The following is a 54,599-nucleotide window of genomic DNA, read 5'->3' on the forward strand; positions in this document are numbered from 1 at the left end:
AGATCCGCAAGATGCCGCAGTCGGCAATCGACGAAGAAGTCGCGCGTGTGGCCAAGCTACTGCAGATCGAACACCTGCTCAACCGCAAGCCGGGCCAGCTCTCCGGTGGTCAGCAACAGCGCGTGGCGATGGGCCGTGCGTTGGCGCGTCGGCCGAAGATCTATCTGTTTGACGAACCGCTGTCCAACCTCGACGCCAAGCTGCGCGTCGAGATGCGCACCGAAATGAAACTGATGCACCAGCGCCTGAAAACCACCACGGTCTACGTGACCCACGACCAGATCGAAGCGATGACCCTGGGCGACAAAGTGGCGGTGATGAAGGACGGGATCATTCAGCAGTTCGGCACGCCGAAAGAGATCTACAACGATCCGGCCAACCTGTTCGTGGCGAGCTTCATCGGTTCGCCGCCGATGAACTTCATTCCGCTGCGCCTGCAGCGCAAGGACGGTCGTCTGCTGGCGCTGCTCGACAGCGGCCAGGCCCGTTGCGAACTGCCGATGAGCATGCAGGACGCCGGTCTGGAAGATCGCGAAGTGATCCTCGGTCTGCGCCCGGAACAGATCGTCCTGGCAAACGGCGAGGGCAATGGCCTGCCAAGCATCAAGGCCGAAGTGCAGGTCACCGAGCCGACCGGTCCGGACACTCTGGTGTTCGTCAACCTAAATGAAACCAAGGTCTGCTGCCGTCTGGCACCGGACGTGGCACCGCAGGTGGGCGAGACCCTGACCCTGCAATTCGATCCGTCGAAAGTGTTGTTGTTCGATGCCAAGACTGGCGAGCGTCTGGGCGTTGCGGGCCAGGCGCAGACTGACGCGCGGTCGGCGAACGTGGCGCAATTCAAGGGTCGCTGAAGATCAAAAATGTGGGAGCGGGCTTGCTCGCGAAAACGGAGTGTCAGGCAGCACACATGGCGACTGACATGACGCCTTCGCGAGCAAGCCCGCTCCCACAGGGGAAAAGTGGTGTTCGGCCTGTCGTTCGCCGCACTTTTTATGTAAACCACGTTGGAAAAAACAGTTAATAACAATAAAGACGAGGATGTAGGGATGAAAAAGAAACACGTCAATGCCCGGTTGATCTGCCAAGTGTCAGCTGCGGCGGCATTGGTGCTGGCCGGCAATGCAATGGCTGCCGATGCATTCAGCTCCGATTCGAAATGGATGACCGGCGACTGGGGTGGCGAGCGGACCAAGCTGATCGAGCAAGGTATCGACATCAAGGCCGACTACGTTGGGGAAGTCGGTGGCAACCTGCATGGCGGCTACAACGACGACAAGACTGCGCGTTACGCTGACCAGTTCGGTCTGGGCGTGGCACTGGATCTGCAAAAACTCTGGGGCTGGGATAACACCCAGGCGAAGATCCAGCTGACCAACCGTAACGGCTACAACATCTCCAACGATCGCGTGGGCGATCCGCGTGCCGGCACTCTGTCGTCTTCGCAGGAAGTCTACGGTCGTGGCCACATGGTGCGTCTGACCCAGTTGTGGATTCAGCACCAGTTCTTCGACAACAAGCTCGACGTCAAGGCCGGTTACTTCGGCGAAGGCGAAGACTTCAACACCTTCCCGTGCGACTTCCAGAACCTGGCGTTCTGCGGTTCGCAAGTGGGTAACTGGGCGACCAACATCTGGTACAACTGGCCAGTCAGTCAGGCCGCGATCCGCGTGAAGTACAACATCAACGACGAGCTCTACGCGCAGATCGGTGCGTACAACCAGAACCCGTCGCAACTGGAACACGGCAACGGCTTCAAGCTCAGCGGCAGCGGTACTGCCGGTACCGTATTGCCCGTCGAGCTGGTCTGGTCGCCGAAGGTCAACAGCCTGCCGGGCGAATACCGCGTCGGTTACTACAAGAGCACGGCTGATGCCAATGACGTCCGCGAAGACGTCAACGGTTTCGACGCGGCGACCACTGGCGACGCGTACAAGACCCACAGCAGCAAACACGGCTACTGGTTCGTCGCGCAACAGCAACTCACCAGTCACAACGGTGATGCATCGCGCGGTCTGAACATTGCGGCCAACGCCACGTTCCACGACAAGGACACCAACTTCATCGACAACTACCAGTCGGTGATGTTTGTTTACAAAGGCCCGTTCGACGCGCGTCCGAAGGATGACGTCGGCATTGGGGCGGCGCGTATCCACGTCAACGATGACGTGAAGAAAAACGCCGAACTGCTCAATGCTTCCAACGGTGTTTCGGACTACGACAATCCGGTGTTCTCGCCGATTCGTGATACCGAATACAACTACGAGATCAACTACGGCTTCCACGTCACCAACTGGCTGACTGTACGTCCTAACCTGCAGTACATCACTCACCCGGGTGGTGTCGATGCAGTGGACAACGCTTTGGTCGCTGGCCTGAAAATTCAGTCGGTGTTCTAACGCGTCTGCGATAAGCTCCTCTCTATGTGCGCATATTTGCGGACAGCCAAGGCTGTCCGCTTTTTTTTGCGACACTCGTATACAAGGTTTGTGTCGTACCCATTTGTGGCGAGGGAGCTTGCTCCCGCTCGGCTGCGCAGCAGTCGTAAATCCTGATGATGAGGTTTAAATGACACACCGCAGTGAAAGGTTTCGGGGCCGCTTCGCAGCCCAGCGGGAGCAAGCTCCCTCGCCACAAGAGCAATGTGGATTGTTGAGAACCCCCATGACTTTCAGGACCGTGGCCAATGCATGAGCATCCGCTGCAACGCTTCTTCAAATCCCTGCGCGAACGACCGGTGTTCGCCTGGGAGCGCTATCAGATGCGCGATGTGCTGGTGATCGACCATCCGCTGTGTCAGGCGGTGTTCAGTCGGCAGGGCGCGCAGTTGCTGCACTTTCAGCCACGCGGGCAGAAACCGTGGTTGTGGTGTGCGGCGAAGTGGCCGCACGTTGGCGCCATTCGTGGCGGCGTGCCGGTGTGCTGGCCGTGGTATGGCCGCCATCCGAGCGAAAATGCCTGGCCATCCCATGGCTGGGCACGACTGCTCGACTGGAAGCTGCTCGACAGCAGCAGCGCCGAAGATGGCGTGCGCCTGCACTGGCAATTGCAGTTGTGCGACTGGCAGGTCGACCTGCACGCGCACCTTGGTGAACGCATGGAATTACGCCTGAGCACCGAGCATCAGGACGACATGCCGTGCCAGTTGAGCCAGGCTTTGCACGCTTACTGGCGTATTGGCGATGTTGGTGAGATAGCGCTGTCTGGCCTCGAAGGCGCGCAGGGTTACGACCAGTTGAGCCGCCAGTCCTGCCAGCAGGAAGGCGAGTTGCGCGTCGATGGTGGTTGTCAGCGGGTGTTCCAGCACGACGGCGAATTGCAGCTCAAGGATCACGCCTGGCAGCGCGAGTTGTGCATCGATACCGGTGACAGTGGCGACACCGTGGTCTGGCATCCCGGCTCGCGACCGCTGTTGGGCGTGAGTTGGGATGAAGTGACGGAGTTTGTCTGTGTCGAAGCGGCGGCGGGGGGCACCGACAGCCTGCATCTGGCGCCGGGGGAGAAGGCGCACTTGAGTTTGCAGGCGTGGGCTGCGGCCTAGATTTGTGGTGAGTCGGCTGACGCCTTCGCGAACAAGCCCGCTCCCACAGTATATGGCATTCCAATTGAAGGAACCCGATCGCCGGTGGGAGCGGGCTTGCTCGCGAAGAGGCCGGATCAATCAGCCTAAATTCTGGATCAGTTGAACTCGTCACCCACCGGATACCGGCTCGCATTCAAGCTCTCTTTGATCTTGCGCAGATGCGGCTGGAAATCCACCCCACGGCGCAAGGTCATGCCGGTCGCCAATACATCGAGCACGGTCAACTGAATGATCCGCGAGGTCATCGGCATATAGATGTCGGTGTCTTCCGGCAGCGGAATGTTCAGGCTCAGGGTGCTGGCCTTGGCCAGCGGCGAATTCTCGGCGGTCAGGCCCAGCACCGAAGCGCCGTTCTCCCGGGCGATGCGCGCCACTTCCACCAGCTCGCGGGTGCGGCCGGTATAGGAAATGATCACGAACAGCTCACCGGTGTGCGCCACCGAAGCAATCATCCGCTGCATCAGCACATCCGCATGGGCGGTGACGGCGAGGTTGAAACGGAAGAACTTGTGCTGCGCGTCCAGCGCCACCGGCGCCGAAGCACCGAGGCCGAAGAAGTGGATCTGCCGGGCCTGAATCAACAGGTCGACGGCGCGGCTGATCAGGTTCGGATCGAGCGCCTGACAAGCACTGTCGAGCGAGGCGATGGCGCTGCCGAAAATCTTCTGCGTGTAGGCCTCGGGATTGTCATCGGCCTCCACCGCACGGCTGACATACGCCGCGCCGCTGGCCAGGCTCTGCGCCAGTTGCAGCTTGAGTTCGGGGTAGCCGCTGACACCGAACGAACGGCAGAAACGGTTGACCGTCGGCTCGCTCACCTTTGCTGCCTGGGCGAGGGCGGCGATGCTGAAGCGGGTGGCCTGCTGCGGGTTGAGCAGGATCACCTCGGCGACTTTGCGTTCGGCCTTGTTCAGCTCTTCAAGGCGACTCTGGATCTGTTCCAGTAAATTTCGCACGCGGTCCATATGGAATTCCTAATTCACCTGCGCAAAGGTGCGCCGGGCTATGCAAATTGGGCCTTTGATATGGCCCGTAACGGTGGCCTATCCTACTGATGGCTCCGACCGACCACCACTCGGAATCTGTATTTTGCGAAAATGTTGTGGTTATTACTACATTTTCCCTTGAGTGATGCCTTGAAAAAAGGTATTTGTAGCTTAACTTGATAAAAGAACAAACATCATGCCTTCGATTACGGTTGAACCGTGCACCTTTGCCTTGTTCGGCGCTCTGGGCGATCTGGCCCTGCGCAAGCTGTTTCCTGCCCTTTATCACCTCGATGGCGCCGACCTGTTGCACGAAGACACGCGCATCATCGCGCTGGCCCGTGAACCCGGTTCCGAGCAGCAGCACATGGCGTTCATCGCCGCCGAATTGCGCCGTTACGTCGGCAAAGAGCTGGACGAGGCCGTGGCCGAGCGCTTTCTGGCGCGCCTGAGCTACCTGCACGTCGACTTCCTCAAGGCTGAAGACTATGTGGCGCTGGCCGAAGCCGCTGGCACCACGCAACGCATGATTGCCTACTTCGCCACACCGGCAGCGGTGTACGGCGCGATCTGCGAGAACCTGGCGAAAGTCGGTCTGGCAGAAAACACCCGTGTGGTGCTGGAAAAGCCGATCGGCTCCGATCTGGAATCCTCGCGCAAAGTGAACGACGCCGTGGCGCAGTTCTTCCCGGAGAACCGCACCTACCGCATCGACCACTACCTGGGTAAGGAGACCGTCCAGAACCTGATCGCCCTGCGTTTCGCCAACAGCCTGTTCGAAACCCAGTGGAACCAGAATTACATCTCCCACGTGGAAATCACCGTGGCCGAGAAGGTCGGCATCGAAGGCCGTTGGGGCTATTTCGACAAGGCCGGCCAACTGCGCGACATGATCCAGAATCACCTGTTGCAGCTGCTGTGCCTGATTGCCATGGACCCGCCGGCCGACCTGTCCGCCGACAGCATCCGTGATGAAAAGGTCAAAGTGCTCAAGGCGCTGGCACCGATCAGCCCGGAAGGCCTGACCACTCAGGTGGTACGTGGTCAGTACATCGCCGGCCACAGCGAAGGCCAGTCCGTGCCGGGCTACCTCGAAGAACCGAATTCCAACACCCAGAGCGACACCGAAACCTTCGTCGCCCTGCGTGCCGACATCCGCAACTGGCGCTGGGCCGGCGTGCCGTTCTACCTGCGTACCGGCAAGCGCATGCCACAGAAACTGTCGCAGATTGTCATCCACTTCAAGGAACCGTCGCACTACATCTTTGCGCCGGAACAGCGCCTGCAGATCAGCAACAAACTGATCATCCGTCTGCAACCGGACGAAGGCATTTCCTTGCGTGTGATGACCAAGGAGCAGGGCCTGGACAAAGGCATGCAACTGCGCAGCGGGCCGCTGCAACTGAATTTCTCCGACACCTGGCGCAGCGCACGGATCCCCGATGCCTACGAGCGGTTGTTGCTGGAAGTGATGAACGGCAATCAGAACCTGTTTGTCCGTAAAGATGAAATCGAAGCCGCGTGGAAGTGGTGTGACCAGTTGATCGCCGGCTGGAAAAAATCCGGTGACGCGCCCAAGCCGTATGCGGCCGGGTCGTGGGGGCCGATGAGCTCGATTGCACTGATCACGCGGGACGGGAGGTCGTGGTATGGCGATATCTGATGTGAAACTGCCTGCGGGCGTGCACGCTCACCCATTCAAGAGCCCGGTGCTGTTGGCTGAAGGTCTGGCGCTGAATGTCGCCAAGCAGCTGAGCGATGCCATCGCTGCACGCGGCAACGCGGTGCTGGTGGTCTCTGGCGGTCGCAGTCCGGTGGCGTTTTTCCAGCACCTGGCCAAGCAGGAGCTGGACTGGTCGAAGGTCGTCGTGACCCTTGCCGACGAGCGCTGGGTGCCGGTGGAGCATGCCGACAGCAATGCCGGCCTGCTCAAGCAGTATCTGCTCAAGGGCCCGGCGGCCAAGGCAACGTTCCTAAGCCTTTATAGCGCGGCGGCCAACGTCGAGCAGGCTGCGGAGCACGCCGATCGGCTGCTGGGCGAGTTGCCGCCGATCGACGTGCTGGTGCTGGGCATGGGTGATGACGGTCACACCGCGTCGCTGTTCCCCGACAGCCCGAACCTGACCGAAGCCTTGCAGATCGACGGCACTCGTCGCTGCTGGCCGATGCTGGCGCCGAGCGTGCCGCGTCAACGCCTGACCATGAGCCGCGCGCTGCTGGCTTCGGCAAAGCACAAGATTCTGTCGATTTCCGGTCAGTCGAAACTGACCACCCTGAATGCCGCGCTGGCATCCGACGACGTCGCGGCCATGCCGGTACGCGCGTTTCTGCAACCTACGTTAGAGATTTACTGGTGCCCATGAGCCAAGGATCAGCCGCTATGAAAAATCCATCCCCGACCGTTTCCATGGCGGACAAAGTTGCCCTGATCGACAGCCTCTGCGCCAAGGCGCGGATCCTGCCAGTGATCACCATCGCCCGTGAACAGGACGTGCTGCCATTGGCCGACGCGCTGGCCGCCGGTGGCCTGACCGCGCTGGAAGTGACCCTGCGCTCGCAGTTCGGGCTCAAGGCGATCCAGATCCTGCGTGAGCAGCGTCCGGAGCTGGTGACCGGTGCCGGCACCGTACTGGATCGCAACATGCTCGCGGCGGCGGAAGCGGCGGGTTCGCAGTTCATCGTCACCCCGGGCATCACCCGTGACCTGCTCGAAGCCAGCGTCGACAGCCCGATTCCGCTGTTGCCCGGCATCAGCAACGCCTCCGGCATCATGGAAGGCTATGGCCTGGGTTACCGCCGCTTCAAGCTGTTCCCGGCGGAAGTCAGCGGCGGCGTGGCAGCCATCAAGGCCCTCGGCGGCCCGTTCGGCGAAGTGAAATTCTGCCCGACCGGTGGCGTCGGCCCGGCCAACATCAAGAGTTACATGGCGCTGAAAAACGTCATGTGCGTGGGCGGCAGCTGGATGCTCGATCCCGAGTGGATCAAGAACGGCGATTGGGCGCGCATTCAGGAATGCACCGCCGAGGCCCTGGCGCTGCTGGACTAAACGTTTTACCTGACACTTCGTTGTGTGTTCTACGGCTTTACGGTGCGCTTGGTCGGTGCACCGTTTTTTTTTGCCCCGAGAAATGGCGCGATACATAGTTACCGCACTGCGGCGCTCGTGCGCCGTTAATCTGCGTTCTCTTATGGAAGAGAGAACGCGTCATGGAACGAGATACTTCAACCGCACCGTCATCATCGATCTATCAGTTGGCCCCCGAACAGATCGCCGGGCCGTATTTTCGCAATCCAAAACTGCTGCGTCGCAACATCAGCGAAGGCGCCGAAGGGCTGCCCTTGCTGTTGCGCCTGAGCATCGTCGACGCGATGACCGGCGAGCCGGTGAGCGGGGCGCTGGTGGACATCTGGCACTGCAATGCACGGGGCGCCTATTCGGGTTGGAGCCGGATCAATCCGGATCTGGAGGTCGATTCCGATGCCGTCGGTTCAGTGCCGCGTACCGACAATGACACCTACCTGCGCGGCAGCCAGTTCTGCGATCAACAGGGACGGGCACGATTCACCACGATCTATCCGGGGTTCTATGCCGGGCGAGCGCTGCACATTCATGTGGCAGTGCGCATTGTCGCCGGCACTGAATATCTGGCGGAGCGCAACGTGGCCTGGGTCGGCCAGCTGTATTTCCCCGAAGTGGTGTCACGCGCGGTGCTCAATGCCCGGGACTATCGCGGGCGTGCCTCGGCACCCTTGAACAACGCCGATGACAGCTACTACAGCAACATGGGCGGCGAAGATTCGACGCTGACCGTGTGGCCGATCGGCCGAGACTCTCACGAGGACGGTTTCTTCGGCCACCTGACTATCGGCATCGACACCTTTGCCGCCTCGTCGCAGATCAAACCCGAGGACTTCGACAAGTACACCGTGTGAGCGATCAGCGCAGTTCGTTGAGCGCGCGGGTCAGTAACTGCATGTCATCGGCGGTGGTGGTCAGTCCCGGGGTGATGCGGATGCTCGGCCCGCTCGCTGCGCCGTTGCGCACCACAGTGAACAGGTTGTACTCGTCGAGCAGTCGCGCGGCCATCACCTGTTGATCGGCGTGACGGGTGAAGCGCATCGAGGTGATCCCGCAATACAGGCGCGGATCGTCCGGGGTCATGACCTCGATCCCTGGCAAGTGCCGCACCGCGCTGACCCACAGGTTGCGCAGGTAATTGAGGCGTGCGCCTTTGGCTGCGGCGCCCCCGAGTGAACGGTGTTCCTCGAACACCAGCGGCAGGGTCATCAGTGCCGGAATGTTCGGCGTGCTGTACGGCGTGCGCGCGCGGATATCGCTGGCGGGGAAGTGCATTTCGCCCATGTCCGGGTCGATGTCGGCCAGCCGCTGTGGCGCGATATACAGAAAGCCCAGGGTCAGCGGTGCGCCGATCCACTTGTGCAGGTTGAAGCCGGCGAAGGCGATGCCCATTGCTTCGAGATTGAAGTCGATCTGGCCGAGGGCGTGAGCGCCGTCGAGGATGATGTCCACGCCATGTTGTTTCGCCAGCGCGGCGATGGCCTGCACCGGCATCACCAGCCCGGTGCGGTGGGTGACATGGGTCAGGGCCATCAGTTTGAGTTTCGGATAGCGGATGAAGGCTTCGCGGTAACTGTCCAGCAGGCTGTCGAAACTGGCCGGGTGAGTGTGGTTGATCTCGATCACGTCGACGCCGCGATGGCGTGACAGCCAGCGCATGGCACCTTTGACCGTGTCGTATTCCAGGTCGCTGATCAGCACCTGATCGCCCGGAAGCAGGCGATTGTAATTGCGGATCAGCGATTGCAGCGCATCACTGGCGTTGCGCGTGAAGGCCACGCTCTGCGCGCGCACGCCGATCAACTCGGCCAGTTGCGCACGGATGTCGAGGCTGTCGTACTGTTCAAAACGTTGGCGCACATACACCGAGTTGCTGGTGTTGATCATTTCGATGTTGCGCTGGTAGTCCTCGATCACCGTGCGCGACATGCGTCCGAAGTAACCGTTCTCCAGGTTCAGCGGGCCGGTCTGCGCTTCGTAGCGATCGGCGAAGGTTTGCCAGAAAGCTTCGTCACGGGCGCGGCGGGTGTTGTCAGGCATTGTCGAGGCTCTAGGAGGAGGGCGCTTCAGTGGCGCGGGGCAGGTTTGCCGTGTTTGGCGCGTAGCGGTTCGAGCAGGTCCGACAGGCCGTTATGGTCGATTTCCTGCATCAGCGCCAGCAGTCCGCCGAGTTCGCCGTGAGGAAAGCCTTCGCGGGCAAACCAGTTCAGGTAAGGCCCTGGCAGGTCGGCAATGATCCGGCCCTTGTACTTGCCGAAGGGCATTTCACGGGTGATCAGTAGTTCAAGCTTTTCAGGATTCATCAGTGGCAATCATCTGGGTTCGAAACAGTCTGGAAAATACAGGCATTCTGCATGCAGGCCAAATGACAGTTCATGCAAATAACCGTGATACAGATAGTTCAACTATCTTTAAGTTATTGATTTTTAAGTGATATTTATTTTTGAAAAAGCTGGCACGCACACTGCAATAACCCTTGCATCTTCAACCAACCGCAAGGAATTGAAAAAATGACTGACATGAATAAAGAAGCCATCTCTGTACTGAACGACCTGATCGAAACCTGCAAAGACGGTCAGGAAGGGTTCAAGACTTGCGCTGAAGACATCAAGCATCCAGAACTGAAAACCCTGTTCGTGACCCGTTCTGCCGATTGCGCCACTGCCGCTGCCGAGCTGCAGGCCGAGGTTCGTAAACTGGGCGGTGATCCGGAAACTTCCACCAGCGTCAGCGGTGACCTGCACCGTCGCTGGGTCGACGTCAAAGCCATGTTCACCGGCAAAGACGAAGAAGCTGTGCTCAACGAAGCCGAGCGCGGTGAAGACCACGCCCTGAAGGCTTATCGTGAAGCCATCGAGAAAATCAACAAGCACGGCTTGGTTGGCATCCGTGACCTGGTTGAGCGTCAGTACCACGGCGTACAACGCAACCACGACCAGGTGAAAGCCCTGCGTAACCAGGCTCGCGCTCGTTCGTAAGCCACGCTGAAAAAACTGTGGGAGCGGGCTTGCTCGCGAAAGCGCTGTGTCATGCAACGATGATGTTGCTGACATAACCGCTTCGCGAGCAAGCCCGCTCCCACTTTTGTTTTTTGTGTACCTGATGATCAGCCGATGCTGATCGCCGGCAACGTCGGCAGGGTCACGGTCTGTTGTTTACGCGGCGCCAGAATTTCGGCCTCGCCATCCACTACCAATTCATCACGCTGGTTGAACACGCGAGTGGCGATGCGTACGCGAAACTTCGGCAGCTTCTCGAGGATTTCCAGGCGCACGGTCAGGGTGTCGCCAATTTTCACTGGCTTCTGAAAGCTCATCTGCTGACCGATGTAGATGGTGCCCGGCCCAGGCAGTTCGCACGCCACGGCAGCGCTGATCAGCGCACCGCTGAACATGCCGTGGGCGATACGCTCCTTGAACATGCTGGCCGCGGCGAACTCGGCATCCAGGTGCACCGGGTTGTGGTCGCCCGACATCGCGGCGAACAGCTGAATGTCGCGCTCTTCGACGGTCTTGCTATAGCTGGCGGTCTGGCCGACTTCGAGGGCTTCGTAAGGGATGTTGGTAACCTGGGTCATCGGTCTTGATTCCTGTGACGGATTAAAGTGAATCCACAAAAAGATTATTCGCTGCGTTGAGGGCGACGATGGCTCAGCGCCTGGTCGATCCAGGCCAGCACATCGGCAATCACTTCGTCGCGATTGGTTTCGTTGAACAATTCGTGCCGCGCCTGCGGGTAGATCTTCAGTTGCAGGTTCTGGCTGCCGGCCGAGCGCAACGCTTCGGCCAGATCTGTCAGACGCTTGCCTTCGCTCACCGGATCACATTCACCGCCGATTACCAGCAGCGGCAGGCCCGGGTCGATCTGGGCGAGATTGGACGCTTTGCTGATCTGCTGCAAGCCACCGAGCAAATCGATCCATAACTGATTGGTGCAGCGAAAGCCGCACAGCGGATCGGCGACGTACTTGTCGACCTCGACCGGATCGCGGCTCAGCCAGTCGAACGGCGTGCGCGCCGGTTTGAATGGGGTGTTGAACGAGCCGAATGACAACCATTCGATCAGCGCACTGCGACCCTTGCCGCCCTGGCGCAGTTTCTCGAATCGGGCGATCTGCCGCGCCGCACCGTACAACGCCACTGGCTGGAAATTCGAGCCGCTGAGAATCGCCCCGTGCAGGCTGGCGCTGTGATGCAGCAGGTAACCCTGGGCGAGGTAGCTGCCCATGCTGTGCCCGAGCAGAATGATCGGTACCTCGGGATGCTGCTGGCCGATATGCTGATTGAGGCTGGCCAGATCGCCGATCACCTTGCACCAGCCGTCGTCATCGGCGAAATGCCCGAGGGTCCCGTGTTCGGCGGTTTTGCCATGGCCGCGCAGGTCCGGGGCGTATACCCCGTAGCCTTGCTCGCAGAACGCATTCGCCAGTCGCTCGTAGCGAGCACTGTGTTCGGCCATGCCGTGGGCCAGCAGGATCAGCGCTTTCAATGGCGCGGATGGCAGCCACTGGTTGACGTACAGGCGGCTGCGGTCACTCGCGTCCAGCCAGAAGGCATGGTGGATCATGGCAATTCCTTTTTATCGAGCGGTAACGGCCCGCAGTCGTAGCATTGTATAGCGCGTCCGATCAGCTCACGCCACGGCAGGAAGATTCATACGATCAATGACGACTACGCCCATATTTGCCTCACTGGCCATAGCTGCTAGTGTCCGTGAAGCTCCGCTTTTTGCTTTCTGCCCTTTAGGGGGCGGCGCGAAACCACAGAAAAGCGGCTCCCGGATCGATTCAGGTAAAGAGGACAAGAACAATGCAACCTGATTTCTGGAATGACAAACGCCCCGCCGGCGTACCACTGGACATCGACATGGGCGAGTTCAAGTCGGTGATCGAGGTGTTTGAGCGTTCCTGCAAGAAGTTCGCGGACCGTCCGGCCTTCAGCAACATGGGCGTGACCCTGACCTACGCGGAACTCGAGCGCCACAGCGCAGCGTTCGCCGGTTACCTGCAAGCCCACACCGATCTGGTGCCGGGGGATCGCATCGCGGTGCAGATGCCCAATGTGCTGCAGTATCCGATTGCCGTGTTTGGCGCCTTGCGCGCCGGGCTGATCGTAGTCAATACCAACCCGCTGTACACCGCGCGCGAGATGCGCCACCAGTTCAAGGACTCCGGTGCCCGGGCGCTGGTGTACCTGAACATGTTCGGGCAGAAGGTCCAGGAAGTGCTGCCGGACACCGAGATTCAATACCTGATCGAAGCGAAGATGGGCGACCTGATGCCCACCGCCAAGGGCTGGCTGGTCAACACCGTGGTCAGCAAAGTGAAGAAAATGGTCCCGGCCTATTCGCTGCCCCAGGCCATCTCGTTCAAGAGTGCGCTGCGCTTGGGCCGTGGTCTGGGGATCAAGCCGCTGAAAGTCGGTCTCGACGACATCGCCGTGTTGCAATATACCGGCGGCACCACCGGCCTGGCCAAGGGCGCGATGCTGACCCACGGCAACCTCGTGGCGAACATGCAGCAGGTGCGCGCGTGTCTTGCGCAACTGGGGCCTGACGGTCAGCCACTGCTGCGCGAAGGGCAGGAGGTGATGGTGGCGCCGCTGCCGCTTTACCACATCTATGCCTTCACCGCGAATTGCATGTGCATGATGGTGTCGGGCAACCACAACGTGCTGATCACCAATCCGCGAGACATCGCAGGTTTCATCAAGGAGCTGAAGAACTGGCGTTTCTCGGCGTTGCTCGGCCTGAATACGTTGTTCGTCGCGCTGATGGATCACCCGGACTTCAAGACCCTGGACTTCTCCAGCCTCAAGCTGACCAACTCCGGCGGTACTGCGCTGGTCAAGGCCACCGCCGAGCGCTGGGAGCAGATCACCGGTTGCCGCATCACCGAAGGTTACGGCCTGACCGAAACCTCGCCGGTGGCCTGCACCAACCCGTATGGCGACAAGTCGCGCCTGGGCACGGTCGGTCTGCCGGTGCCGGGTACGCTGCTGAAAGTCATCGATGACGAGGGTGTCGAACAGCCGATGGGCGAGCGCGGCGAGCTGTGCATCAAAGGCCCGCAGATCATGAAAGGCTACTGGCACAAACCCGAAGCCACCGCCGAAGTGCTGGATGCCGAGGGCTGGTTCAAGTCCGGTGATATCGCGGTGATCGACCCGGACGGTTTCGTGCGCATCGTCGACCGCAAGAAGGACATGATCATCGTCTCCGGTTTCAACGTGTACCCCAACGAAATCGAAGACGTGGTCATGGCCCACCCGAAAGTCGCCAACTGCGCGGTGATCGGCGTGCCGGACGAGCGTTCGGGCGAGGCGGTGAAACTGTTTGTGGTGGCGCGGGAAACCGGGATCAGCCTTGAGGAGCTGAAGGCGTACTGCAAAGAGAATTTCACCGCTTACAAAGTGCCGAAACACATCGTACTGCGTGAGTCGTTGCCGATGACGCCGGTCGGGAAGATTCTGCGGCGGGAGTTGCGCGATATCGCTTAAAGAGCAGAAGCGAAAAGATCGCAGCCTGCGGCAGCTCGTACATGGGAAATGTATTCCCTGTTGGAGCTGCCGAAGGCTGCGATCTTTTGCTTTCAAGGCCCGGAAAACCGGGGCTTTCAGGCTGGTATAGGATTTTTGCTCTAAAATGACTGTTAGAAAGTCTTGAGTCATTAAAGTGACCATGAAGGCCGCTTTTGGCTCTAGTCGGCCCTCGGCAAAGCTGCTACTCTCGGCGCGCTTTGTGACTTCTCGGCCTGTATGAAAGCCAGATTCACCAATACAAAACACACACCAATAATAATCGCATCAAATGCGGTGAAGAATTCGCGTTGCTGAGGAGTGGGCTTCCATGATCGAAGACTTTTGGAAGGATAAATACCCGGCTGGAATTGCTGCCGACATCAATCCAGACGAGTACCCGAATATTCAGGCAGTGTTGAAGCAATCCTGCCAACGCTTCGCCAACAAACCGGCTTTCAGCAACCTGGGCAAGACAATCACCTACGGTGAACTGTACGAATTGTCCGGTGCATTTGCCGCGTATCTGCAACAGCATACCGACTTGCAGCCCGGTGATCGAATCGCCGTGCAACTGCCCAACGTTCTGCAGTACCCGGTTGCCGTCTTCGGTGCGATCCGCGCCGGCCTGATCGTGGTCAACACCAACCCGCTGTACACCGCGCGGGAAATGGAACACCAATTCAATGACTCCGGCGCCAAAGCGCTGGTCTGTCTGGCCAACATGGCACACTTGGCGGAAGCCGTGGTGCCGAAAACCGGCGTCAAACACGTCATCGTCACCGAAGTCGCCGACCTGCTGCCGCCGGTCAAGCGCCTGCTGATCAACAGCGTGATCAAGTACGTGAAGAAAATGGTGCCGGCCTATCACCTGCCTAAAGCCGTCAAGTTCAACGACGTGCTGAGCAAGGGCCAGGGCCAGCCGGTGGCCGAAGCCAATCCGCACAGCGGTGATGTCGCGGTGCTGCAATACACCGGCGGCACCACCGGCGTGGCCAAGGGCGCGATGCTGACCCATCGCAACCTCGTCGCCAACATGCTGCAGTGCAAGGCGCTGATGGGCTCCAACCTCAATGAAGGCTGCGAGATCCTGATCACCCCGCTGCCGCTGTACCACATCTATGCGTTCACCTTTCATTGCATGGCGATGATGCTGATCGGCAACCACAACATCCTGATCAGCAACCCGCGCGACCTGCCGGCGATGGTCAAGGAATTGTCGAAGTGGAAGTTCAGCGGTTTCGTCGGCCTCAACACGCTGTTCGTCGCGCTGTGCAACAACGAAGGTTTCCGCAAGCTGGATTTCTCCAATCTGAAAGTCACCCTGTCCGGCGGCATGGCCCTGCAACTGGCGGCCGCCGAGCGCTGGAAAGCGGTGACCGGTTGCTCGATCTGCGAAGGTTACGGCATGACCGAAACCAGCCCGGTGGCCACGGTCAACCCGATCCAGAACATCCAGATCGGCACCATCGGCATTCCGGTGCCGTCGACCCTGTGCAAAGTCATCGACGATGCCGGTGTCGAGCAGCCCATGGGCGAAATCGGCGAGTTGTGCGTCAAGGGCCCGCAAGTGATGAAGGGCTACTGGCAGCGTCAGGAAGCCACCGATGAGATCCTCGACAGCGAAGGCTGGTTGAAGACCGGTGACATCGCGCTGATCCAGCCCGATGGCTACATGCGCATTGTCGATCGCAAGAAAGATATGATCCTGGTCTCCGGTTTCAATGTTTACCCGAACGAGCTGGAAGACGTGCTGGCAACCCTGCCGGGCGTGTTGCAGTGCGCGGCCATCGGCGTGCCGGACGAGAAGTCGGGCGAGGCGATCAAGATCTTCATCGTGGCCAAACCGGGTGTGACCCTGACCAAGGAAACCGTGATGGAGCACATGCGCGCCAACGTCACCGGTTACAAGGTGCCGCGTTCGGTGGAATTCCGCGATGCGCTGCCGACCACCAACGTCGGCAAGATCCTGCGCCGCGAGTTGCGTGACGAAGAGCTGAAGAAGATCAAGGCCAAGTCCGCCGCCTAAAGCAAAAAGCCCCGCCGATGCGGGGCTTTTTATTGGAATAGGTGGTGGATTTGTAGTGACTGTAATGCCGCTTTCGCGAGCAAGCCCGCTCCCACAGTCAACCGCGTTCCTCCAGTTGGAATACAGTCAAATGTGGGAGCGGGCTTGCTCGCGAAGCTTTTCGGTTACTGCCGGAACGGCGCGAAGTTCACGTTGGTCCCCGTCGGGCGCATGTCCTGCAGATACGAATCCTTGTCCGCACTCAATTCCAGGCTCAACGCGGCCTTGCGCTTGCCTTCATTGCGAATCACCAGACCTTCGAGCTTTTCCCGCAGGAACACCGTCGGCACTTTCAGGTGCAGCAGTTCGTCGGTGGCCGGGGTGTGCATCAGCAGGTGAATCCACTCGTATTGACCGACGGCCAGGCGCGAGACCGGCAGGTCGAACCACCAGATGTTGCGGTTGCGGTTCAGTTCGGCGAAGTGACAGTTGTTGGTGCCGAGCACAGCGCCGCCCAGTTCCTGGTTGCGACGGGCAATGGCCTGCTTTTTATCGAGTTTCATAACATTCCTGCGGGATCTGATCGTTGGCGCGCGGCGCCCATAGGTGCGCATTCTCGGGGCTTGAAGGGCAAACATAAAGCCCAACCTGCATTGCACGACGAAATGAACAGCAAAAATAAATGAAACTCGTGGCAAACCTGCCCGGTCAATCATTACGTACTGACTTTTCCCCCTAATTGCACCAAGGAGAAACACCATGAGTAGCACAGGCGATAAAGTAAAAGGCATGGCCAACGAAGCAGTCGGCAACGTCAAGCAAGGCGTCGGTAAAGCCACCGACAACACCAAGCTGCAAGCCGAAGGCAAGGTTCAAGAGAAAAAAGGCGAAGCCCAGCAAGCAGTCGGCAAAGCCAAAGACGCCATCAAAAAAGGTGTCGACAAGGCGTAATCCAGCCTTGAACGCAACACACGAGCGGCCATCCAGGGATGGCCGTTCTTGTGTCAAAAGCTTGCGCGAGCCACCAAGGGTCGCCAAGTGAGCTACCTTGATGTAAAAAACCGCCCCTGAGTCGCCACGACTTCAACCTGTAATGCGGCGAAAGGAGACGCGAATGATTTTTCCGGACATGAAAGGTCTGCCACTGCACCGGGTGATGGTGCGCACAGTGACTGAATTCATCGATGACGAGATGTCGACTTACGCCTCGGCACTGGCCTACCAGATGCTGTTCTCGCTGTTCCCGTTCATTCTGTTCCTGATTGCCCTGATCGGTTTCCTGCACCTGCCGGACTTCTTCACTTGGCTGCGTCTGCAATCGGAACTGGTGCTGCCACCGCAGGCGCTGGAACAGGTCAACCCGGTCATCGATCAGCTGCAGCAGTCCAAGGGCGGCTTGCTCTCGATCGGTATCGTCATCGCCCTGTACACGGCATCTGCCGGCGTGCGGCTGATGATGAGCGCGATGAACGCCGCTTACGACGTGGTCGAGGGCCGGCCGATCTGGAAGCGTTTTCCGCTGTCGGTGTTCTACACCGTCGGCATTGCCGGCATGTTGCTGGTGGCGGCCGCACTGATGGTGCTCGGGCCGCAAGTGATGGGCTGGATTGCCGCGCAGGTGGGCCTTGAAGATTTCATTGTCACGGTGTGGACGATTGCCCGCTGGCCAGTGATCGTGATTCTGATGATGGTCGCCGTGGCCCTGATCTACTACGTGATGCCCGACGTCAAACAGGAATTTCGCTTCATCACCCCAGGCTCGGTGCTGGCGGTGGTGGTGTGGATCGTGGCTTCGTTGGGGTTCGCGTTCTACGTCAAAACCTTCGCCAACTACAACGCGATGTATGGCAGCATCGGCGCGATCATCGTGCTGTTGCTGTATTTCTATATTTCCGCCGCCGTGCTGCTGCTTGGGGCGGAGATGAACGCGGTGATCGAACACATGTCCAGCGAGGGCAAGAACGAGGGCGAGAAAGTCCCCGGCGAACTCGATGAACATCCCAAACAACACGTTTCAGGGCTTGGGCGCGACCAGTCGCTGAAACCGAATACCGACGAAGTCTGATCATGATCCGTGAAATCCTGAAAATGGGCGATGAACGCCTGCTGCGCATCGCTCCGCCGGTGCCCCCGGAAATGTTCGACAGCCCCGAGCTGTGGCAACTGATCGATGACATGTTCCAGACCATGGAAAGTGTCGGAGGCGTCGGCCTGGCCGCGCCGCAGATCGGCGTCGACCTGCAACTGGTGATCTTCGGTTTCGAACACAGCGAACGCTACCCGGACGCCGAAGCAGTGCCGCAGACGATTCTGATCAATCCGCTGATCACGCCATTGAGTCCGCTGACGGAAGAGGGCTTCGAAGGCTGCCTGTCGGTACCCGGCCTGCGTGGCGCGGTGGATCGCTATCAGCAGATTCGCTACGAAGGGTTCGATCCCAAGGGCGAACCGATCGTGCGCGTGGCGTCAGGCTTTCATGCGCGGGTGGTGCAGCACGAGTGTGATCACCTGATCGGTCGCTTGTATCCGTCGCGCATTACCGATTTCAGCAAGTTCGGCTTTACCGAAGTGATGTTCCCGAATCTCGATCCCGCAGCCGATGACTGATCCTGAGAATACCTCTATCCCAATGTGGGAGCGGGCTTGCTCGCGAAGGCGTCGTATCAGTCAATTGATGCAGCGACTGACACGACGCCTTCGCGAGCAAGCCCGCTCCCACAATTGATTTTTATGGTTTCAGCCCCATCGCAATCATCGGCTTGCTCCGCGCATACCGGCTCAACCGTTCGGCCAGTGCGTAGGGCAGGGCGGGATCGAAACTGAAACCGCGCCGTTCGTAAAACCCGCGCATGTCCGGATGACAGAACAGCCACACCGGCTCCTGCAAATCCTTCACCGCCGCCGCGATCAACTGCCCGGCGATCCCTTGCTCACGGCAACCCGGATCAACAAACAACCCGGTCAACCAGTGTCCGCCCGCCACCGGCCGCAAGCACAATGCGGCGACGATGTCCTCGCGCCGTGCCACCCACAACTGCGCGTCGCGCACCGCCTTCATCGACGATTGGTGGCTGCGGTAAAACTTGTTCATCAACGGCCACAAAGGCTCGTCGAGCAGGACGTATCGGGTATCGGGCATGGGATCGGACTGGCGTCGGGCAAAGCGCCGATTATAAAAGAACGCGCGCCGCGCGATAGGTGTATACCTGAGCCTACATCCCTGTGAGTGGAGTACGCATCATGTCCAAAGGTATGGATTCAAAGAAAGCCGCGAAGAAGAAACCGGTGAAGACGGCGATTGAAAAGCGTGCGGAGAAGAAAGCCAAGAAGGTCGATATTTTCGGTCATTGATCACGTCCTTCGGGAGCCCGTCCGCCGGGCTCCCGTTTCAACGCAAAAATAATCTGCAAGATTGCTCGGCTTCGTTGCACAGAAGGGGAAGATTCCCGTTCCGAGCCACGCCATGCCGAATTACTTCGACGCCGACCATCGCCAGCAGATCGAAACCCTGCGCCAGCGCTTCACCGCCCGCACCGAGTGGCCAACGTGGCTGCTGTTGATCGGCGTGTATGGCGGCTGGTTCACCATCATCCTCAATAGCGCCTGGCTGGGTCGCGGCTTGAGCACCTTGTTGCTGATTCCGTTGCTGGTGCTGTGGCTGTCGGTGCAGCATGAATTGCTGCATGGACATCCGACCCGCTCGGTGCGGTTCAACAAAGTCCTCGGTTATGCGCCGTTTGCGGTGTGGTATCCGTACACCCTGTACCGCGACAGCCACCTGCTGCATCACCGCGATGAAGACCTGACCGTGCCCGGCATTGATCCGGAAAGTCGCTACCTCACGGCAGCACGCTGGCAGGGCAGTTCGCTGTTTGAACGCAGCCTGCACTGGCTGAATAAAACCGTAATCGGCCGCTTCATCATTGGTGCTCCGCTGGGATTGATCGCGCTGGCCGCCGAAGAACTGCAACGTCTGAAAAACCGCGAGCGTCAGGCCTGGCTCATGTGGCTGACCCACGGAGCGATGACTCTACTGATGCTGCGGTTCATCGCCCGCTACAGCGTGCTGCCGGTCTGGCATTACCTGCTGCTGATCAGTGTGCCGGCGCTGTCGATCGCGATGATCCGCTCCTACTATGAACACCGTCCGCATGCACAACCGGAACAGCGCACGGTGCTCAACGAGGCTGGCTGGCCGTGGCGCTGGCTGTTTCTGAATCTGAATTTTCATCTGGTGCACCACGACCTGCCGGGGCTGGCGTGGTACGACTTGCCCCAGGCCTATCGCATGCGCCGCGAGCAATGGGTGGCGCGCAGTGGCGGGTTTCTGGTGCAGGGTTATGGGGAGTTGTGGCGGCAGCACGGGTTCAGACCGATCGACAGTCCGCAGCATCCTTTCCACTAATCTCAAGAACACCACAAAACCCCTGTGGGAGCGGGCTTGCTCGCGAATGCGATAGAACAGTGACATGTCTGGTGTCTGACACACCGCTTTCGCGAGCAAGTCGAATCGTCGCACCGCCGCTCCCACAGGGGTAAGTATTTGCAGGGAAATAACGTGTATGACCCAACACCATCTCGAACTGCTGATGTACACCGCCCCCGAGCCCATCCGCTTGGCCAACGAACGCTGGATTTCCCGCATCCTCGAACACCTTGGCCACTCCCGCTTGAACGCCGCCAGACTGTCGCTCCCCGAACTCTGGTTATCCCCGGATCTGCTGCTGACCCAAACCTGCGGCTATCCACTGATGACCTTGCTGCGCGGTCAGGCGCGCATCGTCGGTCGCCCGCGCTACGAATTGCCCGACGCCACTGCCGGCAATCATTGCAGCCTGATTCTCAGCCGTGCTGACGACAACCGCAGAACCCTGGCGGACTTTCGCGGCAGTCGCGGGGTGATCAACGGTGAAGACTCCAACAGCGGCATGAACCTGTTGCGTCAGCGCCTGGCGCCGCTGCAGCGCGACGGGCAGTTTTTCGCCTCGGTCGGCATCAGTGGCGCACACCGCGAGAGCTTGCGCTGGTTGCGGGACGGTCAAGCCGATCTGGCGGCTATCGACAGCGTGACCTACGCCTATCTCGCTCAGCATGCGCCGGAAGAAGTCAGCGGTTTGCGGGTTGTGGCGCGCAGTGCGTTGAGCCCGACGTTGCCGTTTATCACGGTCGCTACCGCTACTGATGAGCAGGTCGAACAGTTGCGCCGGGTGATGAATCGGGCGTTGCGTGAGTTGCCGGATGTGGCGCAGACGTTGGGATTGCCTGAGGTGCTGCCGGCCAGTGAAAGCGATTATCGGGTTGTGCTCGACTATCTGCGTGAGGCTGAAGAATTGGGCTATGGCCGCTTGCGCTAAAGATCGCAGCCTTCGGCAGCTACTACAGGTTGAACGCTTTCCAATTGTAGGAGCTGCCGAAGGCTGCGATCTGTTGCTCTTATATCTCCAAAAAGAATATAAAAATGAAATATAAATATTATTAATGCATAAGGCGCCTTGCTAGGATCGCGCCACCGGATCACCGGACATTCAGCGACCCTTACCCAGGAGCCCTTATGTCCGGCGCCGACACCGCTCACCGCAATCATCTCGACGCTCTGTTCCGCGCCCACTACCGCTGGCTGTGCACTCACCTGCGCCGACAACTGCACGACGCCGCAGGCGCGGAAGACATCGCTGCCGAAACCTTCGCGCAATTGCTTCAGGCGCCCAGTGTCACGGCGATTCGCGAACCCCGCGCCATGCTCACCACGATTGCTCAGCGCTTGCTTTATCAGCGCTGGCGCCGGGCGGATCTGGAGCGCCGGCATGCGCAGCAGATCGACGTCGAGGTCGCGCTCTCGCCTGAAGAAATCGCCCAACTGAGCCAGACCCTCAAGCGCCTCGATCACAGCCTGCAACGCCTGCCGGGCAAAGTCCGCTCGACCTTTCTGCTGGCGCGGATCGATGGCCTGACTTACCCGCAAATCGCCGCCGAACTGGGCATCTCGCAACGTTCGGTCAGCGTTTACATGACCCGCTCCCAGGCCCTGTGCGACCGCCACAGCGCCAACCAAATCCTGACAGACAAGAGGTCCGCATGAGATCGATCAAAACCCTGCTCGGCCGTTCGTTACTGGCGCTGAGCCTGAGCGTCGGCGCTGTTTCGGCGGCGGAAAAAAACGCGCCGATCCACTTCGGTGACATCACCTGGGAAAGCGGCAGTTTCATCACCGAAGTGCTGCGCCTGATCGTCGAAAAAGGCTACGGCTACCCGACCGATACGCTGCCGGGCAGCACCGTCAGCCTGGAAGCGGCGCTGGCGAAAAACGACATTCAGGTGATCGGCGAGGAATGGGCCGGGCGCAGTCCGGCGTGGGTCAAGGCGGCCAATGAAGGCAAGGTCTTCGGCCTCGGCGATACGGTCAAAGGCGCGACCGAGGGCTGGTGGGTGCCGGAATACGTGATCAAGGGCGATCCGGAACGCGGGATCAAACCGTTGGCCCCGGAGCTGAAATCGGTGGCCGACCTGCCGCGCTACAAGGAGGTGTTCCGCGACCCGGAGGATCCGAGCCGCGGACGTTTCCTCAACAGCCCGACCGGCTGGACTTCGGAGATCGTCAACAGCCAGAAACTCAAGGCCTATGCGCTGACCGACAGCTACGTCAACTTCCGCACCGGTTCCGGGGCGGCGCTGGATGCCGAGGTGGCATCGTCGATCAAACGCGGCAAACCGGTGCTGTTCTACTACTGGTCACCGACGCCGCTGCTCGGGCGATTCAAACTGGTGAAGCTCGAAGAGCCGCCGTTCGATGCCGAAGCCTGGAAGACCCTGGCCGATGCCAACAACCCGAATCCCAAGGGCACTCGCTCGATGCCGGCCAGCCTGGCGATTGGCGTGTCGGCACCGTTCAAGGCGCAGTATCCGGAACTGGTGTCGTTCTTCGAGAGAGTCGATTTGCCGATTGATCTGTTGAACCAGACCCTGGCCGGAATGAGCGAAAAGCGCCAGCCACCGCGGCAGGTCGCCGAAGCGTTTTTGCGCGATCAGCCGCAGGTGTGGAAGGCGTGGGTGCCGGGGGAGGTGGCGAGCAAGGTGACGGCGGGGCTTTGAGTTTCAACTGTTTGATCTGTGGCGTTTGAGCTATCGCCTTCGCGAGCAAGCCCGCTCCCACAGAGGGGCGGGCGCGCCACAAATCCAGTGTGGGAGCGAGCCTGCTCGCGAATGATCTAAAGACCTACACCGCTTCCGCCGCCAACGCCGCGATCACGGTCGGCCGCCGCTCAATCCGCGCCTGAAACCGCGCCAGCGCCGGCCACTGCGTCAGCTCGATCCCGAACAACCCGGCCCAGCGCAACACCACAAACAACAACGCATCCGCGACGCTAAAACCGCTCGGCAGCAGATACTCCTGCTGCTCCAGCACCGCGACCAACACGGCAAAACGCTTGAACAACTTCTCCTTGATCGGTTCGGCCGGCAGACGCTCATCGAACAGTGCGCCGAAACCGCCGTGGATCTCGCTCGAAATGAAATTCAACCACTCCTGCAAACGCAGCCGTTCGAAACTGCCGGGCGCCGGAGCCAGCCCTGATTGCGGTTGCAGATCCGCCAGATACTGCAGGATCGCCGCCCCCTCGGTCAGTACCGCGCCGTTGTCCAGTTGCAGTGCCGCGACGTAACCCTTGGGGTTGATCGCAAGAAAGTCTTCATCGCTGGCCGTGCGCTTGCTGCGGTTGTCGACGCGGATCAGCACGAAGGGCAGCTTCAGTTCGCGCAACACAATGTGCGGCGCCAGCGAACAGGCTTGCGGGGCGTAATACAGCTTCATCTGCAGCTCTCTGGTGAGGATTTGGCGCCAGTGTCATAGTGCGCCGCACCTTCGGTAAAATTAATCTTTCAGAAATCTGCCATAAGGACAGCTACTGGCATGATGAACCTGATGCATTGGCGGCTGGTGGTCGCCGTCGCCGATCACGGCAACATCACCCGCGCGGCCGAGCGGGTCGGCATGACCCAGTCCGGCGCCAGCCAGGCTTTGGCGCTGATGGAGGAAACCCTCGGCGTGCAGCTGTTCAGCCGCGAAAGTCGCCAGACCTTGCCGACCGCCATTGGCTTGCCGGTGATCGAACAGGCGCGGCTGATGCTCGGTGCACTGGAGACCATTCGCCAGACTGTCGACAGCGTTCGCCCGATGCTGCGCGGGACGATCCGCCTGGCGAGTTTCCCCATGGTGCTGGCGAGTTTTCTGCCGCCGCTGCTGCGCCAGTTCAATCGGCTGTACCCGGGGATCGAAGTGGTGGCGCTGGAGGTCAGCGACGATGAGGTCGAAACCCTGCTCGCGGCCGGTCTGGTGGATGTTGGCGTGGTGCTCAACCCGGCACCCGAGCGTAACGCCGGGCCATTGGGTCGGGATGAATGGGTAGCGGTAGTGCCGGCAGGGCATCCGCTGGCGCTGCGAGGAACCGAGCAGGGCGTCAGCCTGCAAGAACTGACGGCGCTGCCCTTTGTGCTGGCCACCGGCGGTTGCTCGACTAACGCCCGCAGCCTCGCCGCCGAAGCCGGGTTGCAGTTGCAGGACGTGCGGGTCGAGGTGCGCGAATGGAGCAGCGCCTTCACGTTGGTGCGGGAAAACCTCGGTGTGACGCTGGTGCCGGAAATGACCTTGCCGGCCGAGCGCCAGGGCTTGCGCGTGATTGCCTTGCAGCCACGTATCGAACGGGTCTTTTCGCTGGTGCTGCCTGCGGGGCAGACGCCGCCAGCGGCGGTGCAGGCGTTGCTGGATCTGGTGGCGGAGACGGCAGTCGTGACAGCTCGCTGAACCGTTTCTTGTGCAAAAAGTGCCAGATACTGGCCGACTAGTGGCCTTGCGCACGGCATGGCGCTGGCTATGCTAGCTGTAACTAACTATGTCGACCGTCATCGGTTAGCCGTGATTTCAACGCTGCCAGAGTGCGCAACCCAAGGCACCGGACACTGAACCAACAAGGAGCAAGTTGTACATGGAAGTTTTCTGCACGTTAGGGCTGGCCCGCTGCTGGGCTATCAAGAGAAGGATGTCTTGATTAGAGCGTCGCGTCATGGACACTCCGATTGAACATCATTTATCACCTGACAACTTCCTCCCGTGGAGGAATGCGTGTGCCTGTTCTGTGGAACGTAGTGGTGGATTCTGAAAGACCTGACTTTCATCAAATCAAAAGACCGCGCGGAAGGTGATACAACCATGTTCAACCTACATCACAAGGCTGACCTGCAGGAAATCGAGCGTTTCAGCTGCGCCTTGACCGAAGCCAACGCCAAGCTCGAAGCGATCAGCCGTTCGATGGCGATGATCGAATTTACCCCCGAAGGCATTGTTGTGGATGCCAACGAAAACTTCTGCAAGACCATGGGTTACAGCGCCGAGGAAGTGCGCGGCAAACATCATCGGATCTTTTGTGAAGAAGCGTTTTACCGCAGCGAGGAATACGCAAAGTTGTGGCGCGATCTGGCCCGGGGTGAACCGATCAGCGGCACGTTCCTGCGCTTGAACAAGAGCGGCAGGGAGATCTGGCTCGAAGCCAGTTACATGCCGGTGTACGGCCCGGAAAAACAGGTTCGAAGTGTGATCAAAGTGGCCTCGGACATCACCGCCCGGGTCAACAAAGAGCACGAAGAAGAAAGCATGCTGGCGGCGATCAGCCGTTCGATGGCGGTGATCGAGTTCACCCCGGACGGCAACGTGATTACCGCCAATGACAACTTTCTGAAAACCATGCAGTACTCGCTCAACGAAATCGTTGGCCACCACCACAGCATGTTCTGCCACCGTGCCGAATCCGAGTCGGCGCAATACAAAGCATTCTGGGCATCGCTCAATCGCGGCGAATATCACTCGCACCGTTTCGAGCGCAAGAACAAGTCCGGGCAGATGGTTTATCTCGAAGCCTCGTACAACCCGCTGTTCGACACCAAGGGCCGTTTGTACAAAGTGGTGAAGTTCGCCAGCGACATCACCCAGCAGATGACTACCTTGCAGAACGCCGCGGAGTCGGCCCACAGCACTTCGGTACAAAACGACGCCTGCGCGCAAAAAGGCTCACAGGTGGTGCAGCAAACCGTGCAGATCATTCAGGACATTTCCCGCGACCTCAACGAAGCGGCGCTGAGCATCGATGCGGTGAGCAAACAGTCGGACATCATCGGCAGCATCGTCCAGACCATTCGCGGGATCGCCGATCAGACCAACCTGCTGGCGCTCAACGCCGCGATCGAAGCGGCCCGGGCCGGTGAGCACGGGCGCGGTTTTGCGGTGGTGGCGGACGAGGTACGCAGCCTCGCGGCACGCACCAGTCAGGCGACCCTGGAGATTGTCGAAGTGGTGCGCAAAAACCATGACCTGTCGCTGAGTGCGGTGTCGAGCATGCAGTCGAGCCTGAGCCGCACCGGGCTGGGTGTGGAACTGGCGAATGAGGCGGGGGAGGTGATTCTGGAGATTCAGCAGGGATCACGGCATGTGGTGGATGCGATCAGCCAGTTCAACGATACGTTGCAACTGAACTGACACCCCTCAACAACTGTAGGAGTGAGCCTGCTCGCGATTGCGGTACGTCAGTTACTGATCCAGTGACTGACACACCGCATTCGCGAGCAAGCCCGCTCCTACATTGGTTGTTCCGCGACCTTCAGATCACAGCGAAGCGAGAAACTTGTTCGCCAGTTTGTCGCTGTCCTTGACGTCATTGCTGTTTTCTTTGTCCGACTGCGCCAGTTTCATCTTGTCCTGCAGACGCTCGGCGATCTCCTTGCCGATGGCCTGCTGCTTCTCCGGCGGCATGGCTTTGATGTCGTCTTCGGTGAGGCCCATGCTCTGAAGGACACTGTCACGCAGACGCTGTTCCGGCGACTTGCTCATGTAGTCCTTGAACGCGTCGGTGGCCGAGGTGCCGGTAGTGCTGCCGGCAGCCGTGGCGTCGGTGGTTTGCAGGCCGACGCGGGTCTTGGCGAAGGCTTCGTCGACGTTATCGCTGATGCGCGTGGCGGCGGCCACTTGCTGAGAGGCGATCTGCGTGGCCGAATCCTGGACCGTTGAAGTCGCATCGGTGGCTTGCAACTGGGTCTGGTTCTGCAGCGATTGCAGCATGGCGCCGTGCAGGCCGCTTTGCAGACCGGCAGCGGCGGTCGTGGTCGCGTCTTCCGCCAGCCGCTTGGGCAGGTGGATGAGCTGCTGCTGTTTGGCACTGACCAACATCATGATGGAGACCTTTGGATAATTGCTGACGGGCGTATCCGAGCAATTACCGTGCCTTTGCAGCAAATTCCGCTATTTCAAGGAGTTGCTGCTCTGGCATGCGCAACAAAGCGGTCATCCCTTGCCGTCAGGCGGCAGAGGATGACCGTGCGGCCGTCAGCGATGGGCAATGTTTTCCAGCGCCAGATTGCGCGTGCGCGGGCCGAACCAGCCGATGGTCAGCATCACGATCAGCATGCTGCTGACGATGAACGCGAGTACCCCGGGCGTGCCGAAGTGGTCGAGGAACAGCCCGATCAACAGGCTGCTGAACACCGTCGACAAGCGACTGAACGAATAACAGAAGCCCACCGCCCGGGCGCGGATGTTGGTCGGGAACAGTTCGCTCTGGTACGAGTGATAACTGAAACTCAGCCACGCATTGCAAAAGGTGATCATCACCCCGCAGAAGATCAGGCCGAAGGCGCTGGTCTGCAACGCGAACAAAGTGCCGAAGGTCATCGCGCCGAGGGCCGAGCCGACGATCTGCCATTTGTTCTCGAAACGGTTGGCAAATTTCACGAACAGCAACGGCCCGAGCGGGTAGGCGAGGGTGATGATGAACGCGTACATCAGGCTGTGAGTGACGCTGACGCCCTGGCCGGAAAGCAGCGCCGGCAACCAGTTGCCGAAACCGAAGAAACCGATCGCCTGGAACACGTGAAAGACGATCAGCATCAGTGCCCGACGGCGATACGGTGGTTGCCAGATGTCGGCGAAACGACCCTTGCCTTCGACATCCACCGGGACGGCTTCGGGGGCATCCAGCGGTTGGCGGTGATCCTTCTCGCAGCGTGTTTCGATGTTGTCGAGAATTCTGTTCGCTTCATCGAACCGCCCATGCTGCGCCAGCCAGCGCGGCGACTCCGGCAGACGCTTGCGCAGCCACCAGATGAACAGCGCAAACACCGCACTCGCCAACACCACCCAACGCCAGCCGGACACACCGAACGGCGCCTGCGGCACCAGCCACCAGGACATGAGTGCCACCGCCGGCACCGAGAGAAACTGCACGAAAAACGCGAAGGCAAACGCCGAACTGCGCATGCGTTTGGGCACCAGTTCCGAGAGGTAGGCGTCGATGGTCACCAGCTCGATCCCGAGGCCGATGCCCACCAGAAAACGCATGCAGATAATGCCCAGCGCCGAGCTTTGAACGCCCATCAGCACCGTGGCCACCGTGTACCAGACCAGCGCAAAAGTGAAGATTGCGCGGCGGCCGAAGCGGTCAGCCAACGGACTGAGCAGACTGGCTCCGAAGAACAGGCCGAGGAAGGTCGCGGAAGCGAAGGCCGCCTGATCGGAGAAACCGAACACGCCCTGATTGCCGGTGGCAAAGATCCCGTCGCGGATCAGCCCTGGGCTGATGTAGGCGGTCTGGAACAGGTCGTAGAGTTCGAAGAAGCCGCCGATCGACAACAGCGCCACCAGACGCCAGATCGTGGCGACGGCAGGGAGGCGGTCGATGCGGGCGGAAATCTCGGCGGCGCGTATCGGGTCGATGCCGTCGCGTTGCGCGGCGGCGGGGGCATGAGCAGTCATCGGCTGATCCATTTTTTATTGATGGAAAAGCTTAGCCTGCTACCGGAGTGGGTGGGTTGTGAATATCGGCGGTTTTCTCGGGAATACCGCCGATTTTTTGCAATAACTGCTTACGAATTAACGATTTATGCCGCAGCGGCCGAATCGGGCAGCGCTGAGGCCGGCAAGCCGAAGAGGCGATCGAACAGCCAGTTGAAGGCAAACGTGTAGCACGGGATGAAGATGATCAGTGCCAGATCCAGCAGGAATGCCTGCACCAGACTGATGTTCATCCACCAGGCGATCAGCGGAATCAGGAACACGATCAGCGTCAGTTGAAAACCCACGGCGTGGGCGATGCGCCGTTTGACCGTGCGGGTGCGCGACTTCTGGCGGCTTTCCCAGTGCTCGAACAGCGAGGTGTAGATGAAATTCCAGGTCACCGCGATGGTGGTGATGATCACCGCCAACGGGCCGGTGCTGCCGGGCGAAGTGCCGGACAACAGCGCCAGACCGAGGGCCGAGAAGGTCATGCCGATCACTTCGTAGAGCGACACGTAGACCAGTTTGCGTTTGACGCCTTGCATGGGGATTTGCCTCTTTCTTGCAACGTGTTGGCCAGCGGGACTGGCGAAGACGGCGAAAGATAGCTTCAATAGACGTGACAGAAAAAGTCAGAAGCTTTCAGTTTTGGTGATAGGTAGGTGAAGTGAATTTCAACAGCGACAGCATCGAACTGTTTCTGGCGGTGATCGAGCGTGGCTCGTTCTCCGCTGCTGCCCGCGCTTTGGGCCGGGTACCTTCGGCAGTCAGCATGGGCATCGGCAATCTGGAGGCGGAGCTTGGCTATCCGCTGTTCGACCGCAGCCACCGCGAACCGCAGCCGACCGCGATGGCGCTGTCACTGGTGCCGCATGCGCGGCTGATCGCCGAGCAGCTCAAGCAACTGCAGGTGCACGCGGTGGAGTTGTCACTGGGGCTGGAGAGCAAGTTGTCGATTGGCGTGGTCGCGGACATTGACCGGCGCCGCTTGCTCGCCGCGATCAAGGTGATTGCCGAGCGCCATCCGCTGCTCGACATTGAAGTGCTGACCGCACCGCAGGACGACGTGCTGGCGATGCTGCACAGTGGTCGCGTCAGCGTCTGTCTGGCGTTTGCCGGGTTGAGCATGAACGTACTGGAGCGTTTTCAGTTTGTCGGCAGCGAGCGGATGATCGCCACGCTGGCAGCGGACAGTCCGTTGTTGCAGGGGCAGGATCTGTTTCTCGAAGACCTGGTGCATGTGCGGCAGATCGTCGTCGCCAGCCGCGACTTGCCGATCAGCGAGACCCGACCGCTGGTGGCCGAGTCGCACTGGCGCACCGACACCCTGGAGGCGGCGCTGGAGATGGTCGAGGCGGGACTGGGCTGGGGCAATTTTCCGTTGTCGGTGGTGCAGCCGTGGCTGGACAGCGGGCGCCTGAAACCGCTGAATTTCCGCAATATCGAGAATGGCCTGGTGCTGCCGGTGCACGCGGTGTGGCTCAAGAGCCAGCCGCTGCAGAAGGGCGCGTTGGCCCTCGTCGAATTGCTCGGCCACTGAGCCCAACACAACCCCCCTGTAGGAGTGAGCCTGCTCGCGATAGCGTTGTGTCAGGCGATGCATGTGTTGAATGACACACCGCTATCGCGAGCAGGCTCACTCCTACAGGGGTGTGTTTCAACTCAGCATTTGGGAAGGATCAGGTACTCTCGCGAATCTTCAACTCGAAGCCCATATCCTCAACCGGTCGCGCCACGCTGTTGCCGGCCATCAACGTCAACATCTGCTCCGCCGCACGCCGGCCGATTGCCTCGCGCGGGGTGTTGATGCTGCTCAGGCGCGGCACCATGTGTTCGGACATCGGCAAGTCGTTGAAGCCGAGAATCGCCACCTGCTCGGGGATCTTGATCCCATTGCGCAACGCTTCCAGCAGCGCACCCTGCGCGAGGTCGTCGTTACCAAAGAAGATCGCATCAACGTCCGGGTGCGCCGCCAGCAGTTGCAGGAACAGCTCGCCGCCCAGGCCAACAGACGAGGAGCGCGGGGTCAGCACTTCCAGATCCGGGTCGTAGCGACCGGCCTTTTGCAGGGCTTTGCGGAAACCTTCGCCGCGCAACAAAGTGCGCTGATCGAGTTGTGCGCCGATGTAGGCCAGACGCTTGCGCCCACGAGAGAGCAAATGTTCGGCAGCGGTTTCGCCGGCATTGAGCTGGGAGAAACCCACGCAATTCACCCCGGCGGCGCTGTCCAGTTCCATCATGTACACGCAGGGAATGTTGCTGGCCTCGATCATCCGCCGTGAACTTTCAGTGCGGTCGAAGCCGGTCAGCAGCAAACCGCGCGGCTGATAGGCCATGTAGTTGCGCAACAGGTTTTCTTCTTCATCGCGTGAGTAGTGGAAGTTGCCGATCAGCACTTCGAAGCCCTTGGGCGTGAGTACCCGATGAATGGCTTCCAGCGTATCGATGAACAACAGGTTGGACAGCGACGGCACCAGGACCACCACCGAATGGCTCTGCGCCGAGGCCAATGCGCGGGCGGCAGGGTTGACCACGTAGTTGAGTTCGAGCGCGGCTTTCTGCACTTTTTCCACCAGTTCGGTGGCCACGGTGCTGACTCCGCGCAGAGCGCGAGAGGCGGTAATCGGGCTCACGCCGGCGAGGCGGGCAACTTCATTAAGGGTGGGACGGCCGGTGGTGCGAGTGTTTTTATCGTTTTTAGGGGTGGTCATCGGGCGGCTTGCCAAACAAAAATCAAGGCACTAAGGTAGCGCTGTCCTGATGCAGCTGCAAATGCGTAAGCGAGGTCCTGCCTGATCTCGCTTTTTGGCGTTGGGGCGCAAACCTGCTGCAACCCAAAAAAACGACAAGAAGGCGTCGGCAACTTCTGCCTGTGCACTAGAGTCATAGCTAGCAAAGGTAGCGCTGTCTGCGCGCTGAGGTGTTATATGAGTCATCCCATCACCGCCCTGGTCATCATGGGCGTTGCCGGTTGCGGCAAGACGTGCGTCAGCGAGGCCCTGTGCCAATTGAGCGGCGCCACTGCCATTGAAGGCGATACTTTTCATCCGGCCGCCAACATCGAAAAGATGAGCGCGGGGATCCCCCTGAACGACGACGACCGTGCCGGCTGGCTCGACAGCCTGTGCGATGAACTGCGCCGTGTCGACGCCCTTGGCGAGCGTCCGGTGCTGACCTGTTCGGCCCTCAAACACAGTTATCGCGAAGTGCTGCGCAGTGCCTTGCCGGGCCTGGGCTTCGTGTTCCTGGAGCTGACCCCGGAAGTGGCCGCCGACCGCGTATCGCATCGCCCGGGCCACTTCATGCCGGCGACGCTGATCGAAAGCCAGTTCGCCACCCTCGAATCGCCGGTCGGCGAGCCGCTGACCCTGGCGCTGAATGCTTCGATCCACAGTGTTGAAGAGCTTGCCGCGCAAGCCCACGTCTGGTGGCAGGCCCATGGTCTGAAACAGGCGGTATGAGTGTGTTCATGCAGATAGCGCAGTCCTCACGATTTCTGTTCAACCCGCTTTAATAACAACAACAAGCCAGGAGACACCCCCAATGTTTGGCATGTCCCACGACACGTTTCTGCTGCTTGATGCAGTGGTCACGGTAATCGGGCTGATTGTCCTGATTACCAAGTTCAAGATTCACCCCTTCATCTCCCTGACCATTGCCGCTGCCTTTCTCGGGCTGACGTCCGGCATGCCGATCGGCACCATCATCAAGGCGTTCCAGGACGGCTTCGGTGGCGTGCTCGGTTTCGTCGGGATCATCCTTGCGCTGGGCACCATGCTCGGCAAAATGATGGCCGAATCCGGTGGTGCCGATCAGATCGCCCAGACCCTGATCCGCGCCTTCGGCAAGGAAAGGGTTCAGTGGGCGATGATGTTCGCCGCGTTCCTGGTGGGTATTCCGCTGTTCTTCGAAATCGGCTTCGTGTTGCTGATTCCGTTGGTGTTCATCGTCGCCCGGCGTACCGGTGTGTCGATCATCAAGATCGGTATCCCGCTGCTCGCTGGCCTGTCTGCGGTACACGGTCTGGTGCCCCCGCACCCGGGCCCGCTGCTGGCGATCGGGGTATTTGGCGCCGACATCGGCAAGACCATTCTCTACGGTCTGATCGTCGCACTGCCGACTGCAATCATTGCCGGTCCGATCTTCGGTACGTTCATTGCCAAGCACATTCCCGGCACGCCGAATCAGGATCTGGTCGATCAACTGGCCCGTGAGAACGACGAGTCGGCCAAGCTGCCAAGCTTCAGTATCACCCTGATCACCGTGCTGCTGCCGGTGTTCCTGATGCTGCTGAAAACCTTCGCTGACGTGGCGCTGCCGGACGGTCACTTCTTCCGCACCTGGATGGACATGATCGGTCACCCGATCTCCGCACTGCTGCTGGCGTTGCTGCTGTCGCTGTACACCTTTGGCCACAAGCAGGGCATCGGTTCGCAGCAGATCCTCAAGTGGCTGGACGCGAGCCTGGCGCCGACCGCCGCGATCATCCTGATCATCGGTGCCGGTGGCGGCTTCAAGCAGATGCTGGTGACCAGCGGCGTGGGCGACGTGATCGGCCACATGGCGGTCAGTGCGCAGATCTCGCCGATCCTGCTGGCGTGGCTGGTGGCGGCGGTGATTCGTATCGCCACCGGTTCGGCCACCGTGGCGACCATCACTGGCGCGGGCATCGTGGTGCCGGTGGTGGGGATGATCCCGGGCGTCAACCGTGAACTGCTGGTGCTGGCCACCGGCGCCGGTTCGCTGATCCTGTCCCATGTGAACGACGCCGGTTTCTGGCTGGTGAAGCAGTACTTCAACATGACCGTGGCCGAAACCTTCAAGACCTGGACCGCGATGGAAACCATCCTGTCGGTGGTTGCGTTGGGCTTTATCCTGCTGTTGTCGCTGTTCGTCTAAGCAGCTTCTTGCAGACACAAAAAAACCGCAGCGATGCGGTTTTTTTGTGCCCGGAGAATTCTTGGTTCACAGAAGACCCATGTGGGAGCGGGCTTGCTCGCGAAGGCGTCGTATCAGTCACCATTGATGTGAGCTGTTCCACCGCATTCGCGAGCAAGCCCGCTCCCACAATTGGATAGGTGTTAGTTGCCGGATTTTGCGACTAACCCATCCGCCCGGAACATCCCGCGAATCCCGCGCACTGCCTGACGAATCCGGTCCTGGTTTTCGATCAGCGCGAAGCGCACGTGATCATCACCATACTCACCAAAACCCACCCCCGGCGAGACGCAGACCTTGGCCTCGGCCAGCAGCTTCTTGGCAAATTCCAGCGAACCGAGGTGCGCATAAGCTTCGGGAATCTTCGCCCAGACATACATCGAAGCCTTCGGGTTCTCGACCATCCAGCCCAGCTCATGCAGGCCTTTGACCAGCACGTTGCGACGCTGGCGATACTGCTCGGCGATGTCGCGCACGCATTGCTGATCGCCTTCCAGCGCGGCAATCGCCGCCACTTGCAGCGGGGTGAAGGTGCCGTAGTCGTGGTAGCTCTTGATCCGCGCCAGCGCGTTGACCAGCTCCGGGTTGCCGACCATGAAGCCGATGCGCCAGCCGGCCATGTTGTAGCTCTTGGACAGGGTGAAAAACTCCACCGCGATGTCCTTGGCGCCGGGTACCTGCATGATCGACGGGGCTTTCCAGCCGTCGTAGACGATGTCGGCGTAGGCCAGGTCGTGCACCACCAGTACGTCGTACTGCTTGGCGAGGGCGATCACCCGTTCGAAGAAATCCAGCTCCACGCACTGCGCGGTGGGGTTGGATGGGAAGCCGAGGATCATCATCTTCGGCTTCGGAATCGAACCACGAATGGCCCGCTCCAGTTCAGCGAAGAAGTCCACGCCGGGCACCAGCGGTACCGAACGCACCTGAGCGCCGGCAATCACTGCGCCGTAGATGTGAATCGGGTAGCTCGGGTTCGGCACCAGTACCGTGTCGCCCTGATCCAGGGTCGCCAGCATCAGGTGCGCCAGGCCTTCCTTGGAACCGATGGTGACAATGGCTTCGCTTTCCGGGTCGATATCGACCGCGTAGCGTTCCTTGTACCAGTTGGAAATCGCCCGACGCAGACGCGGAATGCCCTTGGACGTGGAATAACCGTGGGTGTCTTCGCGCTGTGCAACCTGCACCAGTTTTTCGACGATGTGCGGCGGTGTGGCCCCGTCGGGGTTGCCCATGCTCAAGTCGATGATGTCTTCACCACGACGCCGCGCGGCCATCTTCAGCTCGGCGGTGATGTTGAAAACGTAAGGAGGGAGTCGATCAATGCGCGCAAAGCGGCGCGGCGAACCTTGTTCAGCCATTGTTGCCTCGGATAACGTAAGCGCCCGGAACCGTCCGAGCGACGCTGGTCACTGCGGTGACCTGTGGCGGAAGATAAGGGCAGCGATGGCGGACTGTCCAGCGTGCACGACAATAATTTTTCCAAGGAAATGCTTAATGGAATTCACCAGCGGCTTCTTGCTGAGCCTCTCGCTGTGCCTGGATATCGGCGTGGCCAACATCGCAATGATCACGTTGGCGATGCAGCGCGGTTACTTTCAGGGCTTCGCGCTGGGCCTCGGCACCTGCGTCGGCGACCTGATCTACGCGGTGCTGGCGCTGGCCGGGATGACCGTGCTGTTGCAGTACGAGACCGTGCGCTGGGTGTTGTGGATCGGCGGGTCGGCGCTGCTGATCTACTTTGCGGCGAAGATGATCTATTCGGCGATTCACCACGAGGCGCAGTTGGCAGCGACGGCGGAAGTGGGGCAGAACTCGCATCGCAAGGAGTTCTTTCGCGGGATCTTCCTCGCCATGTCCTCGCCAAGCGCGATTCTGTGGTTCGCCGCGGTTGGCGGCACCTTGATCGCCCGCTCCGGTGGCGGCGGCCCGCTGAGCTCGGCGCTGTTTCTCGGCGGTTTCCTCTGCGCCGGGCTGCTGTGGTCGGCCGGTCTGTGCTTCGCCGCGAGCCACGGTGGCAAGCTGCTGGGTGACAAGCTGTTGCGCTATTCCTACATGGCATCGGCGGCGATCTTCTGCTATTTCGCGGTTTACGTGATCGTATCCGGTTATAACGAGTTCGTTGGCTCCGGGGCCGCCGACCAGCTGCACGCCTTGTAACATTGCGAATCGGGTTTGGCTTCTATACTCAGCAGCCGAACCCCTTCTTTTGTTCCAGGAGTCGAGTCATGGATGAGCAAAAACGCGTCGAAGTGGCTGAACCTCGCTTCGAACATGGACACTTCCTGCTGATCGCAGGATTTCGTGGTCGATTTACCCAGGACACCGCCAAGGACATCCCCGCGCTGTGGGAAAAGTTCTTGCCGCACCTGGGAAAGATACAGGGACAAAAAAACGAAGTGACCTACGGCGTCTGCAGCAATTTCGACGGCAAGGGTGGTTTTGATTACATCGCCGGGGTGGAAATCAGCAAGCTCGATGACCTCGACCAGAAGATCTACCAGTGGGTTGAAGTGCTGCCCCGGCAGTACGCGGTGTTCGAGCACAAGGGCCCGCTCGATCAGTTGCCGCAGACCCTGCAATACATCTACAAGACCTGGCTGCCGACCTCCCACTACGTGGAACTGAATGCCCCGGAGCTGGAACGCTACAGCGCCGATTTCAATCCGCGACTGCACACCGGCAAACTGGAAATCTGCGTGCCGGTCGATACCAAGGTCTGAGCCATAAAACATGAGGCGGATCACTGATCCGCCTCATGTTTTCAACCGCGTTTACCCTTGCCCACCCGTCGCGCCCGCAACAGGTCAATGCCCAAGGTGATAAAGCCGAACGTACTGATGCCCAACACCATCAACAGGCCGATTTCAACGCTGCTCATAAGCGGTTCCCCTCAAGGGTGATCAGAGACACACCGCAGAAATAGCTCGCCGCCCGCACGAAGAAAAGCGCTTATACGCAGGCTTTACGCCCCCCGTGCGGATCGATATGAACACCTTATTCCTTTATGCTTTGCGCACTTTTCTCCGCTGATTTTCGAGCTGCCATGAACACCGTCATCCGCAACGTCACCGCCGCCGACCTGGATCGCTGCTACGCGATCGAAACCGTTGCCTACGAAGGCGATGAAGCCGCCACGCGCGAAAAGATCGCCACGCGCATTGCCACGTGGCCAGAGGGTTTTATCGTGGCTGAGGTGGACGGTGTAGTTGCCGGTTTCATCAACTCGGGCGCGGCGTTCGACGTGCAGATGTCGGACGAGGCGTTCAAGGAACTGATCGGCCATGATCCGAAGGGCCCGAACGTGGTGATCATGTCGGTGGTGGTGCACCCGGACTATCAGGGGCAGGGCCTGGCCAAGCGGCTGATGACCGAGTTCATCGAGCGCATGCGCGGGATGGACAAAGCGACGATTCACCTGATGTGCAAAGAGAAGCACATTCCGCTGTATGCCGGATTTGGCTTTGCCTACATCAAGCCGTCGGAGTCAGACCATGGCGGGATGGCGTGGCACGAGATGATCCTGACCCTATAAGCCAACACCATTCAAAACTGTAGGAGCTGCCGAAGGCTGCGATCTTTTGATCTTGCTGTTAAGAAGATCAAGATCAAAAGATCGCAGCCTGCGGCAGCTCCTACAAGGGGATTACGTACTTTTTTCGGTCGTGGGCAGGCCGTAACATCGTCGTGCATCCCTTGATGATTTTAGAAAAACAGCCCCATGCGCCGCTCGTACCCGATCCGGCCCTTGTACGCTTCGCCGCTGTCGACGAAACCGTATCTGGCGTACAGCGCAATCGCCGCGTCGTTATCGGCGTCCACCGACAGTTCCAGCCCCTTGATCTCCGGCCATGCTTCGCGTGCCACGTCGGCCAGCGCTTGCAGGCAGGCCTTGCCGTAACCCTTGCCTTGCGCGCGGTGATCGACCTGCAAGGCGTGCAGGGTGGCGCTGTGTTCATTGGCCCAGGCCGGCAGCACGGGCGGGCGCTTGAGCAGCAGGAACGCCACCGGCACCTGATCGGCCAGCAGCGCGAAACCCTTTACGCCAGGACCGGGTTTGGACAGCAGCGTGTGCAACGCGCCGTGAATGTCGCCGGAGAATTTGATCTGCTCGGGATGAATTTCAATCGCTTCGACTTGCTGACGCTGCAAGGCGTTCAGGCTGTCGTACGGCACGAGTTGGGCTGACACGGGAATTTCCTTTTTCCTACAAAAGATGAGCCTCGGATTCTAGCGATTTTGTGTTCGGCGGAAATGTTTTGTTTTGTCTGTCGATCTGCTCGATGGCCGAACGACTAAAGGTGTCTTCACCCCAAAAACCACGGAGAACACCATGAGCGCACAGACTGAAATCCAGGCACTGATCAACACTTACCGCGAAGCGGTGATGACCAAGAACGTCGAGAAGGTCATGGCGTTGTATGCCGATGACATTCTCTCCTTCGACGCGATCAAGGCCCTGCAATTCAAGGGCAAAGCGGCCTACCGCGCGCACTGGGAAGCCTGCATGGAGATGTGTTCCGGCCCGCACGTTTTCGAGTTCCACGAGATCGCCATCGAGACTGCCGACAACCTCGCGTTTGCCCATTGGGTAACGCATTGCGGCGGCACCAACGACAAGGGCGAAACCCAGAGCTGCTGGATGCGCGCCACCGCCTGTTATCGGCAAGTGGGCGGGACATGGAAGATTGTCCACGAGCACTGGTCGGCACCGTTCGATCCGATGAGCGGCGCCACGCTGTTCGATGTGCAGCCCTGGTCTTCAGCCATAGTTGATTCGTTCGATTCAGGAGAAAGCCATGAAGTATCTATGCCTGGTCTACAGCGATGAGCGCCTGCTGCACACCTCGCCCGACAGCCCGGAAGACGCCGAATGCTGGGCCTACGCCGAGTCGATTCAGGGCAGCGGGCGGATGGTCGCGGCCGAAGCGCTGGAGTCGGTGCAGACCGCGACCACGGTGCGTATGCGCAACGGCAAGCTGTCGATCACCGATGGCCCGTTCGCTGAAACCAAGGAGCAACTGGCCGGGTTTTACCTGATCGACGCCAAGGATCTGAACGAAGCGATTCAGGTCGCCGGGCATATTCCGGCGGCCCGGGTCGGCAGCGTCGAAGTGCGCCCGGTCCGGCAGTTGAATGTCTGACGTCCGGGCGCGGGTCGAGCAGGTCTATCGCGAAGACTCGCGGCGGATTCTGGCGACGCTGATTCGTCTGCTCGGCGATTTCGACCTCGCCGAAGAAGCCTTGCACGAGGCGTTCTTCGTCGCGGTCGAGCGCTGGCAGCGCGACGGCGTGCCGGACAATCCGCGTACCTGGCTGGTGTCCACCGGGCGCTTCAAGGCCATCGATGTGTTGCGCCGCCGCGCCCGCTTCAAGGCCTCGCAGCCGCTGTTGCTGGCGCAGCTCGAAGAACTGGAGCAGGCCGACTGGAGTGGCGAAGACGTGGAAGACGACCGCCTGCGGCTGATCTTCACCTGCTGTCACCCGGCGCTGGCGGCAGATGCGCAAGTGCCGCTGACCCTGCGTGAAGTCTGCGACCTGACCACCGAGGAAATCGCCCGCGCGTTTCTCTCGGCACCGGCGGCGATTGCCCAGCGCATCGTGCGGGCCAAGGCCAAGATTCGCGACGCCAGAATCCCTTATCAAGTCCCCAGCCTGAGCGAATTGCCCGAGCGCCTCGACAGCGTGCTACGGGTGATTTATCTGGTGTTCAACGAAGGCTATTCGGCGTCGATGGGGGCGGAGGTGACGCGTGAAGAGCTGACCCGCGAGGCGATTCGGCTCGGGCGGTTGCTGATGGAGTTGCTGCCGGAACCGGAGGTCATGGGCTTGCTCGCGCTGATGCTGTTGCACGAATCACGTCGGCCGGCGCGCACTTCGCCCAGTGGTGAACTGGTGCTGCTGGATGACCAGGTTCGTTCGCACTGGGATGCCGGATTGATTGCCGAAGGCTGCGCGCTGGTGGAGCGGGCGCTGACCACCCGACGCTTCGGGCCGTATTGTCTGCAAGCGGCAATAGCGGCGGTGCACGCCGAAGCGCCGTCAGCGGCGGAAACGGATTGGCAGCAGATCGTGGGTCTGTATGACGTGTTGTTGCGGGCGTCGCCGTCGCCGGTGATCGAGTTGAACCGTGCGGTGGCGGTGGCCAAGCGCGATGGGGCGTTGGCGGGGCTGACGCTGATCGAGGGGATCCTGGATCGCGGCGAGTTGCAGGATTACCACCTGGCGCATTCGGCGCGGGCGGAGTTTTGTCGGCAGTTGGGTCGGGTGGAGCAGGCGCGGGCGGCTTATTTGCGCGTCCTGGAACTGACCCGGCAGGAGCCGGAGCGGCGGTTTATCGAGGGGCGGCTTCGCGAACTGGATTGATCCGAGATGTTCATTCGCAGTGCCGGCCCTTTCGCGAGCAAGCCCACTCCCACAGTTGACCGCGTTCCAACTGTGGGAGCGGGCTTGCTCGCGAAGGGGCCAGTGCAGCCGACCTCAAACCATCAGGCCTGCTGCCGGGTCGCAGCCAGCACGATCTCGCGAATGCACACGCCCTGCGGCTGCTCATAGGCATAGGCAATCGCCGTCGCCACATCCTCGGCACTCAATACCGTGCCGCCCATCTCCTGCTTCCACGCCTGATAGCCGGTCTTGATCGCCTCATCGGTGGTGTGGCTGAGCAATTCGGTCTCCACCGCACCCGGTGCAATGGTGGTTACGCGCACGTTGTGCGGCGCCAGTTCTTCGCGCAGGTTTTCCGACAAACCATGCACCGCGAACTTGGTGCCGACATACGCGACGTGATTCGGGAAAGTCTTGCGCCCGGCCACCGAGCTGACATTGATGATCGTGCCGTGCTTGCGTTCGACCATCCCGGCGACGACGGCATGCACGCCGTTGAGCAGACCCTTCACATTGACGTCGAGCATCTGCTCCCACTGCGCCGGATCCTGCTCGCTCATCGCCCCCAGCAGCATCACGCCGGCGTTGTTGATCAGCGCGTCGGCCGGGCCGAATTCTGCTTCTGCTTCGGCGACTGCCGCGAGCAGGGCGGTGCGATCAGTGATGTCGACCTGACGGCTGAGGCTGTTCGGCAGCTCCAGCGCATCCAGGCGTTCGATCCGGCGCGCCAGCAGCAACAACGGATGCCCGGCAGCGCTGAAACGGCGGGCGGCGGCTGCGCCAATGCCCGAACTGGCGCCGGTGATGATGATCAAGGGCTTGCTCATACGTGAACTCCTGAAATAAGAAAATCAAATGACTGAATGCTGGGCGCAGTATATTTAGCGCGTTCTCGGCTGAAAAATGCCTTATTCCTCTGTCTGTCATCGGAATCATCTATGGATATCCGTCACCTCAAAGCCTTTCTCGCGGTGTTTGAAGAACGCAACATCACGGCAGCGGCACAACGCTTGTTCATCAGTCAGCCGACCCTGTCGGTGACCATCAGGCAGCTTGAAGAAGAACTCGGCGCGACGCTGTTCGTGCGTCAACCGCGTGGGGTCGAGGTCAGCGCCGAGGCGCGGTTGCTGTACCCGCAGGCGCGACGCATGGTTGCCGAGTCGGAAGCCTTGAGCCGGATGTTTCGCGGCGGCGAGAACCGCGCGCCGCTGACGCTCGGCATCGAAGGCGACATCGCCGCCAGCCACATCGAAGCCTTCGTGCGCATGGCCCATCAGGCCTTGCCGAATCTGCTGCTGACGCTGGAGGAGGGTTGTCACGGTGACGGGCGGCTGGCGGTGGAGGAGATGTGCTGCGAGGACGAACTGTTTCTGCCGCTGTGGGAAGAACCCTATGTGATGGCGCTGCCGCTGGAGCATCCGATGGCGGTGGCGCAGGCCGGATGGGCGCCGATTGAAGACTGGATCACCTGCCCGCAGCATCCGTCGCATCAGCGCTTGATGGCGTTGTACGGGCGCTCGCCAGAGGCAGTGGCGGGGCATGCCGGCTCGTTGCAGCAGGCGCTGCACATGGTCGCGGCGGGTGTCGGCGTGGCGATGTTGCCGCAGTCGCTCGTCAGCGGGCATGCGCGGGTGGTGGTACGTGCGCTGCACTTGCCGGCGCCGACTCGCCGGGTCGGCTTGTGCTACGCGGCGCAGGCGCTGGAGTTGCCGGCGATGCGTGGGTTGCAGGCGTATTTTCAGGAGAACCGGCCGGTGGAAATTGCAGCGGCCTGATCGATCGCTTTCGCGAGCAGGCTCGCTCCCACATTGGATCTGTGGTGTTCACAAAATCCTTGTGGGAGCGAGCCTGCTCGCGAAGGGGCGCACCACCTATTCCAGCATCTTGCTCAGCAACCAACTTCCCGCCGGCCCCGGCGGATACAGCCGCGACCACAATGCATCGACATACACCGGCCGCGGCCAGCCACGCACCGTCAACTCCACCAGCGTGTCGTTGCCGAAGCGCGCCACCAGCCAGCGCGGCAACGCCGCCCAGCCGAAACCCATTTCCGCCATTTCCATCAGCATCAGGTAACTCGGCGCCGACCATACCCGGCCCTTCGCCCGGCTGTCATAGGGATTGACGATGGTCGCCAGGCGCAACTCGCGATGCTGCTCCAGCACTTGCTGGTCGACACGCTCGATGCCGGTCAGCACATGATCACGTTTGACGAACAGCGCCAGGTCCGTGCGCTCGGCGACGGTCGAGGTCACCAGATCCGGCGGATAGGTGTCCTGCATTTCGGCAAACGCCAGGTGCGCGCGGCCACGCTGGACCAACTCGATCAGGTCGTCGCACTCGGCGATCAGGCATTCCAGTTCCAGGTCCGGATAGCGCTGTTCGAAGCCGACCAGCGCCGCCTCGAAACGCGCCGATTGATAGGTGTCGGAAATCGCCACGGTCAGCTTCGGTTCGACGCCTTCGGCCAGTTGGCGGGCGGTCATTTGCAGACGACTGGTGGCCGCCAGAATCGCCTCGGCCCGTTGCAGCATCACATGGCCAGCCGGGGTCAGGGTCGGTTTGCGGCTGCTGCGGTCGAACAGCACCAGATCCAGATCGATCTCCAGGCTCGCCACTGCCGCACTGATGGTCGACTGACTGCGTCCCAGTTTGCGCGCCGCCGCCGAAAACGAACCTTGAGTGGCGGCTCGGACAAACGCCAGCAGCACTTCTTGCGAAGCCATGAACTATCGCCTTGATCGATGGTTATTGGTTATGAAGTATCGGTGTGATAGCCGATCATGGCAACTCTCTTCACTCAAGGAGTCAGGCCATGACGGCTAACAAATCCATTGTTGAACGTATCTTTCAGGCCATCGGTTTCGAGTTTCTGGCGATCCTGATCTGTACGCCGTTGCTGGCGTGGATCATGGACAAGCCGCTGTTGGACATGGGCGCCGTAACCGTGCTGATTGCTCTGCTGGCGCTGGCGTGGAACGTGCTGTTCAACGGTTTTTTCGACCGCATGCTCAAGCGCCTGAACGTCGCGCACAACGCCTGGACGCGGGTGGTCCACGCGCTGTTGTTTGAAGGCGGGTTGATCGTGATGGGCGTGCCGCTGATTGCCTGGTGGCTGTCGGTCAGCCTGTGGCAGGCGTTCTTGCTGGACATTGGCGTGCTGCTGTTTTTCCTGCCGTACACCTATGTGTATCACTGGGGGTATGACGTGGTGCGCGAGCGGTTATTGATGGCCCGTGCTGCTTAAGTCTGAAACACAACCTGTGGCGAGGGAGCTTGCTCCCGCTCGGCTGCGCAGCAGTCGTAAACCCGATAAACGCGGTCTGTCTGTCAGACCGCATTGGCCGGTTTTGGGGGGCGCTTCGCACCCCAGCGGGAGCAAGCTCCCTCGCCACAATGTTTGGGTTCAGAGGAACATCCCGCCCGATGCCTCGACCCGCTGCCCGTTGATCCACTGCGCGCCCGGCGCCAGCAACATCGACAACGCACCACCAATGTCATCTGGCTGCCCGGCGCGACCCAGTGCGGTGTTGCTCGCGACCATCGCGTTCAACGCCGCGTTGTCGCGCACCGCGCCGCCACCAAAATCGGTCTCGATGGCGCCCGGCGCCAGAATGTTCACGCCGATCTGCCGCGCGCCCAGCTCCTTGGCCTGATAGCGGGTCAGCACTTCCATCGCGCCTTTCATCGCCGCGTAGGCGGCATAACCCGGCAGGCTGAAGCGGGTCAGGCCGCTGGAGATGTTGATGATCCGGCCGCCGTCATTGATCAGCGGCAACAGTTGCTGGGTCAGGAAGAACGGCCCTTTGAGCTGGATGTTCATCAGCAGGTCGAACTGTTCCGGGGTGGTCTCGGCGAACAGCGCGTGGACACCGATCCCGGCGTTGTTGATCAGGAAGTCGAAGCGCGGACGCTCCAGTTGCTGCAGCGCTTGCGCAACCCGCGAGGCGAAATCGGCAAAGGTTTCGCTGCGGCCAACGTCCAGTTGCAGCATCACGGCTTTGGCGCCGCGTTGTTCCAGTTCTGCGACCAGTGCCTGGGCTTCATCGGCGCGGCTGTTGTAGGTGCCGATGATGTCCACGCCCTGCGCGGCGAGGTGCAGTGCGGCGTTCTTGCCCAGGCCTCGGCTGGCGCCGGTGATCAATGCGATTTTGCGGCTCATGTGAAATCCTCGATTGCGGTGAGTGGTGATGAGCAAAGTTTATTTATCCGGCATTGGGTGATAAACAGACTGAAACCGGAATCACTGATCGACTCCGCCGAACAATCAACGGGTGTCCTGATGAACAAACTGGAACTGCTGCGCACCTTCGTCCGGGTCAGCGAACTGTCGAGTTTCACCTTGGCCGGCGAGAGTCTCGGGCTGCCGCGCTCGACGGTGTCGGAGCATGTGCAGGCGCTGGAAACCCTGCTCGGCACACGCTTGCTGCAACGCACCACGCGCAAAGTGCAGGCGACTCAGGACGGCCTGGTGCTGTACGAACGCAGCAAGGATCTGCTGTCGCACATGGACGAGATCGAAGGTCTGTTTCGTCAGGATCCGGCGTCGCTGAGCGGGCGGATTCGTGTCGATATGCCGAACATCCTCGCGCGTCGCTTGATCATGCCGCTGCTGCCTGAGTTGATGGCGCGCCACCCGAATCTGGAATTGGAAATCAGCAGTACCGACCGTCGCGTCGATCTGCTCAGCGAGGGTTTCGATTGCGTGGTGCGCATCGGCGCGCAGCCGGATCAATCGGTGGTGGCGCGGCATCTGGGCGACTTTCCGATGATCAACTGCGCCAGCCCCGCTTACCTCGAACGCTATGGCGTACCGCAGACCCTGGAGGATCTGGCGCAGCATCGGCTGGTGCATTACGTCGGCGTGCTCGGGTCGCGTTCCGAAGGCTTTGTGTATGAACAGGACGGTCAGGTGCGGCGCCTGCCGATGGCTGGCAGTGTTACGGTCAACAGCACCGATGCCTATGAGTCGGCGTGCCTCGGCGGTTTCGGCCTGATCCAGGTGCCGCGCACCGGCATGCAGCCGCATCTGGACAATGGTGAACTGCTGACTGTACTGCCGCAGTTCATGGCGCCGGCGATGGGCATTTCTATCCTGTATGCGCGGCAACGGCACTTGCCGCTGCGGGTGCGGGTGTTCATGGATTGGTTGGGGGAGGTGATTCGTTCGACGCTCTAATGCCTGACACAAATCAAACTGTGGGAGTGGGCTTGCTCACGAAGAGGCCGGCCCATTCAGCATCGATGTTGCCTGACCTGACGCCTTCGCGAGCAAGCCCGCTCCCACAGGGATCTAAGTCGATCAGAAAATCTGGGTGAACAGCCAGTACAGGCTGCCCGACAGCAGAATCGCCGCCGGCAAGGTCAGCACCCACGCCATCAGCAGGTTGCGGATGGTCTTCATCTGCAGCCCGCCGCCATTGGCAACCATGGTCCCGGCCACACCCGATGACAACACGTGGGTGGTCGACACCGGCAAACCGAACATGTCCGCCGCGCCGATGGTCAGCATCGCCACGGTTTCCGCCGAGGCGCCTTGGGCATAAGTCAGGTGGGTCTTGCCGATCTTCTCGCCGACTGTCACCACAATGCGTTTCCAGCCGACCATGGTGCCGAGGCCCAGGGCGATGGCCACGGCGATCTTCACCCACAACGGAATGAAGCGCGTGGCGTTGTCGATCTGCTGCTTGAACAGCTGCAGTTTGTCAGTGGTGTCGGCGTCGAAGTTGCCGACTTTATTCTTGTCCATCAGGCGAATGCTTTCGCTGGCCAGGTACATGTCATTACGCACGTTGCCCATGGCTTCGGCCGGGACTTTCGACAGCGAACCATAGCCTTTGACCTCTTCGCCAATGTGCCCGGTGAGGGCGGCGAGGGCGGGGATCAGTTGCGGGGTGGCTTGCTTGCTGCGCACGTAATCGGACAGCACCGGGCGCGGATCCACCGGGGCTGGCAGCGGGGTGTTTTTCACCAGCGCTTGCTGGGTGACTTCGGCGACGGCAGCGAACTGCAACGCCTGATCGGCTGGCATGGTGCGGTTCAAGGCGTAGGCCATTGGCAAGGTGCCGACCAGAATCAGCATGATCAGGCCCATGCCTTTCTGCCCGTCGTTGGAGCCGTGGGCGAACGACACGCCGGTGCAGGTGGCGATCAGCAAACCGCGAATCCACCACGGTGGCGGGTTGTTGCCTTCCGGTGCCTTGTACAGCGCGCGATTCTTGATGAAGGCGCGCATGGCCAGCAGCAACAGCGCCGCGCAGCCGAAGCCCACCAGTGGCGACAGCAGCAGGGCGTAACCGATCTTGGTCGCCTGCGCCCAGTCCACGCCACTGGTGCCATCGCGTCCGTGCATCAAGGCATTGGCGACGCCGACGCCGATGATCGAGCCGATCAGTGTGTGGGAAGAGGAGGCCGGCAGGCCCAGCCACCAGGTGCCGAGGTTCCACAGGATCGCCGCGATCAACAGGGCGAAGATCATCGCGAAACCGGCGGACGAACCGACCTGCAGAATCAGCTCCACCGGCAGCAGGGCGATGATGCCGAACGCCACGGCGCCGCTGGACAACAGCACCCCGAGGAAATTGAAGAATCCCGACCAGACCACCGCCACATTCGGCGGCAGCGAGTGGGTGTAAATCACTGTCGCGACCGCGTTGGCGGTGTCGTGGAAACCGTTGACGAACTCAAAGCCCAGCGCAATCAGCAGCGCCACGCCGAGCAGCAGAAACGGGGTCCAGGTGGTGACGGTGGTACCCAGCTCATGCATGTCGTGCATCAGGCTGTAAGCGGTGAACAGCATCCCCATCGCGAGCACCGCGAAAAAGATCACGTAGGTGAACGGGCCGGTTTTCTTGTCGAGGGCTGGCCTGCCGCTGGGGGCAGACGCCTGGCGGGCGGTCAGGGAGGGAGTAGCCATGAGCGGACAATCCTGAGCGAGGGAAGGAATGTCGGTCATGATCGTTGCTAAATATTACAGAGAGACTGCGGCAGGTCAGTGTTTGCTTTATTAGCCCTACCGCTGATCTAAAGAAGAATGAAGGTCCAGTGTGGGAGGGGGCTTTGGATGAAATATTCGGGCTGGTCGCTATCCAGGGTGGGAGTGGGCTTGCTCACGAAGAGGCCGGCAGATCCGACATCAATTTGGCTGACCTGACGCCTTCGGGAGCAAGCCCCCTCCCACAGGGATCTGTGCTGAACATCAGGTTAGGGGGTCAGTAATCCCCACGTTTGCGAAACGCCCAACGCCCGGCAATCGCGGTAAACGTCACCACCAGCGCCACCAGAATCCAGAACCCCTCCGGATCACCCGCCAGCGGCACGCCCCCCACGTTCATGCCGAAGAAACCGGCGATGATGTTGATCGGCAGCGCCAGCACCGTGACCACGGTCAGGGTGAACAGGGTGCGGTTGCTCTGTTCGTTGAGGTTGGCGGCGATTTCTTCCTGGAGCAGTTTGATCCGCTCGCCGAGGGCGGTGAGGTCGTTGATGATCAGCGCGAACTCCTCGGTGGACTTTCGCAGTTCCTTGACGTCCTCCTTCTGCAGCCACGGCGGCGGACGGTTGAGCAGGCGCAGCAGCGAACCCGGCTCCAGCGCCAACAGGCGTTGCAGGCGTACCAGCACCCGGCGGTTGGCGCCGAGTTCGGCGCGGTTGGTCGACAGGCGTGAGGAGAGCAATTCGTCCTCGACCTGATCGACGCTCATGCTGGTCTTGCGCACGATCTGCGTCAGCACTTCGCCCTGATCGCGCAGCAAGTGCACCAGCAGTTCCGACGGCGAGCGAAAGCATTCGCCGGCCTTCACCGACGAACGCAATTTGTCCACCGAGTGCAGCGGTTGCAGGCGTGCGCTGACGATCAGTTTGCTGCGCACGCAAACCCACAGCGTCGACACGTCCGAGGAAACCATGCTGCTGAGGTTGAACACCACGTCGTTGACCACTGCCAATAACGCCGAGTCAACGTGCTCGATACGCGTCGAACGCGAACCTTCGTGCAGCGCCTCGAAAAATTCTTCGGGCAATTGCAGATGACTTTTCATCCAGCGTTCGCACGCCGCGTGCGCCAGGTTCAGGTGCAGCCAGAGGAATTCATCACTGTCGCTGTCGTCTTGCAGACAACGCAGGGCAGTTGCCGAATCAACTTCGCGGCCACGTTCACCGGGACGAAAACGGAAGCCGTAAAGCAAACCGAACAAATCAGGATCGCGATGACTGATATCGAGGCTGTGATTCATGGAGGCTCGCTGCGAGGAGGGGTGTCGGTCGCGGAATGGCAGGTTCACTGAGCCGCATCATCGCAATCACACATGACACTTGTGTGACTGCAAAATGACAGTGATCGTGATCATTACCGGCAATCCTGTGGGAGGGGGCTTGCTCCCGAATGCGGATGATCATTGAGTGATGATGTGGATGACACGCCGCTTTCGCGAGCAAGCCCGCTCCCACCCTGTGCCATGGTCGATCACAGTCTCTTAATTCACCTACCAATGGTCGGATTTTCTTCAAGAAGCGCTCTGGTACGCCGATCACGCTTAGGTTACGTTGCGCGCGCTTGGCCATGAGCCAAGGCTCGCCGACACGGATGTCCGGCAAAATTCCACGCCTTACCGGGCGTGCCTCATCCCTGTCCTGAGTATCTCGCGATGCTGCAAAAATCCCTGAGAGCACAAATTCTCGCCCTGCTGAGCGGCAGCCTGCTGGCGATGCTGTTGATCGCACTGGCCTGCTTTCACTTCCTGTCCAACGGCGTGCAGAACTACAGCCAGTTGATCGCCGGCCCGTTGCACACCTCGCAACTGATCGACGAGGCCAACCTGCAATTCAAGGTGCAGGTGCAGGAGTGGAAAAACGTCTTGCTGCGCGGCAAGCAACCGGCGGACCTGGCCAAGTACTGGGGCCAGTTCGAAGATCGTCAGCGCGATGTGCAGAACATTCTCGGTGAACTGGCCGGCCAGAAAGGCCTGGAGCCGACGCTGAAAACCCGCATCGAACGTCTGCGTGAAGAGCACCGCCAACTCGGCAGCGCCTACCAGAAAGGCCGCGATGCCTACGTCGCTGCCGGTGCCGATCCAACGGCCGGCGACAGCGCCGTCAAAGGCGTGGACCGCGCCACCAGCGATCAGATGAGCGAACTGGTGGCCGAGCTGCGCAAACAGGGTGATGTGTTGTCGGCCAGCATCAGCGAAAGCGCCGACCGTACGGTGTTGCTGGGGATTCTGGTGATGCTCGGTTCCGGTCTGCTGATCGGTTTGCTGAGCCTGTGGCTGGTCAACCGCAACCTGATCGACCCGATCCGCAAGCTGATCGATTACGTCACCCAATTGAGCCGTGGGCGCCTCGCCGAGCGCGTCGCCAACGACCGTCAGGACGAGTTGGGCAACCTTGCCGCTGCGGCGAATACCCTGCGTGATTTTCTCGCCGAAACCTTCACCCAACTGCAACGCAGCGCCAGTGATCTGGACAGCGCCAGCGGCGAGCTGAACGCCATCGCTACAACCATGGCCGGCGGTACCAACGAGCAGTTCAACCGCACCGATCAGGTGGCCACGGCAATGAACGAAATGTCCGCCACCGCCCAGGAAGTCGCCCGGCATGCCGCCGATGCGGCGCGGGCTGCCGACGATGCCGACCAGTCTGCCCAGCAGGGTGAAAAGGTCATGCAGAGCACTATCCACAGCATCACCCGGATGCGTGGCGAAATCGCCAACACCGCAGAGGTGATCCGTCGTCTGGAAGCCGACAGCGGGCGCATCGGCAAGGTGCTGGAAGTGATCCGCGGCATCGCCGAACAGACCAACCTGCTGGCGCTCAACGCGGCGATTGAAGCGGCACGGGCCGGCGAGGCCGGGCGTGGTTTTGCGGTGGTCGCCGACGAGGTGCGCAACCTGGCGCAGCGTACGGCGGAGTCGATCATCGAGATCAACCAGATCATTCAGAACGTGCAGACCGGTGCCGTGGACGCGGCGCAAGCGATCGAAAGCGGTCAGACGCGCAGCGACGAAAGTGTCGAGCAAGTGACCCAGGCCGGCGCCATGCTGGAACGCATCACCCACGCCGTGGAAGCGATCCGCGACATGAACCGCCAGATCGCCACTGCTGCCGAAGAGCAAACCTCGGTGGCCGAAGACATCTCGCGCAACCTGACCGAGATCACCTCGATCGCCAGCACCAACCTCAACAGCGTGCAGCGCACCGAAAGCGCCAGCCAGAACCTGCATGGCCTGTCCGGGCAACTCAATGAAGTCACCGCGCGCCTGAGCGCCTGACGTCAGCCGACGTGTACCGGTTCGGTTACCGAGTCGGTACACAGTCGATCTCAAATCCGTGCGACTGCCGCCGATGGCCGGTTATCTATAACCGGCATTGGAGCCATCCCATGGTCAGCATCACCTCTATTTCAATCAATCAGACCGTCACCACCGCCACCAGCAAAACCAGGATCAGCGACGCCAGTGACGACACCTCAACCAGTGCAACCAGCAGCGCGGGCGTCAGCGCCGATACCAGCAAAGTGGCGGACGGCGGTGGCGCGGCTCCGGCGGGCGACAGCAGTTCCGACAGCAGCGGTGAGTCGGATTCGGTGAAAGAACTGCGCAAGCAGATCGCCGAGCTGCAAAAGCAATTGCAGGAACAGCAGCAGGCGCTGCAAGCGGCTCAGGCCAAGCAGGAAGACGCTGACGCCAAGGCTGCCGACGTGGCCTCCGCCGAGTCGCAAATCTCCAGCACCTCGGCTTCGTTGCAGACCGCGACGGCGGCGTTGTTGCAGGCGTTGCAGGATTCCGGGTCGAGCAGCTCGGGTTCGCTGGTCAGCACTTCGGCCTGATTCCCAAAGGCACTGAAAGTCCAATGTGGGAGCGGGCTTGCTCGCGAATGCGGTGTATCAGTCACTGAAAATATTGACTGACACGACGCCTTCGCGAGCAAGCCCGCTCCCACAGGGATCTGTGGTGTGTTTCAGGTGGTGGGCAGGCTGAAGGTGAACAGCGTGCCGCTTTGGGCGGTGGACGCGACATGCAAGCGCCCGCCGTGGGACTGGGCGATCTGGCTGGCGATGTACAGACCCAGACCGAGCCCGGCCTGGGGCGCGCTGCCGGTCGGGCGCGAGTAAGGCTGGAACAGGTGCGGCAGGACCGCATCGGGAATATGCCCCTGATTTTTCACCGCCAGCATCAACGCACCTTGCTCGACCTGAGCGATGACTTCGATATCCCCGGTCGGGTCGCCATGGGCCACGGCATTGGCCAGCAGATTCGACAGCAGCTGGGCAATCCGTCCTCGGTCGCAGTGCACACCCTGCAAGTCGCCAATGGACGCACTGATCGTACGTCCGGGATGCACGTTGCGGATCTCGGTAACCACCTGCTGCACCGCTTCGGTCAGGTCCGTGCAGGGCTGGATATCCACCGGAATGCCTTTGCCCAATCGCCCGCGAGCAAAGTCGAGTACGTCATCCACCAGCCGCGTCGCCCGTTGCGCGCTGCCAAGGATATTACGCACCCGCACCTCGATGGCCGGTTCCGGATGTTTGCGCAGGAGCATTTCGGCGCCGGCGCTGATGGCGAACAACGGGTTGCGCAAGTCATGGCCGAGCACGGCGATGAACTGTTCTCGCAGCTCGGCGGTTTCGCGCTCCTGCAACAGCTCTGTTTCGGTGCGTTGCGCGTTTTCTTCCGCTTCGATCTGCAACGCGAGCATCCGCGCGAAAGACTCCATGGTGCTCTGGATGGTACTGGACCTGAGCTGCGCCGGGATCGGATCGAGGGCGCAAATGGTGCCGAAGAACCGTCCGTCAGTGCGGAACACCGGCACCGAAATATAGCTCTCGAATTTGTACAGGCGCGGGGTGTGGTGATCACGGTAAAGCGGGTCTTCGCTGGCCTTGTCGATCACCACCGAGACATGTGACTGGCGGATCTCGTGGCACAGGGTGGTGACCACATCCAGTTCGCCGCCGACTTGCAGGCCGAATTCCAGTTGATCGAGCACCGCACACGTGGTCCACGAGTCCTCGGTGACCCGCGCCACGGCGGCAAAACGCATCCCGGTCAGTTCGCGGATCACCTGAAGGATGGCCGGCACCGCGCTAATGCGCCCGATGGTGGCGATGTCTGCTGCTTTGCTCTGCCCCATGCCATCGTTCCCGGCTGCATTGGTTGATTGATTGGGGGCCATACTAGCGATCTGATGGCGGTTTTGGCATCCCTTCAGGCTGCATCCGCGTGATTTGCCGGCAAACGGACGCAAAAAAGCCGCACGATCGGTGATCGTGCGGCTTTCGGGTGACGGTGTATCAGGTGTCTAGTTTGTTGCTCAGCACTTTGCCGGTGGTGGCATCGAAGTCGACGTCAAACTCTTTGCCATCGGCGGTTTTCAGCTCGACTTCGTATTCGTAACCGTTGAAGTGGTTATCCAGGTCGGTGTCAGTGATGGTCGCACCCGGGTGCAGTTTCAGCGCTTCGGCGTTCATCGACTCCAGCGACTTGATCTTGCCGTCCTTCACCAGTTGCGGGATCTGGTCGACGCGCACATCAGCCTGGGCCAGGCCAGCGGTCAGGGTCAGAGCGGCGACAGTGAACAGGGCAGTCAAAGTTTTCATCGGGTCATTCCTTGGGTTGTTCGTTGAAGTGGGCTCAGGTTAACCACCGCAACTTAATTCACCCTTAAAACCGCAGATCGCGTGCGAGGCTCTTGTCGGAGTGAGCCTGCTCGCGATGCGGACAACCCGGTTTTCCGATCAGAACCCGTTGTTCTTCAACACCTGATCAACACTGGCCGCCGCCGGACGTTTGTAAAACTTCAACAGTTCGCTGGCGCGGTTGGTGAAGATGCCGTCGACACCCGCCGCCATGACTTTCTCGAAGTCCACCGGCTCATCGACGGTGTAGACGTGCACTAGCATGCCCTGATCGTGGGTGTATTGGTTCATCCACGGTTGCACCAGATCCGAATAGCTCTGGTCGCCGCCCTTGGTCAGCTTGGCCGAAGGGCCGGTGCCGATGGCGCCCTGCGACTTGGCGAAATCCACCCATTGTTTGAATTCGGCTTCGGACTTCGGCTCTTGCTTGCCGTAGAACACGTTCTTGTCCTTCTCGCCGGACTCGGCAAAGGTCACTTTCGACTTCGGCTCGATGCTGCCTTCGCCAACCCACAGCAGGAGGATTTTCGGCACTTGCGGCATTTCCTTTTGCAGCAGTTCGAGGCTGTTTTTCTCGAAGGTCTGCAGGATCACCTTGCCTTTGCCCTGGCCGACGCCGAGTTCGCTCTTGGCCAGTTTCGAACCGGCCGGGCTCAGCCAGCCGCGATCCTGCAGCTTCTCTTTCAGGTCATGCTCGATGCCGGGAAACAGCTGCGGCTCCTTGGTTTCGATGTACAGGCCCGGCTTGTGCTGCGGGTTGGCCTGGGCGATGTCGATGATTTCGTCGAGGGTGAGGATCTTCAGGCCGGCGTAGGTCGGACGCGCGCGATCCGGGTAGGCCTTGTTGTACCAGCTGCCGGCGTCGAGGGTTTTCAGTTCGGCCATGGTGAAGGCATTGGCCGGGCTGTCTTTGCGCTCAGGGAACTTGCTGGCGACATCAGTAGTGCGTTGCAGGTTGTTGTCGTGCAGCGCGAACAACACGCCGTCCTTGCTGCGTTGCAGGTCCATTTCCAGGTAATCGGCGCCGAGGTCGCGGGCCAGTTTGTAGGACGCCGCGGTGGACTCCGGTGCATCGAAGGATGCGCCACGGTGGGCGATCACGGCTGGATGCGGGATGCCATGGGCGGCGGCCAGCGCGTCGATGTTGGTCTGGGCGGCGGCGTGGGCCTGGCCGAAACCGAGCATCAGGCTCAGCATGAGAGCGCTTTTGGTGAAAGTGGCGGGCATGTTCGAGTTCCTTTCGCAGGGCATTTTCAAAGACGTACCTTTTAACAACTGAATCGATTGCGTGCTATCGCCAGACCGACATAAACGTATTAAAAGCGATTTTTCCTGCACTTTTGTGGCGCGGTTTGCAGTACGCTTGCCCTCGGCAGACGCCCCGGCAGAGGGCGGGCCGAGTCTGTTGCCCTGCGTGTAAACCATCGATGATTTTTCGTGAGGTTTACCATGCGCATCACTTCCCAACTCATCTGCCAGGCCGCCGATGACCTCAAGGGCTTTGTCGGCCTTAACCGCAAGACCGGCCAGTACATCGTGCGTTTCAGCGAAGACTCGTTCGGCATGGACGTGGCCGATGACGGCATCATTCCCACCAGCGAATTTGTCTGGGCGCGGGTTTCGGATACGACCATGACCCTGAAGCGTGAGCTGAT

General features: G+C 60.4%; 55 protein-coding genes and 2 pseudogenes (2 of these 57 running past the window's edge). 34 read left to right on the forward strand and 23 right to left on the reverse strand.

The window, feature by feature from the left end; genetic code table 11:
* The 3 genes from ugpC to LCH64_RS03940 form a co-directional block, all read left to right on the forward strand.
* Positions 1-854 carry the 3' portion of a sn-glycerol-3-phosphate ABC transporter ATP-binding protein UgpC gene (gene ugpC, locus LCH64_RS03930; protein WP_226499548.1) on the forward strand. The gene continues 307 nt to the left of window position 1, outside the view, so only the last 854 of its 1,161 coding nucleotides appear in the window; its start codon lies beyond the left edge, outside the window; it ends in the stop codon at positions 852-854.
* Positions 855-1,049: 195 nt separating this feature from the next.
* The gene (locus tag LCH64_RS03935; RefSeq protein WP_226499549.1) at positions 1,050-2,399 is read left to right on the forward strand and encodes a carbohydrate porin; all 1,350 of its coding nucleotides are present in this window, start codon (positions 1,050-1,052) and stop codon (positions 2,397-2,399) included.
* 287 nt (positions 2,400-2,686) lie between these two features.
* A complete protein-coding gene (locus LCH64_RS03940) occupies positions 2,687-3,541 on the forward strand; it encodes a D-hexose-6-phosphate mutarotase (RefSeq protein ID WP_007969321.1) in 855 nt (284 codons plus the stop codon).
* A gap of 137 nt (positions 3,542-3,678) precedes the next feature.
* On the opposite strand, the gene LCH64_RS03945 is transcribed toward LCH64_RS03940, so the two are convergent.
* The gene (locus LCH64_RS03945; protein ID WP_169432688.1) at positions 3,679-4,539 is read right to left on the reverse strand and encodes a MurR/RpiR family transcriptional regulator; all 861 of its coding nucleotides are present in this window, start codon (positions 4,537-4,539) and stop codon (positions 3,679-3,681) included.
* Between the two features lie 226 nt (positions 4,540-4,765).
* Here LCH64_RS03945 and zwf point away from each other — a divergent pair, with 226 nt between their 5' ends.
* The 4 genes from zwf to LCH64_RS03965 all read left to right on the forward strand — a co-directional run bounded on the left by zwf (position 4,766) and on the right by LCH64_RS03965 (position 8,502).
* Entirely contained in the window at positions 4,766-6,232 is a 1,467-nt protein-coding gene (zwf, locus tag LCH64_RS03950) for a glucose-6-phosphate dehydrogenase (protein WP_201136768.1), read from the forward strand.
* Positions 6,219-6,932 carry a 6-phosphogluconolactonase gene (gene pgl / locus LCH64_RS03955; RefSeq protein WP_226499550.1) on the forward strand — a complete coding sequence of 238 codons (714 nt, stop codon included), beginning with the start codon at positions 6,219-6,221 and terminating at the stop codon, positions 6,930-6,932. Before zwf ends, pgl begins: the two co-directional genes overlap by 14 nt.
* 17 nt (positions 6,933-6,949) lie before the next feature.
* Complete coding sequence (locus LCH64_RS03960; RefSeq protein ID WP_003227433.1) at positions 6,950-7,615, forward strand: bifunctional 4-hydroxy-2-oxoglutarate aldolase/2-dehydro-3-deoxy-phosphogluconate aldolase; 666 nt, start codon at positions 6,950-6,952, stop codon at positions 7,613-7,615.
* Between the two features lie 161 nt (positions 7,616-7,776).
* Positions 7,777-8,502: an intradiol ring-cleavage dioxygenase gene (locus tag LCH64_RS03965; protein ID WP_226499551.1), complete on the forward strand. Its 726-nt coding sequence runs from the start codon at positions 7,777-7,779 to the stop codon at positions 8,500-8,502.
* 4 nt (positions 8,503-8,506) lie between these two features.
* Here LCH64_RS03965 and LCH64_RS03970 read toward each other — a convergent pair whose 3' ends face one another.
* Positions 8,507-9,688, reverse strand: a complete 1,182-nt coding sequence (locus tag LCH64_RS03970) for an aminotransferase class V-fold PLP-dependent enzyme (RefSeq protein ID WP_226499552.1) — start codon at positions 9,686-9,688, stop codon at positions 8,507-8,509.
* 26 nt (positions 9,689-9,714) lie between these two features.
* Positions 9,715-9,951 carry a DUF3820 family protein gene (locus LCH64_RS03975; protein WP_003227425.1) on the reverse strand — a complete coding sequence of 79 codons (237 nt, stop codon included), beginning with the start codon at positions 9,949-9,951 and terminating at the stop codon, positions 9,715-9,717.
* Positions 9,952-10,158: 207 nt separating this feature from the next.
* Here LCH64_RS03975 and LCH64_RS03980 point away from each other — a divergent pair, with 207 nt between their 5' ends.
* Complete coding sequence (locus LCH64_RS03980; protein WP_003227422.1) at positions 10,159-10,626, forward strand: PA2169 family four-helix-bundle protein; 468 nt, start codon at positions 10,159-10,161, stop codon at positions 10,624-10,626.
* Positions 10,627-10,754: 128 nt separating this feature from the next.
* Here LCH64_RS03980 and LCH64_RS03985 read toward each other — a convergent pair whose 3' ends face one another.
* Both LCH64_RS03985 and LCH64_RS03990 read right to left on the reverse strand, forming a co-directional pair.
* Positions 10,755-11,225, reverse strand: a complete 471-nt coding sequence (locus tag LCH64_RS03985) for a MaoC family dehydratase (RefSeq protein ID WP_003227420.1) — start codon at positions 11,223-11,225, stop codon at positions 10,755-10,757.
* A gap of 44 nt (positions 11,226-11,269) precedes the next feature.
* Complete coding sequence (locus LCH64_RS03990) at positions 11,270-12,214, reverse strand: alpha/beta hydrolase (protein WP_226499553.1); 945 nt, start codon at positions 12,212-12,214, stop codon at positions 11,270-11,272.
* A 242-nt stretch (positions 12,215-12,456) separates the two neighbouring features.
* On the opposite strand from LCH64_RS03990, the gene fadD2 reads away from it, so the two are divergent.
* A complete protein-coding gene (gene fadD2, locus LCH64_RS03995) occupies positions 12,457-14,145 on the forward strand; it encodes a long-chain-fatty-acid--CoA ligase FadD2 (RefSeq protein WP_226499554.1) in 1,689 nt (562 codons plus the stop codon).
* Between the two features lie 349 nt (positions 14,146-14,494).
* The gene (gene fadD1, locus LCH64_RS04000; RefSeq protein WP_226499555.1) at positions 14,495-16,192 is read left to right on the forward strand and encodes a long-chain-fatty-acid--CoA ligase FadD1; all 1,698 of its coding nucleotides are present in this window, start codon (positions 14,495-14,497) and stop codon (positions 16,190-16,192) included.
* Between the two features lie 164 nt (positions 16,193-16,356).
* Here fadD1 and LCH64_RS04005 read toward each other — a convergent pair whose 3' ends face one another.
* Positions 16,357-16,734, reverse strand: coding sequence for a hypothetical protein (locus tag LCH64_RS04005; protein WP_003227412.1), 378 nt, complete (start codon positions 16,732-16,734; stop codon positions 16,357-16,359).
* Between the two features lie 196 nt (positions 16,735-16,930).
* On the opposite strand from LCH64_RS04005, the gene LCH64_RS04010 reads away from it, so the two are divergent.
* The 3 genes from LCH64_RS04010 to def all read left to right on the forward strand — a co-directional run bounded on the left by LCH64_RS04010 (position 16,931) and on the right by def (position 18,778).
* Positions 16,931-17,122 carry a CsbD family protein gene (locus LCH64_RS04010; RefSeq protein WP_003227408.1) on the forward strand — a complete coding sequence of 64 codons (192 nt, stop codon included), beginning with the start codon at positions 16,931-16,933 and terminating at the stop codon, positions 17,120-17,122.
* 163 nt (positions 17,123-17,285) lie between these two features.
* Positions 17,286-18,236: a YihY/virulence factor BrkB family protein gene (locus LCH64_RS04015; protein WP_003227406.1), complete on the forward strand. Its 951-nt coding sequence runs from the start codon at positions 17,286-17,288 to the stop codon at positions 18,234-18,236.
* 2 nt (positions 18,237-18,238) lie between these two features.
* On the forward strand, positions 18,239-18,778 hold the full coding sequence (gene def, locus LCH64_RS04020; RefSeq protein WP_226499556.1) for a peptide deformylase: 540 nt from the start codon (positions 18,239-18,241) through the stop codon (positions 18,776-18,778).
* 121 nt (positions 18,779-18,899) lie between these two features.
* Here def and LCH64_RS04025 read toward each other — a convergent pair whose 3' ends face one another.
* Positions 18,900-19,310 (reverse strand): GNAT family N-acetyltransferase, encoded by a 411-nt coding sequence (locus tag LCH64_RS04025; protein ID WP_226499557.1) that lies wholly within the window; start codon positions 19,308-19,310, stop codon positions 18,900-18,902.
* A 324-nt stretch (positions 19,311-19,634) separates the two neighbouring features.
* Between LCH64_RS04025 and LCH64_RS04030 the strand changes: the two genes are divergently transcribed.
* From LCH64_RS04030 to LCH64_RS04045, 4 genes are all read left to right on the forward strand, one after another.
* The gene (locus LCH64_RS04030) at positions 19,635-20,576 is read left to right on the forward strand and encodes a fatty acid desaturase (protein WP_226499558.1); all 942 of its coding nucleotides are present in this window, start codon (positions 19,635-19,637) and stop codon (positions 20,574-20,576) included.
* A gap of 157 nt (positions 20,577-20,733) precedes the next feature.
* Complete coding sequence (locus LCH64_RS04035) at positions 20,734-21,525, forward strand: PhnD/SsuA/transferrin family substrate-binding protein (RefSeq protein WP_226499559.1); 792 nt, start codon at positions 20,734-20,736, stop codon at positions 21,523-21,525.
* Between the two features lie 197 nt (positions 21,526-21,722).
* Positions 21,723-22,250, forward strand: coding sequence for a sigma-70 family RNA polymerase sigma factor (locus tag LCH64_RS04040; RefSeq protein ID WP_226499560.1), 528 nt, complete (start codon positions 21,723-21,725; stop codon positions 22,248-22,250).
* Complete coding sequence (locus LCH64_RS04045; RefSeq protein WP_226499561.1) at positions 22,247-23,260, forward strand: ABC transporter substrate-binding protein; 1,014 nt, start codon at positions 22,247-22,249, stop codon at positions 23,258-23,260. The genes LCH64_RS04040 and LCH64_RS04045 overlap by 4 nt, the downstream gene beginning before the upstream one ends.
* Before the next feature lie 124 nt (positions 23,261-23,384).
* Here the strand turns inward: LCH64_RS04045 and gstA are convergent, their stop codons facing one another.
* Entirely contained in the window at positions 23,385-23,978 is a 594-nt protein-coding gene (gene gstA / locus LCH64_RS04050; RefSeq protein ID WP_226499562.1) for a glutathione transferase GstA, read from the reverse strand.
* 99 nt (positions 23,979-24,077) lie between these two features.
* Here gstA and LCH64_RS04055 point away from each other — a divergent pair, with 99 nt between their 5' ends.
* Together LCH64_RS04055 and LCH64_RS04060 are read left to right on the forward strand one after the other, a co-directional pair.
* Entirely contained in the window at positions 24,078-24,968 is an 891-nt protein-coding gene (locus LCH64_RS04055; protein ID WP_226499563.1) for a LysR family transcriptional regulator, read from the forward strand.
* Positions 24,969-25,373: 405 nt separating this feature from the next.
* Positions 25,374-26,693, forward strand: a complete 1,320-nt coding sequence (locus LCH64_RS04060) for a PAS domain-containing methyl-accepting chemotaxis protein (protein WP_226499564.1) — start codon at positions 25,374-25,376, stop codon at positions 26,691-26,693.
* 126 nt (positions 26,694-26,819) lie between these two features.
* On the opposite strand, the gene LCH64_RS04065 is transcribed toward LCH64_RS04060, so the two are convergent.
* The 3 genes from LCH64_RS04065 to LCH64_RS04075 form a co-directional block, all read right to left on the reverse strand.
* A complete protein-coding gene (locus LCH64_RS04065; protein WP_226499731.1) occupies positions 26,820-27,380 on the reverse strand; it encodes a hypothetical protein in 561 nt (186 codons plus the stop codon).
* A gap of 156 nt (positions 27,381-27,536) precedes the next feature.
* Positions 27,537-28,961, reverse strand: a complete 1,425-nt coding sequence (locus tag LCH64_RS04070; protein WP_226499565.1) for an MFS transporter — start codon at positions 28,959-28,961, stop codon at positions 27,537-27,539.
* A 125-nt stretch (positions 28,962-29,086) separates the two neighbouring features.
* Positions 29,087-29,527, reverse strand: coding sequence for a PACE efflux transporter (locus tag LCH64_RS04075; RefSeq protein ID WP_003227382.1), 441 nt, complete (start codon positions 29,525-29,527; stop codon positions 29,087-29,089).
* A gap of 122 nt (positions 29,528-29,649) precedes the next feature.
* Here LCH64_RS04075 and LCH64_RS04080 point away from each other — a divergent pair, with 122 nt between their 5' ends.
* A complete protein-coding gene (locus tag LCH64_RS04080; protein WP_226499566.1) occupies positions 29,650-30,522 on the forward strand; it encodes a LysR family transcriptional regulator in 873 nt (290 codons plus the stop codon).
* Between the two features lie 139 nt (positions 30,523-30,661).
* On the opposite strand, the gene LCH64_RS04085 is transcribed toward LCH64_RS04080, so the two are convergent.
* On the reverse strand, positions 30,662-31,693 hold the full coding sequence (locus LCH64_RS04085; protein ID WP_027612588.1) for a LacI family DNA-binding transcriptional regulator: 1,032 nt from the start codon (positions 31,691-31,693) through the stop codon (positions 30,662-30,664).
* Between the two features lie 216 nt (positions 31,694-31,909).
* On the opposite strand from LCH64_RS04085, the gene LCH64_RS04090 reads away from it, so the two are divergent.
* Both LCH64_RS04090 and LCH64_RS04095 read left to right on the forward strand, forming a co-directional pair.
* On the forward strand, positions 31,910-32,443 hold the full coding sequence (locus LCH64_RS04090; protein WP_003227379.1) for a gluconokinase: 534 nt from the start codon (positions 31,910-31,912) through the stop codon (positions 32,441-32,443).
* A gap of 82 nt (positions 32,444-32,525) precedes the next feature.
* Positions 32,526-33,881, forward strand: a complete 1,356-nt coding sequence (locus LCH64_RS04095) for a GntP family permease (protein WP_201136783.1) — start codon at positions 32,526-32,528, stop codon at positions 33,879-33,881.
* Positions 33,882-34,063: 182 nt separating this feature from the next.
* Here the strand turns inward: LCH64_RS04095 and alaC are convergent, their stop codons facing one another.
* The gene (gene alaC / locus LCH64_RS04100) at positions 34,064-35,281 is read right to left on the reverse strand and encodes an alanine transaminase (protein WP_226499567.1); all 1,218 of its coding nucleotides are present in this window, start codon (positions 35,279-35,281) and stop codon (positions 34,064-34,066) included.
* Between the two features lie 136 nt (positions 35,282-35,417).
* Here alaC and LCH64_RS04105 point away from each other — a divergent pair, with 136 nt between their 5' ends.
* From LCH64_RS04105 to LCH64_RS04115, 3 genes are all read left to right on the forward strand, one after another.
* Positions 35,418-36,080: a LysE family transporter gene (locus LCH64_RS04105; RefSeq protein ID WP_201136784.1), complete on the forward strand. Its 663-nt coding sequence runs from the start codon at positions 35,418-35,420 to the stop codon at positions 36,078-36,080.
* A gap of 68 nt (positions 36,081-36,148) precedes the next feature.
* Entirely contained in the window at positions 36,149-36,643 is a 495-nt protein-coding gene (locus LCH64_RS04110; protein WP_226499568.1) for a GyrI-like domain-containing protein, read from the forward strand.
* A 323-nt stretch (positions 36,644-36,966) separates the two neighbouring features.
* Entirely contained in the window at positions 36,967-37,455 is a 489-nt protein-coding gene (locus LCH64_RS04115) for an N-acetyltransferase (RefSeq protein ID WP_226499569.1), read from the forward strand.
* A 170-nt stretch (positions 37,456-37,625) separates the two neighbouring features.
* On the opposite strand, the gene LCH64_RS04120 is transcribed toward LCH64_RS04115, so the two are convergent.
* Positions 37,626-38,111: a GNAT family N-acetyltransferase gene (locus LCH64_RS04120; protein WP_103486042.1), complete on the reverse strand. Its 486-nt coding sequence runs from the start codon at positions 38,109-38,111 to the stop codon at positions 37,626-37,628.
* Positions 38,112-38,253: 142 nt separating this feature from the next.
* On the opposite strand from LCH64_RS04120, the pseudogene LCH64_RS04125 reads away from it, so the two are divergent.
* From LCH64_RS04125 to LCH64_RS04135, 3 genes and pseudogenes are all read left to right on the forward strand, one after another.
* A pseudogene (locus LCH64_RS04125) lies at positions 38,254-38,676 on the forward strand (nuclear transport factor 2 family protein); the annotation flags it as partial.
* A gap of 43 nt (positions 38,677-38,719) precedes the next feature.
* Positions 38,720-39,064, forward strand: a complete 345-nt coding sequence (locus LCH64_RS04130; RefSeq protein ID WP_003227360.1) for a YciI family protein — start codon at positions 38,720-38,722, stop codon at positions 39,062-39,064.
* Entirely contained in the window at positions 39,057-40,286 is a 1,230-nt protein-coding gene (locus LCH64_RS04135) for an RNA polymerase sigma factor (protein ID WP_226499570.1), read from the forward strand. The genes LCH64_RS04130 and LCH64_RS04135 overlap by 8 nt, the downstream gene beginning before the upstream one ends.
* A 122-nt stretch (positions 40,287-40,408) precedes the next feature.
* Here the strand turns inward: LCH64_RS04135 and LCH64_RS04140 are convergent, their stop codons facing one another.
* Entirely contained in the window at positions 40,409-41,134 is a 726-nt protein-coding gene (locus LCH64_RS04140) for an SDR family oxidoreductase (RefSeq protein ID WP_226499571.1), read from the reverse strand.
* A 111-nt stretch (positions 41,135-41,245) separates the two neighbouring features.
* Between LCH64_RS04140 and LCH64_RS04145 the strand changes: the two genes are divergently transcribed.
* Positions 41,246-42,082 (forward strand): LysR family transcriptional regulator, encoded by an 837-nt coding sequence (locus LCH64_RS04145; protein ID WP_226499572.1) that lies wholly within the window; start codon positions 41,246-41,248, stop codon positions 42,080-42,082.
* A 96-nt stretch (positions 42,083-42,178) separates the two neighbouring features.
* On the opposite strand, the gene LCH64_RS04150 is transcribed toward LCH64_RS04145, so the two are convergent.
* Positions 42,179-43,033, reverse strand: a complete 855-nt coding sequence (locus LCH64_RS04150) for a LysR family transcriptional regulator (protein ID WP_226499573.1) — start codon at positions 43,031-43,033, stop codon at positions 42,179-42,181.
* 89 nt (positions 43,034-43,122) lie between these two features.
* Here LCH64_RS04150 and LCH64_RS04155 point away from each other — a divergent pair, with 89 nt between their 5' ends.
* Positions 43,123-43,554, forward strand: a complete 432-nt coding sequence (locus LCH64_RS04155; protein ID WP_201136792.1) for a multidrug/biocide efflux PACE transporter — start codon at positions 43,123-43,125, stop codon at positions 43,552-43,554.
* 159 nt (positions 43,555-43,713) lie between these two features.
* Here the strand turns inward: LCH64_RS04155 and LCH64_RS04160 are convergent, their stop codons facing one another.
* Entirely contained in the window at positions 43,714-44,469 is a 756-nt protein-coding gene (locus tag LCH64_RS04160; protein ID WP_201136793.1) for an SDR family oxidoreductase, read from the reverse strand.
* Positions 44,470-44,589: 120 nt separating this feature from the next.
* Between LCH64_RS04160 and LCH64_RS04165 the strand changes: the two genes are divergently transcribed.
* Complete coding sequence (locus LCH64_RS04165) at positions 44,590-45,486, forward strand: LysR family transcriptional regulator (RefSeq protein WP_226499574.1); 897 nt, start codon at positions 44,590-44,592, stop codon at positions 45,484-45,486.
* A gap of 123 nt (positions 45,487-45,609) precedes the next feature.
* Here the strand turns inward: LCH64_RS04165 and LCH64_RS04170 are convergent, their stop codons facing one another.
* Both LCH64_RS04170 and LCH64_RS04175 read right to left on the reverse strand, forming a co-directional pair.
* Positions 45,610-47,223 (reverse strand): inorganic phosphate transporter, encoded by a 1,614-nt coding sequence (locus LCH64_RS04170; RefSeq protein WP_003227350.1) that lies wholly within the window; start codon positions 47,221-47,223, stop codon positions 45,610-45,612.
* Between the two features lie 295 nt (positions 47,224-47,518).
* Positions 47,519-48,541: a transporter gene (locus LCH64_RS04175; protein WP_103486050.1), complete on the reverse strand. Its 1,023-nt coding sequence runs from the start codon at positions 48,539-48,541 to the stop codon at positions 47,519-47,521.
* Between the two features lie 411 nt (positions 48,542-48,952).
* Between LCH64_RS04175 and LCH64_RS04180 the strand changes: the two genes are divergently transcribed.
* Together LCH64_RS04180 and LCH64_RS04185 are read left to right on the forward strand one after the other, a co-directional pair.
* Positions 48,953-50,575, forward strand: a complete 1,623-nt coding sequence (locus LCH64_RS04180) for a methyl-accepting chemotaxis protein (protein ID WP_226499575.1) — start codon at positions 48,953-48,955, stop codon at positions 50,573-50,575.
* 110 nt (positions 50,576-50,685) lie between these two features.
* Positions 50,686-51,132 (forward strand): hypothetical protein, encoded by a 447-nt coding sequence (locus tag LCH64_RS04185; RefSeq protein ID WP_226499576.1) that lies wholly within the window; start codon positions 50,686-50,688, stop codon positions 51,130-51,132.
* Between the two features lie 26 nt (positions 51,133-51,158).
* Here LCH64_RS04185 and LCH64_RS28330 read toward each other — a convergent pair.
* The 4 genes and pseudogenes from LCH64_RS28330 to LCH64_RS04205 all read right to left on the reverse strand — a co-directional run.
* A pseudogene (locus tag LCH64_RS28330) lies at positions 51,159-51,251 on the reverse strand (metal ABC transporter ATP-binding protein); the annotation flags it as partial.
* Positions 51,252-51,263: 12 nt separating this feature from the next.
* A complete protein-coding gene (locus LCH64_RS04195) occupies positions 51,264-52,439 on the reverse strand; it encodes a GAF domain-containing sensor histidine kinase (RefSeq protein WP_226499577.1) in 1,176 nt (391 codons plus the stop codon).
* A gap of 160 nt (positions 52,440-52,599) precedes the next feature.
* Positions 52,600-52,905, reverse strand: coding sequence for a PepSY domain-containing protein (locus LCH64_RS04200; RefSeq protein WP_226499578.1), 306 nt, complete (start codon positions 52,903-52,905; stop codon positions 52,600-52,602).
* A 138-nt stretch (positions 52,906-53,043) separates the two neighbouring features.
* Complete coding sequence (locus LCH64_RS04205; RefSeq protein WP_103520152.1) at positions 53,044-54,171, reverse strand: glycerophosphodiester phosphodiesterase; 1,128 nt, start codon at positions 54,169-54,171, stop codon at positions 53,044-53,046.
* Between the two features lie 222 nt (positions 54,172-54,393).
* Here LCH64_RS04205 and LCH64_RS04210 point away from each other — a divergent pair, with 222 nt between their 5' ends.
* Positions 54,394-54,599, forward strand: partial view of a DUF2025 family protein gene (locus LCH64_RS04210; RefSeq protein ID WP_226499579.1) — the 5' portion only. It continues 121 nt past the right edge of the window; 206 of the gene's 327 nt are visible here — the first part of the coding sequence; it begins with the start codon at positions 54,394-54,396; the stop codon falls past the right edge of the window.

Origin of the sequence: Pseudomonas sp. MWU16-30322 (genome assembly GCF_020515535.1) — a bacterium.
GTDB classification, from domain to species: domain Bacteria; phylum Pseudomonadota; class Gammaproteobacteria; order Pseudomonadales; family Pseudomonadaceae; genus Aquipseudomonas; species Aquipseudomonas fluorescens_H.

Coding starts and splice junctions, on each gene's coding strand:
- LCH64_RS03935 (WP_226499549.1), top strand. CDS start 1,050: ATGAAAAAGAAACACGTCAATGCCCGGTTGATCTGCCAAGTGTCAGCT.
- LCH64_RS03940 (WP_007969321.1), top strand. CDS start 2,687: ATGCATGAGCATCCGCTGCAACGCTTCTTCAAATCCCTGCGCGAACGA.
- zwf (WP_201136768.1), top strand. CDS start 4,766: ATGCCTTCGATTACGGTTGAACCGTGCACCTTTGCCTTGTTCGGCGCT.
- pgl (WP_226499550.1), top strand. CDS start 6,219: ATGGCGATATCTGATGTGAAACTGCCTGCGGGCGTGCACGCTCACCCA.
- LCH64_RS03960 (WP_003227433.1), top strand. CDS start 6,950: ATGAAAAATCCATCCCCGACCGTTTCCATGGCGGACAAAGTTGCCCTG.
- LCH64_RS03965 (WP_226499551.1), top strand. CDS start 7,777: ATGGAACGAGATACTTCAACCGCACCGTCATCATCGATCTATCAGTTG.
- LCH64_RS03970 (WP_226499552.1), bottom strand. CDS start 9,688: ATGCCTGACAACACCCGCCGCGCCCGTGACGAAGCTTTCTGGCAAACC.
- LCH64_RS03975 (WP_003227425.1), bottom strand. CDS start 9,951: ATGAATCCTGAAAAGCTTGAACTACTGATCACCCGTGAAATGCCCTTC.
- LCH64_RS03980 (WP_003227422.1), top strand. CDS start 10,159: ATGACTGACATGAATAAAGAAGCCATCTCTGTACTGAACGACCTGATC.
- LCH64_RS03985 (WP_003227420.1), bottom strand. CDS start 11,225: ATGACCCAGGTTACCAACATCCCTTACGAAGCCCTCGAAGTCGGCCAG.
- LCH64_RS03990 (WP_226499553.1), bottom strand. CDS start 12,214: ATGATCCACCATGCCTTCTGGCTGGACGCGAGTGACCGCAGCCGCCTG.
- fadD2 (WP_226499554.1), top strand. CDS start 12,457: ATGCAACCTGATTTCTGGAATGACAAACGCCCCGCCGGCGTACCACTG.
- fadD1 (WP_226499555.1), top strand. CDS start 14,495: ATGATCGAAGACTTTTGGAAGGATAAATACCCGGCTGGAATTGCTGCC.
- LCH64_RS04005 (WP_003227412.1), bottom strand. CDS start 16,734: ATGAAACTCGATAAAAAGCAGGCCATTGCCCGTCGCAACCAGGAACTG.
- LCH64_RS04010 (WP_003227408.1), top strand. CDS start 16,931: ATGAGTAGCACAGGCGATAAAGTAAAAGGCATGGCCAACGAAGCAGTC.
- LCH64_RS04015 (WP_003227406.1), top strand. CDS start 17,286: ATGATTTTTCCGGACATGAAAGGTCTGCCACTGCACCGGGTGATGGTG.
- def (WP_226499556.1), top strand. CDS start 18,239: ATGATCCGTGAAATCCTGAAAATGGGCGATGAACGCCTGCTGCGCATC.
- LCH64_RS04025 (WP_226499557.1), bottom strand. CDS start 19,310: ATGCCCGATACCCGATACGTCCTGCTCGACGAGCCTTTGTGGCCGTTG.
- LCH64_RS04030 (WP_226499558.1), top strand. CDS start 19,635: ATGCCGAATTACTTCGACGCCGACCATCGCCAGCAGATCGAAACCCTG.
- LCH64_RS04035 (WP_226499559.1), top strand. CDS start 20,734: ATGACCCAACACCATCTCGAACTGCTGATGTACACCGCCCCCGAGCCC.
- LCH64_RS04040 (WP_226499560.1), top strand. CDS start 21,723: ATGTCCGGCGCCGACACCGCTCACCGCAATCATCTCGACGCTCTGTTC.
- LCH64_RS04045 (WP_226499561.1), top strand. CDS start 22,247: ATGAGATCGATCAAAACCCTGCTCGGCCGTTCGTTACTGGCGCTGAGC.
- gstA (WP_226499562.1), bottom strand. CDS start 23,978: ATGAAGCTGTATTACGCCCCGCAAGCCTGTTCGCTGGCGCCGCACATT.
- LCH64_RS04055 (WP_226499563.1), top strand. CDS start 24,078: ATGATGAACCTGATGCATTGGCGGCTGGTGGTCGCCGTCGCCGATCAC.
- LCH64_RS04060 (WP_226499564.1), top strand. CDS start 25,374: ATGTTCAACCTACATCACAAGGCTGACCTGCAGGAAATCGAGCGTTTC.
- LCH64_RS04065 (WP_226499731.1), bottom strand. CDS start 27,380: ATGTTGGTCAGTGCCAAACAGCAGCAGCTCATCCACCTGCCCAAGCGG.
- LCH64_RS04070 (WP_226499565.1), bottom strand. CDS start 28,961: ATGACTGCTCATGCCCCCGCCGCCGCGCAACGCGACGGCATCGACCCG.
- LCH64_RS04075 (WP_003227382.1), bottom strand. CDS start 29,527: ATGCAAGGCGTCAAACGCAAACTGGTCTACGTGTCGCTCTACGAAGTG.
- LCH64_RS04085 (WP_027612588.1), bottom strand. CDS start 31,693: ATGACCACCCCTAAAAACGATAAAAACACTCGCACCACCGGCCGTCCC.
- LCH64_RS04090 (WP_003227379.1), top strand. CDS start 31,910: ATGAGTCATCCCATCACCGCCCTGGTCATCATGGGCGTTGCCGGTTGC.
- LCH64_RS04095 (WP_201136783.1), top strand. CDS start 32,526: ATGTTTGGCATGTCCCACGACACGTTTCTGCTGCTTGATGCAGTGGTC.
- alaC (WP_226499567.1), bottom strand. CDS start 35,281: ATGGCTGAACAAGGTTCGCCGCGCCGCTTTGCGCGCATTGATCGACTC.
- LCH64_RS04105 (WP_201136784.1), top strand. CDS start 35,418: ATGGAATTCACCAGCGGCTTCTTGCTGAGCCTCTCGCTGTGCCTGGAT.
- LCH64_RS04110 (WP_226499568.1), top strand. CDS start 36,149: ATGGATGAGCAAAAACGCGTCGAAGTGGCTGAACCTCGCTTCGAACAT.
- LCH64_RS04115 (WP_226499569.1), top strand. CDS start 36,967: ATGAACACCGTCATCCGCAACGTCACCGCCGCCGACCTGGATCGCTGC.
- LCH64_RS04130 (WP_003227360.1), top strand. CDS start 38,720: ATGAAGTATCTATGCCTGGTCTACAGCGATGAGCGCCTGCTGCACACC.
- LCH64_RS04135 (WP_226499570.1), top strand. CDS start 39,057: ATGTCTGACGTCCGGGCGCGGGTCGAGCAGGTCTATCGCGAAGACTCG.
- LCH64_RS04140 (WP_226499571.1), bottom strand. CDS start 41,134: ATGAGCAAGCCCTTGATCATCATCACCGGCGCCAGTTCGGGCATTGGC.
- LCH64_RS04145 (WP_226499572.1), top strand. CDS start 41,246: ATGGATATCCGTCACCTCAAAGCCTTTCTCGCGGTGTTTGAAGAACGC.
- LCH64_RS04150 (WP_226499573.1), bottom strand. CDS start 43,033: ATGGCTTCGCAAGAAGTGCTGCTGGCGTTTGTCCGAGCCGCCACTCAA.
- LCH64_RS04155 (WP_201136792.1), top strand. CDS start 43,123: ATGACGGCTAACAAATCCATTGTTGAACGTATCTTTCAGGCCATCGGT.
- LCH64_RS04160 (WP_201136793.1), bottom strand. CDS start 44,469: ATGAGCCGCAAAATCGCATTGATCACCGGCGCCAGCCGAGGCCTGGGC.
- LCH64_RS04165 (WP_226499574.1), top strand. CDS start 44,590: ATGAACAAACTGGAACTGCTGCGCACCTTCGTCCGGGTCAGCGAACTG.
- LCH64_RS04170 (WP_003227350.1), bottom strand. CDS start 47,223: ATGGCTACTCCCTCCCTGACCGCCCGCCAGGCGTCTGCCCCCAGCGGC.
- LCH64_RS04175 (WP_103486050.1), bottom strand. CDS start 48,541: ATGAATCACAGCCTCGATATCAGTCATCGCGATCCTGATTTGTTCGGT.
- LCH64_RS04180 (WP_226499575.1), top strand. CDS start 48,953: ATGCTGCAAAAATCCCTGAGAGCACAAATTCTCGCCCTGCTGAGCGGC.
- LCH64_RS04185 (WP_226499576.1), top strand. CDS start 50,686: ATGGTCAGCATCACCTCTATTTCAATCAATCAGACCGTCACCACCGCC.
- LCH64_RS04195 (WP_226499577.1), bottom strand. CDS start 52,439: ATGGGGCAGAGCAAAGCAGCAGACATCGCCACCATCGGGCGCATTAGC.
- LCH64_RS04200 (WP_226499578.1), bottom strand. CDS start 52,905: ATGAAAACTTTGACTGCCCTGTTCACTGTCGCCGCTCTGACCCTGACC.
- LCH64_RS04205 (WP_103520152.1), bottom strand. CDS start 54,171: ATGCCCGCCACTTTCACCAAAAGCGCTCTCATGCTGAGCCTGATGCTC.